The sequence below is a fragment of the Citrobacter sp. MGH105 genome, assembly GCF_001037485.2.
Taxonomy (GTDB): domain Bacteria; phylum Pseudomonadota; class Gammaproteobacteria; order Enterobacterales; family Enterobacteriaceae; genus Citrobacter; species Citrobacter portucalensis.
Genome location: NZ_CP073048.1, coordinates 113,820 through 171,490 on the forward strand (window position 1 = coordinate 113,820; position 57,671 = coordinate 171,490).

The following is a 57,671-nucleotide window of genomic DNA, read 5'->3' on the forward strand; positions in this document are numbered from 1 at the left end:
ATTAAACCCTGGCTGATGGATAACAAGCTGGTGGTGGGTGTGGGTAATATCTACGCCAGCGAGTCGCTATTTGCGGCTGGGATTCATCCTGACCGTCTTGCGTCATCCCTGTCGAAAGATGAGTGTGAATTGCTGGTACGCGTTATCAAGGCGGTGTTGCTGCGTTCTATCGAGCAGGGCGGGACGACGCTGAAGGACTTTCTGCAAAGTGACGGTAAGCCTGGCTATTTTGCCCAGGAGCTGCAGGTCTATGGGAGAGAAGGTGAACCTTGCCGCGCATGTGGCGCACCGATTGTTGCGACAAAACACGCCCAGCGTACAACGTTCTATTGTCGTCGCTGTCAGAAATAGTTTCATTGCTGGCCGGATGCTGCATCCGGCCAGGTGCATTACTTCAGTTTACTCATTAACGCCTGATGGACGTTTTCCGGCAAAAAGTGCGTCACGTCACCCTGGTGGCGGGCAACTTCTTTCACCAGTGACGATGAGATAAATGACCACTCTTTAGATGGCATCAGAAAAACGCTTTCCAGCTGTGGCATGAGGTGGCGGTTCATATGAGCCAGCTGCATTTCATACTCAAAATCGGCTACCGCGCGCAGGCCACGGATCAGAATGTTCGCCTGATTATCACGGGCAAAGTTTGCCATCAGATCGCTGAATCCCAGCACTTCCACATTGCCAAGATGCGCCGTTGCCTGTTGTGCCAGCTCAACGCGCTCTTCCAGAGTAAACATCGGCTTTTTACTGGGGCTTGCGGCAATCGCCAGAATCACGTGATCAAACATGCTTGTCGCACGCGTCACGATATCGAGGTGGCCGTTAGTAATAGGATCAAAGGTTCCTGGATAAATCGCCCGTTTTTGCATGACTTGCCTCAATGCGTTTTGGGTGGCAGGTAAGGTTCCAGCAGTTGCAGCAGACGCTGTAGAGCGCCCTGATTTTGATACAGAACTTCAACTGCGTGACGGCCATAAAAATTACGATAATCTGCATCGGTCAGTAAGGAAGAGACCTCTTTCACCAGCGTAGCTGCGTCGGTGACGGTGATCAATCCGCTTGCCTGTTCGAGACGGGCGCAAATATCTTTAAAATTAAACGTATGTGGTCCCATCAACACCGGAATAGCATGCGCTGCCGCTTCCAGCGGGTTGTGTCCACCACGTTCAACCAGTGAACCGCCGACAAAAGCAAGGTCGGCAATGCCATACAGCAACATCAGCTCACCCATGGTATCGCCGATCACAACCTGAGTACCTGATGATGGAACTTCACCCGAAGAACGAGTGGTATAGCTTAGTCCAGCCTGGCGTACGAGGTTAATGGCATCCGGGAACCGTTCAGGATGTCTGGGAACCAGAATCAATAAAAGATTCGGGAACTGATTTAATAACGCCTGATGGGCGGCAATGATGATGCTTTCTTCGCCGTCGTGGGTGCTGGTTGCAATCCATACCGGGCGGTGAGGCGCCCATTGACGACGTAATGTCACCGCTTTTGCGGCCAGTTGCGGTGTGACGGATATATCAAACTTCAGGCTGCCAGTAACGGTGACTTGATTGCTTCTGGCGCCAAGCGTAATAAAACGTGCGCCATCTTCTTCGTTTTGTGCGGCAATCAACGTAATTCGACGCAGTAGTCTGCCAACAAATTTACCTAATTTCGCATAACCAGCGGCTGAACGAGCAGAAAGACGTGCGTTGGCAATGACCAGAGGAATGTGGCGCTTATGGAGTGCCGCGATCAGATTTGGCCACAGCTCGGTTTCCATAATTAACACCAGTTTGGGGTCAACTTTATTCAGAAAACGGTTCAGGGCATCCGGTAAATCGTATGGTAAATAAATGTGCTGAACGTCAGTACCAAAAGCAGATTGTACGCGCTCGGAACCGGTTGGCGTCATGGTGGTTACCGTGATCGGCAAGTCGGGATAACGATGTCGCAGAGCGCGAACTAATGGGATTGCAGCCAGCGTTTCGCCCACAGAAACCGAATGAAGCATGATGCCGCCAGGTTTTAGCGGGCGGCGATAAAAGCCGTAGCGTTCGCCCCAGCGTTTACGGTAGGCCGGAGCCTTACGTCCGCGCACCCAAAGCCGTATCCAGATCAAAGGCTGAATAAGGTAGAAAAGGGCGGTGTAAAGCAATTCGAGCATAATGGTAGCTGACTTATGAATGTGCTGGGGATTCTATGTATTTAACTATGGCTTTACCATCATTTTTATCCAGGTTGTATCAAAACGATGGAATTGATGAGGGACCGATTTCGCTGATGGCTATTTCAAAAATGCACATGGCCGCATTTATATGTCTTAACCTCTTGTGCGGTGTACGTTTTCTGATGAACTGGTGTCTTTTTTATCTGTATGTTTTTCATGGTTTATTTTGTATTTTGTTCAAAAAATATTCATTTCGGAATGCGTGATAATAAATGATATACTACTGCGCAATTTCAGGTAGCTAGCGGGCAGAAACGTTTCGAAAGCACAGAAAGTCATCTTTGGATGCTTTAGGCAAGGATTACACGATTCTGATGCTTCAAACCTGACATGCCTGGCGACGCGATGCGGATATTAATGCATGAATATTGCTTTTTGTTTGTACAAGTATTTTCCCTATGGTGGGTTACAACGTGATTTCTTGCGGGTAGCGCTGACGGTTGCTTCTCGTGGCCATCATGTTCAGGTATTTACCCAGTCATGGCAGGGCGAGCGTCCGAAAGGGCTGGAGATTATACTCGTCCCCGTCACATCCAGAACGAATCATGGGAAAAACGAGCAATATTATCAGTGGGTTCAGAATTATTTAACTCAACATCCCGTCGATCGTGTCGTTGGTTTTAATAAAATGCCTGGGTTGGATGTGTATTACGCTGCGGACGTTTGCTATGCAGAAAAGGTCGCCCGCGAGAAAGGCTTTTTCTACAAATTGACTAGCAGGTACCGACACTATTCTGCATTTGAACAAGCTGTATTTCAGCGGGGTGCCGGCACTACGCTTTTGATGTTAACCGATAAGCAAATTGGTGACTTCAAACATCATTACCAAACTGAGAGCCAGCGTTTTTGTATCCTGCCACCAGGAATCTATCCTGACCGAAAGTACAGCCAACAACCTGAAAACAGCCGGCAGGTTGTCAGAGAAAAAAACGGTATTGGTCTCGATCAGTACTTACTCTTACAGGTAGGTTCCGATTTCAAACGCAAAGGCGTTCCAAGAACATTACAGGCGTTGGCTTCTTTGCCTGATGTCATCCGCCACCGCACGCGATTGATGGTTGTTGGTCAGGATAAGGCCGATCGTTATCGCGCTCAGGCTCGTCAATTGGGGGTTGAAGAACAAGTGCAGTTCTTCTCGGGGCGAGACGATGTCGCAGAATTGATGTCTGCTGCTGATTTATTACTTCACCCCGCTGTACAGGAAGCTGCCGGTATTGTCTTGCTAGAAGCTGTAGTTGCCGGGCTACCGGTATTAACTACCGAAGTTTGCGGCTATGCGGGTTATATCAACGCCGCACAATGTGGGGTGGTGATTCCTGAACCTTTTGAGCAGGAAAATCTGAATACAGTACTTTTCGATGCGCTGCAAAATAATGAGCAGAGAAGTTGTTGGGCCGGGAACGCGCGGCATTTTGCTGATACAGAAGATCTCTACAGCCTGGCAGATAAAGCTGCAGATATCATTTTAGGTCCTAAGAATGATTGAATTAAAAGAACCATTTGCCACGCAGTGGCAAGGAAAAGACCCGTTTACTGAAGTCACTAAGCTGGATGGTGAGGTTTTTCGCGCTCTGGAAACACGGCGTACCCTACGTTTTGAGATGATGGGAAAGGGTTATTTTCTTAAATATCATCATGGAACCACGCTTAAAGAAGTGGTGAAGAACCTTATATCTCTGCGTATGCCTGTACTGGGTGCCGACCGTGAGTGGCTGGCGATTCACCGCTTAAAAGAACTGAATGTTGATACTATGACAGGGGTTGCATTTGGTCAAAAAGGTCTGAATCCGTTAGAGCGAACCTCGTTTATCATCACTGAGGACCTTTCTCCCGCCATCAGCCTTGAAGATTTTTGTGCCGGGTGGGGAGTTGAGCGTCCTGATTTTGTATTAAAACGGACCATTATTACCCGTGTGGCAGAAATGGTGGGTAAAATGCATCGGGGTGGAGTAAATCATCGGGATTGCTATATTTGCCATTTTTTACTCCAACAACCGATGCCAGAAAATATTGCGGATATCAAACTTTCCGTAATCGATCTGCATCGTGCACAAATTCGTCAACATGTACCGCGCCGCTGGCGAGACAAGGACTTGATCGGACTCTATTTCTCTTCACTTGAGATCGGTCTGACGTCCAGAGATATCTACCGTTTTTTACGTGTCTATTTTTCGATGCCACTACGTGAAATCTTTCGTCAGGAAGTCAGGTTGTTTGAACAGGCTGTCACAAAAGCGCAAAAAATAAGACGAAGAACAATAAGAAAAGCGCTATAAATCACACATAAAGTTTGAGGCCATTTTATTATGAACATTGATTTCCAGAAGCTAGTTATTCAAAAACACGTCATAGACAGCTCTACGCATGAGAAGAGTAAAAAACTAAGTGTTGCGTATGGTGTCGACCGTAATTTTTTATTTGGCTCTGGCATTTCAATGACCTCAGTGTTAGTGAATAACCCTGATATTGATATTCACTTTTATATAGCAACAGACTATATAGATGACGATTATCTGGAGAGTGTAAAACGCCTGACCCAAATGTATAGTACGACTGTGACGGTTCTTGTGTTCGATAACGCGGCGTTTCGTGACTTACCGAGTACAAAAGCATGGACTTATGCAATGTACTATCGTTATTTCGCATTTGAATATTTAAGCACAGACTTAAGCTCCGTACTGTATCTTGATGCAGATGTTATTTGCAAAGGATCTCTCCGCGAGCTTACCGAGATTAATTTCTGTGGAGAATATGCCGCTGTTATTAATGATATTGATGAAGTGCGTATTAAATCCGGTAACAGACTCGGTATTCCTGAACTGAGTAACGGTTACTTTAACTCTGGCGTGGTATTTGCTAATCTCGAAGTGTGGCGTGAACAGAACCTGTTGACCAAAGCATTTTCTATTTTAGAAAAACGTCAAAAGGAACTTCTATATTTTGACCAGGATGTGTTAAATATATTATTTGTAGGGAATGTGATTTTCCTGAGAAGAGATTTTAACTGTATTTATGGTGTGGATCAGGAACTAAAAAACAAAAACGATAAGATTTATCAGGATTATATTACAGATGATACTGTTTTAATCCATTATGTCGGTGTTACTAAGCCATGGCATACATGGGCTAAATATCCGGTGGCTAAATTCTTCATCGAAGCATATAAAAAATCCGCATGGGCGGAACAATCCTTGTTAAATGCAAATACGGCAAAGTTGTATAAACGTAAGTCACGGCATGAAAGAGTGCAGCGTAAATATATTCGCTCGGTACTTAGTCATGTAATGTATATAAAAAATAAGTTACACAATTCAAAAGCATATTGAATATAGAAACAATAACTTATTGATAATAGATTAAATAGGTGTAGCGAATGAACTTTGATTGTCATCAGTCTATAAAAAAGATACTTGAGTTTAATCAAGCGCCGACAGAACAAAAAATACAACTTAACATCGCCTGGGGTGTTGACAGGAATTTTATGTTTGGTGCTGCAATTTCGATGACATCGGTACTATTGAATAATAAAGATTTAAATATCCATTTTCATCTTTTTACTGACTACATTGATGCTGATTACCAGCAGCGGATTTCTAAATTAGCAGAGCAATTTTCCACAAACATCTCAATTTATGTTATGGATGCTAATGGGTTAAAGGTTTTACCAAGTAGCCACGCTTGGTCACATGCAATGTACTTCAGATTTATTGCCTTTGAATATCTTGGTGAGAAAATTGATTCACTTTTATACATTGATGCGGATGTGATGTGCAAAGGTTCACTTTTTGAACTCACGCAGATTGATCTTGGAAAATATGTCGCAGCGGTAATTACTGATGTGGATGATAGCCCTGCCAGAGATATTGAGATAAATAAAGATTATTTCAATTCAGGTGTCATATTTGCAAACCTGAAAAAGTGGAAAGAGCAGAATTTTATCAATGCAGCTTTTGATATCTTATTAGACAAAAATAACAAACTTTCATTTCCGGATCAGGATGTCTTGAATATTCTTTTCTTTAAAAAAGTGATTTTTCTGGAAAGAAGATTTAATGCTATCTATGGTATTAAGCAAGAATTAAAAAGCAAGAACCTTTCGAAATATAAAGAGTATATAACGCCTGAAACGATTCTTATCCATTATATAGGTGTAACTAAACCATGGAATTCATGGGCTAGCTATCCCTCTGCACAGTACTTTGTTGAAGCCTGGAAGGCTTCGCCGTGGGCGGATGTTCCACTGCTACCAGCCAGAACGCCAAAACAGTATAAAAAGAAATCACGCCATGAAAGATTACAAGGGAAGTATTTCGCCTCGGTAATAAGCTATATTGGTTATTTGCGTGAAAAATTAAAAAGTAAGTAAAAAAACTCCCGTAAGGGAGTTTTTTATTAACGTAATTTAGTCTTAAGATATTTCAAATACCATTTGAATGAGGCGAAATAATTCCCTTTTTTAGCTTCCTGGCGTGAATAGACTCGGTAATCAGTAGGTCTCATGCGTGGAGCATAAGAACGCATTTCGGTGTTTCGCCATGGTGTGAAATGATGGTAGAAAAGATAAAGTTGCTGTGAAAGCCCAGTATGTTCTTTATACCAGGGTTTTCTCCCACCAGTAAAATGAATAATGCGAGGCAGGATATCTTTTTGGTAAAAAAAGGTATCTTTTTGCTGGTCTGTGAACCAGTTAAATAAGAAATTCCATCGCTTATCAATAAATTTAACGTTACCGTTCATTGCGATGTTCAGTGCATCCTGATCAAAGTAAGGTAAGGATTTACCTTGTTCAAATAACACTGTATTTGCTTTATTTTCAATGTCAAACTTGATCCAGTTTTCAATGTTAATATATAAAAATCCAGCATTGAAATAATGACCAGTACTGAGGCTCAGACGTTTGGCATTTTTTGTATCATGAATATCGAGAGAATCATGGCTGACAGCGCAAATGACATTGCTAATATCAATGCTGTTAATATCATTGAGCTTATCAAAACATAGTGTATCAGCATCTAAATAGATAAAATGTTCAACCTTATCTTTAAGTAAGCGCGGTACGGCCAGACGCATATAGGTAGAACGGTTCAGGTGTTTGATTGCAAAGTCATTGTTATACTTTTCAATCTCTTCCTTATCGATATTGATAACCTGAATTTTATCACTGGTAGAACGCAGTTTATTGATTTCTTCATCTGTAACGTCATAGACAAAGACGAAGAATGACAGATCTTGCCCCGGATTGTTCATTATGACAGACATAATGGACACTGCTACATATTCCAGATAATTGGCATCTGTACAGTAAGCAATGTTAATAACGTTTTTTTTGCTGTCCATTTATGCTTTCTCATTACCTTTTATATTGTCACTATCATGAAGTACCTTATCGATAGCGTCAATCACAGCTTGCTCCGGTATCCATGTTAGATATTTTTTAGATCTGTCGAGTTTATCTCGAGAAGGCATCGGATGATAATCGCCAGCCCAAATCAATAAAGCTTTATTTGACCATGGCTTCCACTGTTGATAATTGGTGGCACCAAACAGGCAGACCTGCGGTGTCTTTAGCGCCGCTGCCATATGCATAGGAGCAGAATCGACGCCAATGTACAGAACTGCATGATCGATCAATGCAGCCAACTGCAAAAAGGTGGTTTTACCTGCCAGCGTCAGATCAGGGGAGGATTGACACAGTTCAGCAATGCGCTGAACCTGCTGCTGCTCACTTAGCGCTGGCCCACAGGTAAGATAAACATGCAGACCACGCCGATGAAGGTGGTCTATAACATGCGCAAATTTTTCATCGTCCCAGCATTTAAACTCTTGTCTGGCAGTGGGTTGAATAACGACATATTTTTGTGAAGGCAATTCCGGGAGTAGGGTAACTAAATGTTGATAGTCGTCAGGGCGATAACAAAGAGACATCTCTTTCTTCAGTTCTGTTTCGCTGAACCCAATACCTTTTAGAATAGATAAATTTTGTTCAACAATATGCGTTCCAATGGATGGCGTTACTCGCGTAAAAAGTCGGTTCCACTGATCTTTTTCGCGCTCAAAAGCAATTGAAGGGCAACGCAAAGAGGCTATAAGAGCGCCGATCGGCCATTGTTCGGTGAGGTTAACGATCAGGTCGTAGTGATTTTTCTTCAGTTTTTGACGCACTGAAAGGTAATTTTTCACTGTTGACAGCAGGCCTTGCTTTTTCTCAATCAGATAAAAATTATTGATATCTTTATGGGCGGCTAAGATTGCTTTGGTATCTTTATAGAGCAGCAAATCGATCTTAGCTTGCGGATAACGAGCCCGAATGCTGGCAATAACAGGTGTAGTTAGCAGAACATCCCCATAAAACTTGAGCTTGCAAATAAGAATTCGGTCAACTTTTTCAAACATGTTAAAATCCCTTTCGCAAGAATAAGCTTTTGCAAGCAGATATTATCTTATATCTTGTTTCAGAAATAGAACGATCGATATGGGGGTATTTCATCTTCAGAATTATTTTCTTCTTAACGATTTTCGTATCGCAGCATGCAAGTGCATTCTGAATGTCATTTAGCATACTCTCGCTATAGCGATAATAGCCTTTTTTCTTGCGTAAAAGTTTACGTCCTTCGAGAAAGCAATTGATAATCATAAATGTCGCAACAGTACGCTTGGAACTATTTTCATTAATATATTTATACATTTTTCGCATAGCAAAGAAAATGCTGTCAGCGTCACTATCAATAATGTTCTCGGTAATACTTTTATCGTTTACTCGGTAGTAATATAACTTATTCTCGATTTTTAGAATCTTATGACATTTAAAATACTGGAATGGACAAAAAATCATGTCTTCGTAGCGATGATGTTCCTCGAACTTATCGCTACCAATGATATTACGGTGAAAGATTTTTGTCATCAGATGCCATTGCCCTGCCTTGAATATTGGTAATAGAGGGGCGTAATTGTCATCTGATAAGATTATTTCGCGCTGGGTAATGTTGTTTTCCATTTTAGGCGCGTTCTTATACAAATTGTTTATATCTCGAGTTAAGTTAAATTCGATGATGTCATATTTTTCGTCTCTTAACTTAGGCAGGAGAATTGTAAAATAATTCTGGCAGACAATATCATCACTGTCTACAAAGCCAATATATTTCCCTGTCGCATGAGCAAGCCCAACATTACGGGTGATTGCAACACCCTGATTTTTTTGACTTATATATTTAACATTATGACAATCTTTTTCGCGGTAAAACGCATTTATACGCTCTTCGGTTAAATCCGTAGAGCCATCATTAACAATTATTACCTCCACATCATCAGTGATGCTCTGATGTATAGACGCCAACGTCGCTGTGATGAGTTCAGCGTTGTTGTATGTAGGTATAATAATGCTCAGTAAATAACCGGAAGCGTTAACCATGGCATCGTTCTCTTGTTGGATTCGAGCTCAGTACTGCTGCTACACATAACGCCAGCACGCTGCTCAGGGCTTCACCTTTGGCATACAATAATAAATCACTCAAGCCATAGACTGCGATAGCGCCTGAGACGACGAACAACAGAGGACTACGTTGCCAGTAAGCTATTAAAAACATGGCAGTATAGAGCAAGAGTAGCACAACAACACCAGGGATGCCTTTTAGTGAGAAGGTATCAACTATTTCGTTATGCAAGTGGACGTTAATGAACTCAAGTGCCCCTTGCAGCGAGGTGTCCTGCACCGCAAGTCGCTGAATTTCTGCTCCGCGTTGTTCGAGTGACTGTCCCCAGTGGTGCACTTTCCCGGCTTCAATACCTGCCCGTTGCATCGCCAGTCTCGCGCCGATAGAAGTATAACTATTGTTTTGATTATAAGAGTGCAGATCAACCAGGAAGTTCTGATAGCGGCTTTCAATGATTGGCTTTAAGGGGATTGCAGCAACCCCCACCAGTATTACAAAACCCAGCAGTGCCCTTAATAGCATGGTGCGGTTGTGACGATAGTACATCAGGAATAGGCCGACACTCAGTATCGGGTATACCAAAATAGCGGCTCGAGTTTGCGTTGTGATGATGACTGCCAGCGATATCAAAAAATGTAACAGATAGAGTGCAACGGTGTGTTTTAGACGCAGATTAATAATGGCCTGAGAGGCTAATAATGCAATTAGCGTCAGAGCGTAGGCTGTGCCGGTTTGGTGTTCAAAGCCCAGCGCAACACGGTAGGTCATAATATCTGGTGCCCCGGCGACCTCGTAGCCTGCGAATAGATACAGACCTATTGCTGTAAGAATCGTCCAGATACTGGTGATGCGAGTTTTGTTGGCACATGGCTCTCGCGATGCCAAAGCGGTCATAACCAGTGCGGAAAAAATCATCACTTTGCCACCGTTCTGGTATGACCTATAGGCTCCGGTAAAAGCAGATCCTGGCTGTTTGAATATTTCTACCCAAATAATCTGGAGTAAACCGAAGAGCAACAACATAACAGGTAAAACCAGGTTTTGTTTGTTACTGCACACATGTTTTATATTTTTTCCTATAAGCGGTAGAGATAGCGCCGTGGAGAAAATAAATACCTTCAGCGCTTCATCTGGATTGACCAGCACCATCGCAAGCGTTGCCAGGATCCCAGCGTAAAATAAGAAGTATATAAAATCGAATGGATTATTTTTTATACTACAAATAAAACGAGAAAACATGTGTTGGCGAAGCATGGTTCATCTCTTAAAGTTAAAGCAAATTATTATCAACTAGCGATATGTTGACTAAGTTAGCATCCAGATCCTGCAATTTTCCGGAATGGCTTTGCTGTGTGTATTGATTCTTCCCATATCCCCCAATCAGTCCGGGATCCGTTGGGCCATACAACGTAATATTAGGGCGATCCAACGCGGCGGTTAAATGGCTCAATCCTGTATCAACCGACACCACAAACTTTGCCCCCGCCAGAATGCGAGCCACATCTTCCAGACTCATTCGCGGCAGGACATCAACGTAGGGAAACCCTTCTGCCAGCCTTTTGGCGCGCGCTTCTTCATGAGGAGCACCCCAGGGGAGTTTAATACGGATGCCCGTATTATTTAACAGGCCAATAAGCTCCCGCCAGTTGGCTTCTGGCCAGTGCTTATCATCACGTGTCGTGGCGTGCAGAAATACAGCATACTGGCCTGCATCAGCCTTATGTTCATTCATAAAATGCTGCGCAATCGCGTAATCACCCTGCAACTGCGGTTTAGCATACCCCAGACTTTTGGCGAACAATTCACGCGTACGTTCTACCGCGTGCTGCTGTTTGGCTATGTGATGTTTGCGATTATAAAACAGACTCGCCAGCGGTTCGCGGGCTGTGCTCCAGTCCATACCATGCTTGATGCCACGTGCCAGACGTGTCACCAACGCCGCGCTTTTAACCAAACCCTGCGCATCGATTATCGCGTCATACTTCTGTAAGCGCACCGCATCACGAAACGCTTTACGCTCGGCTTTAATCGGCGCTGAAAACCAGGCTTTACGCCAGCGACGGATCGCCACTGGAATAACCCGGTCAACGGCTGAATGCCAGGAGGGGATTTGAGCGAACCCTTCTTCCACCACCCAATCAAATTGAATACCCGGAATAGCCTGCTGCGCATCGGTTAATGCGGGCAACGTATGCAGTACATCGCCCATAGACGACGTTTTAACGATCAGAACCCGCATCCGTCAGGCTTCCTCTTGTAACAACAGGTCGTTGAGTTCTTCCAGCACGCGCTGCGGCGTGATGTCAATCAGGCTCTGGTGATAGCCTTCTGCCGCATCGCCCTTACGCACTTTGTGATACCCCGTAATCAGGCGAATGACACGTGCCTTGTGGGAAAGCGGAGGCGTAAAATCCGGGCTGCTTGGACCATACAATGCGACCAGTGGACGGTTCAGTGCTGCGGCCACGTGCATTAATCCAGAATCGTTGGTGACGACCGCTTTGCAGGCGGCGAGCAGAATGACGGCCTGTTCCAGCTGTGTTTCGCCCGCCAGATTACGGCACCAGGCTTGCTGTTCAGTGCTCAGCGTTGCCAGGATCTCATTGCCAGCTTCATGGTCTTTTGCTGAGCCAAACAGCACAATCTGATGGCCTTCATCGATCAACTGCTTCGCCAACTCTGCGTAGTGGTAATGTGGCCAGCGTTTCGCTGGACCAAATTCCGCACCTGGGCAAAAACCGATGATGGGGCGTTCGGCTGAAAGGGAGAACTGGCTACAGGTTAGCGATTTTTCACCCTCGCTGACCTGCAACTGTGGCCATAGCAGAGGCTGCGGCAAATCTTTGGCCGTCAGCATCACGCCTTTATCATAAGCCAGAGCCACATAGCGCTCGACCATCAGTGGCCATGCGTCTTTATCCAGTACGCGCGCATCGTTCAGCAGACCGTAGCGCATCTCGCCACGCCAACCGGTACGATGGGGAATACCCGCAAAGAATGGCACCAGAGCTGATTTAAACGAGTTAGGCAGCACATAAGCGCGGTCATAGCGCTTCTCACGCAGGCTGTGGCCGAGTTTACGGCGCTCGCCGATCTCCAGCGCGCCGTGCCCCAGCGGCATGGCGATAGCTTCATTAACTTCAGGCATGCGCGACAATAACGGACGGCACCAGGCAGGTGCCATCACATCGATTATCGCTTGGGGATAACGCGCCTTGAGCGTGCGATAGAGACTTTGCGACATCATCATGTCGCCCACCCATGACGGGCCGATCACCAGTATTTTCATGCTAACTTCTTACGCGTCGCGGTTCAGCCAGGCCATATATTCCGTGACGCCTTCGGCGACGGTTTTAAACGGCTTGTCATAGCCCGCTGCGCGCAGGTTCGTCAGATCTGCCTGGGTAAATGCCTGGTAGCGGCCTTTCAGTTTTTCCGGGAATGGAATGTACTCAATGCTGCCTTTTTTGTGGTACGCCAGCGTAGCATCGGCAACGGCCTGGAAAGATTCCGCACGACCTGTACCGAGGTTAAAGATGCCGGAAACCCCGTTTTCCAGGAACCACAGGTTTACCGCAGCCACGTCGCCTACGTAAACGAAATCACGTTTGAAGTTTTCACTGCCTTCAAACAGTTTTGGCGTTTCGCCATTGTTAAGCTGGGTGTTGAGGTGGAAAGCAACGCTTGCCATGCTGCCTTTGTGGCCTTCACGCGGTCCGTAGACGTTGAAATAGCGGAAGCCAACAATCTGAGAATTGGCTTCTGGCAGGATCTGACGCACGTACTCGTCGAACAGGAATTTTGAGTAGCCGTAGACGTTCAGCGGTTTCTCATATTCACGGGATTCGATGAAATCAGAAGTGCGACCGCCGTAGGTGGCGGCAGAGGACGCGTACAGGAACGGGATTTCACGCTCCAGGCAGTAGTGCAGTAGCTCTTTGGAGTATTGATAGTTGTTGTCCATCATATACTTGCCGTCCCACTCGGTGGTGGAAGAGCATGCGCCTTCGTGGAAAATCGCTTCGATATCGCCGAAATCTTCCCCGGCCATAATCTGGATCAGGAAGTCTTCCTTGTCCATGTAGTCAGCAATATTCAGATCCACCAGGTTAACAAACTTGGTGCCGTCTTTCAGGTTGTCCACCACCAGGATGTCGGTGATGCCTTTATCATTCAGGGACTTAACGATGTTGCTGCCGATAAAGCCCGCGCCGCCGGTAACGATGATCATAAATGTAACCTTCGAATTATGGAGTCAGAGACAATCTCAGACACGAATACTTCTATCATATCACTACATGGCTTAGGCTTCAGCCATTCACCGATAAGCCGTGCGGGTACACGTGATTTATGCTTCATTTTGAAGAAGTGATGATGCGTCATCTCGTATCAACGTATAGCTTTGGGTAATATGTGCTGAAATTTGCCCAGTCTGGAGAATTGAAATGCGTGGGGATTTTTACAAACAGTTAACGAACGATCTCGAAACCGCACGTGCGGAAGGATTGTTTAAAGAAGAACGCATTATTACATCTGCCCAGCAGGCGGATATCACCGTGGCGGATGGAAGCCACGTTATTAACTTTTGTGCGAACAACTATCTGGGACTGGCTAACCATCCGGAACTGATTGCAGCGGCAAAAGCGGGTATGGATTCTCACGGATTTGGTATGGCTTCGGTTCGCTTTATTTGCGGTACCCAGGACAGCCATAAACAACTGGAGCAAAAACTGGCGGCATTCCTCGGTATGGAAGATGCCATCCTTTACTCTTCTTGCTTCGACGCCAACGGCGGCCTGTTTGAAACGCTGTTGGGTGCAGAAGACGCAATTATTTCCGATGCCCTGAACCACGCTTCTATCATTGATGGCGTGCGTCTGTGTAAAGCAAAACGTTTCCGTTACGCCAACAACGATATGGTGGAACTGGAAGCTCGCCTGAAAGAAGCGCGTGAAGCGGGCGCTCGTCATATCCTGATCGCCACTGATGGCGTGTTCTCTATGGATGGGGTAATCGCTAACCTGAAAGGCGTTTGCGATCTGGCGGATAAATACGACGCGCTGGTCATGGTTGATGATTCCCATGCCGTCGGTTTTGTCGGCGAAAATGGTCGTGGCTCCCATGAATACTGTGACGTGATGGGTCGCGTGGACATCATCACCGGTACGCTGGGTAAAGCACTCGGCGGCGCATCCGGTGGTTACACCGCAGCGCGCAAAGAAGTTGTTGAGTGGCTGCGTCAGCGTTCCCGCCCTTATTTGTTCTCCAACTCACTGGCACCGGCGATTGTTGCGGCTTCCATTAAAGTGCTGGAAATGGTTGAAGCTGGCAGCGACCTGCGCGATCGCCTGTGGGCGAATGCACGTCAGTTCCGCGAGCAAATGTCTGCCGCAGGCTTTACGTTAGCCGGTGCGGATCACGCGATCATCCCGGTTATGCTGGGTGATGCAGTAGTGGCGCAGGCATTCGCCCGCGAGCTGCAAAAAGAGGGGATTTACGTTACCGGATTCTTCTATCCGGTGGTTCCAAAAGGCCAGGCGCGTATCCGTACCCAGATGTCTGCGGCGCATACCCCTGAGCAGATTACGCGTGCTGTTGAGGCGTTCACACGCATTGGTAAACAACTGGGCGTTATTGCCTGAGGATGTGAAATGAAAGCGTTATCCAAACTGAAAGCGGAAGAGGGCATTTGGATGACCGACGTTCCTGAACCGGAAGTCGGTCATAACGATTTGCTGATTAAAATCCGTAAAACAGCCATCTGCGGGACTGACGTTCACATTTATAACTGGGATGAATGGTCGCAAAAAACCATCCCGGTACCGATGGTCGTTGGGCATGAATATGTCGGCGAAGTTGTTGGCATCGGTCAGGAAGTTAAAGGCTTTAAAATCGGCGATCGCGTTTCAGGCGAAGGTCATATCACCTGCGGGCATTGCCGTAACTGCCGCGGTGGACGTACTCACCTGTGCCGCAATACGACCGGTGTCGGTGTAAACCGCCCTGGCTGCTTTGCGGAGTACCTGGTGATCCCGGCATTTAACGCATTTAAAATCCCGGACAATATCTCCGACGACCTGGCGTCTATCTTCGATCCGTTCGGTAATGCAGTGCACACGGCGCTGTCGTTCGATCTGGTTGGGGAAGATGTGCTGGTTTCCGGTGCGGGTCCAATCGGTATTATGGCGGCAGCGGTCGCGAAGCATGTTGGCGCACGCCACGTGGTGATCACCGACGTTAATGAGTATCGCCTTGAGCTGGCGCGCAAAATGGGTATCACCCGCGCGGTCAACGTGTCGAAAGAGAATCTGACCGACGTGATGGCTGAACTGGGTATGACCGAAGGGTTTGATGTGGGCCTGGAGATGTCAGGGGCGCCGCCAGCGTTTCGTGCCATGCTGGACACCATGAACCACGGTGGCCGTATTGCTATGCTGGGTATTCCGCCATCTGATATGTCCATCGACTGGACGAAAGTTATCTTTAAGGGACTGTTTATTAAAGGTATCTACGGTCGTGAGATGTTTGAAACCTGGTACAAAATGGCTGCACTGATCCAGTCTGGTCTGGATTTGTCGCCGATAATCACCCATCGATTCTCTATCGATGAATTCCAGCAGGGCTTTGACGCGATGCGTTCAGGCCAGTCAGGGAAAGTGATCCTGAGCTGGGATTAACCGTATCCACCCTGTGGATTCTGTGTGTTGTCCCCGGATGTTGATTATCATTACCATCCGGGGCTTTTTTGCTTCCTCCTGCCCGGCGCATTTTCCGCTAAAGAATTAATATTTTTTTCTGAAAATCTACCGCTTAATATGCTAAAAAGTGCCGATAACTCTACTGTTTGGCAGGATTTGATATGACCTATACCCCTGGTCTCCTGAGCGTCATTATGCCGCTTTACAACACGGGTGAGCCGTTCATTGCGTGTATGGATTCACTGATTGCGCAAACCTGGAAGAACCTGGAGATCATTATTGTTAATGATGGCTCTACGGATAACTCTGCGGAGCTTGCTCAGTCTTATGCGGATCGTTATCCGCACGTTCATCTGCTGCACCAGCGCAATGGGGGCGTTTCTGCGGCGCGCAATACCGGTATGAAAGTTGCCAGGGGAGAGTATATCGCGTACGTAGACGGCGATGATATTGCCTATCCGGAAATGTATGAAACGCTGATGAATATGGCGCTGAAAGACAACCTGGATGTTGCGCAGTGCAACGCTGACTGGTGTATTGCCGAGACGGGCCACACCTGGGCATCCATTCCTACCGATCGTATTCGTTCTACCGGCGTGATGACCGGGCCAGACTGGTTACGCAAAGCGTTAGCCAGCCGCCGTTGGCGGCACGTTGTCTGGATGGGCGTTTATCGTCATCAGACTATCCGCGACGCGGGGCTGACCTTTCTGTCTGGCCTGCACCACCAGGATATTATCTGGACAACGGAGTTTATGTTTAATGCGAAGCGCGCGCGTTACACGGAAGTCCCGCTGTACAAATACTTCCTGCACGGCGCATCTGTTAGCCGTCTGCCGCGCACCGGGCTGAAAAACCTCGCTTACCAGCGCCACTACATCAAAATTACCCGTCTGCTGGATAAGATGAATCACGACTACGCCGGACGCATTCCAATTTACCCGGAATTCAAACAGCAGGTGATTTACGAAGCGCTACGCGTTTGTCATTGCATACGTAAAGAGCCGGACGAGAAAATCCGTCAGCGCATGATTGCTGAAGTATTTGTATCGGGTATGTTCAAGCGTATGGTGAGTAATATCTGCAGCGTTAAGCTGGGTTATCAGGTGCTGTTGTGGGCTATCCGTTTTAGCCAGTGGCGCGATAAATCATTGACGCCGCGCCGCCTGGCCCATTTAACGCTGGATAGTAAAGACTGATTATTGCCAGCCCTGCCACTGCAGGCGCATATACTGCACCAGCGTGCTTTGGGTGATGCTTTCGCCGAGCACGCTGAAGAAGCGGCTGGCGTACACCGGCTCTAACGGCTGTTTCGGTTTGCATAATGTCACCCCGCGGAAAGGATTACGTGGTGCATCAGGCGTACCGTTCTTCGGTGGTGTGAGGTTTGGTCTGGAGGTATCCACCTGTGGTTCATTGAGCAAGCTGCTTGGGCGAACCAGCGTGATGTCGGCTGGCAGGCTATACAGCATCTGCTGCAGGACGCGAACCGTAGACGGGTGAGGGTGGCCAATGGCGATTGCGGAACCGTTGCGGCGCGCAAGCTCGACGGCACGATTAAACTGACGGCGAATATCGGCTTCGTTTTGCGTGTCATCCAGGAAGACTTTGCGCTTGATGACCTTCACACCGGTGCCTGACGCTGCGCGCATTGCCTGGCTGTTACCGATGGTCATGCTGTCCAGGAAGTAGAGGTCGTAGCGTTCCAGCGCCTGCATCACCTTCTGCATGCCGAAAAGACTGGAGGTCATCGCGCTGCCCATATGGTTGTTCAGACCGACCGCATTCGGTACTTTGCTTACCGCGTCGCGAATGATCCGCTCAATCTCTTCGCTGCTCATTTCAGGGCGTAACGTGTCTTTCTCTAACGGCTGCTTGCTCAGCGGCGCCATTGGCAGATGGATCAAGACTTCATGCCCGCTGTTATGCGCTTTGATTGCCATTTCACGCGCATGTGGGGCGTTAGGCAGAACGGCAACGGAGATGGTAGAAGGCATCGCCAGTACCTGGTTTTCAGTGTGTGGGCGATAGCCGAAATCATCAATGACGATGGCGAGTTTGCCAGCAAATACAGGTGTTGCGAAGGCCAGCAGACTGGCGAGAGAGAGTAGTAGACGACGAAATTGTTGTGGCAAAACTTATCTTCCCAACCACGGCTGTGGATTGACCGCCTGACCCTGGCGACGAATTTCAAAATAGAGTGCCGGCCTGCCCTGACCGCCGCTGCTACCCACAAGTGCTATAGGCTGCCCGGCGCGAACCTGCGTACCGACGCTGACCAGTGCGCTCTGGTTATAACCGTACAGGCTCATATCGCCTTTACCGTGTTCAACGACGACCACCAGGCCATAGCCCTGCAGCCAGTCCGCCAGAATGACGCGACCATCGGCAATGGCTTTAACTTCGGTGCCTTCGGATGCGCCAATAACCATCCCCTTCCAACGTAGCTCACCCTGCAGCTGTTCGCCATAACGATGTAACGTTGGACCACGAACGGGCCAGAATGCCTGACCGCGCGGCGAACCCAGGCCCCCGGTACGCGACATCAGTGATTTTTCACTTTCGGTCGGTTTATAGGTTGAGCCTTTTCGTGACGCATCCTTCTGCTTATCACGTACGGCCTGCGCCTCGCGTGCTTCACGTTCCGCGCGCGCTTTGGCCGCGGCTTCGGCGCGAGCAATGCTGTTGCGCAGACGGGATTCGTTGGCGCGCATTTCGCCCAGTTGCTGTTGACCCTGTTGAATCGATGATTCCAGACTCGAAAGTGTTTTCTGGCGTTCGTTACGTGCCTGTTCCAGCTTAGCCTGCTGAGCGCGCTGTTCGTACAGTAGCGTCTGCTGCTCGCTCTGCTTATCTTCCAGCTCGGCTTTTTGCGAGTCGACCTCTTCGCGGGTTTGTTTCAGCTGCGCGATGGTTTCCTGTCGCGCCTGGTTCAGATAGCCGAAATAGGCCTGCAGGCGTTGCCCACGCTGGCTTTCTTCACCGCTAAGAATGAGCTGAATGCCGGTGTGTTCGCCCTGGCGAAAAGCTGCGTCTAGCTGCGCTGCCAGGCTGCGCTCTTGCGCGGCCCGCTGTTTTTCCAGCTTCGCGAGTGCTGCGTTCATCTCTGCGATTTGTGCATTCAGCTGCGCCAGTGAGTTTTGCGTTTCGCGCAACTGCCTTGCGGCAACGGCGATGGCTTGTTCCTGAGCTTTAAGCTGAGCGAGGAGGGTGGCGCGTTGTTGTTGCTGTTGGCGTACCGCGCGTTCTTTTGCCGCGATATCGGCCTGAATAGATTTGAGCTGGTCGCGTTCGTCCGCGTGGGCGGAAAAGGCGCACAGCAATACGCCAGCGCTAAGCGCGCTGGCGTAGAACAAGGGCCTGACTGAAAACTTACGCGGTTTCACGGCCCGAGTGATGGTATTAATCGCCTTTCCCCTCATGGGGAGGGATTATTCCACGATGAACAGCGGCTTACCAGTCATCTCTTGCGGGATTTCCATACCCATCAGCGTCAGCATCGTCGGGGCGATATCAGAAAGTTTGCCGCCTTCGACTGCTTTAACGTTCTTACCACCGACATAAATCAGCGGAACGGGCAGGTTGGTGTGCGCAGTGTGCGCCTGACCGGTGGACGGATCGCGCATCTGCTCTGCGTTACCGTGGTCTGCGGTGATCAGCAACTGGCCGCCAACGGATTCAACCGCTTTCGCGACCTGTGCAACGCAGTGATCCAGCGCTTCAACCGCTTTAACCGCTGCTTCCATTACGCCGGTATGACCAACCATGTCGCCGTTCGGGTAGTTACAAATGATGGTGTCGTATTTTCCGCTCTCAATCGCCGCAACCAGTTTTTCGGTCAGCTCAGCAGAGCTCATCTCCGGCTGCAGATCGTAGGTCGCCACTTTCGGCGAGTTGATCAGGATGCGGTCTTCACCTTTGAACGGCTCTTCTACGCCACCGTTGAAGAAGAAGGTCACGTGCGCATATTTTTCGGTTTCGGAAATACGCAGCTGTGTTTTGTCGTGCTTCGCCATCCACTCGCCAAGGGTGTTAGCCAGAGACGCTGGTGGGTAAGCAACCGCAGTTTTGATGTCGGCCGCGTATTCGGTCAGCATCACAAAGTTGAGGTTAACGACTTTCTTACGGGCGAAGCCGTCGAAATCAGCATTAACAAACGCACGAGTGATTTCACGCGCACGGTCAGCACGGAAGTTCATGAAAATCAGCGTATCGCCGTCTTCCATGGCGGCTTCAGCCTGGCCTTCAGCACGGATCACGGTCGCTTTCACGAATTCGTCGTTTTCGTCGCGGGCATAAGCAGCCTGCAGGCCTTCAACCGCTGTAGCGAACTGGAACTCACCTTTTGCCAGCGTCATCAGGTCATAAGCCTGTTCAACGCGATCCCAACGGTTGTCGCGGTCCATCGCGTAGTAACGACCAATGATGGACGCTACGCGGCCTTTGCCCAGCGCGGCAAATTTCTCTTCGAATTTCTGCAGTGAATGTTCAGCGCTGCGCGGCGGGGTATCACGGCCATCAAGGAAAGCGTGCAGATAGATTTTCTCAGCCCCGCGTTCAGCAGCCATTTCTACCATCGCCATGATGTGATCTTCGTGGCTGTGAACACCGCCCGCAGAGAGCAGACCCATGATGTGAACCGCTTTGCCGCTATTTTTTGCCTGGTCGACCGCATTGGTCAGCACCGGGTTAGCGAAGAAAGTACGCTCTTTAATTTCGACATCCAGACGGGTCAGGTCCTGATACACGATGCGGCCCGCGCCCAGGTTGACGTGGCCGACTTCGGAGTTGCCCATCTGGCGATCGGGCAGGCCAACTTCCAGGCCAGACGCATCAATCAGGGTATGCGGACGTTTTGCCCACAGGGCATCCATTACCGGGGTTTTAGCACTAAAAATGGCGTTATCCTGGCTGTCTTCGCGATAACCGTAGCCATCCAGAATCACCAGTACCATAGGTTTTTTAGAAACCGACATTGCGACAACCTCACACTTAATAGATAAAAAATAATTGCGTAATTTTACTACAGCTGAATCGATAAAGTAGCCCCGGAAGATCAAATAATCGACCAGAGCGCGCCGCAGAGGGCGTGGTTTTAGGTTTTTTTTTCCGTAGCGCCCCGCAAAAATGCAATCCAATGCACGCTCTGGCTGTATTTGCGCCAACGCGCAGGTATACTCCTTTCCTGGTTTTTTTAATCACTGAGTCGGGAGTTGTTACCCCCCATGCAAGAAATTATGCAATTTGTTAGTCGCCACCCTGTATTGAGTATCGCCTGGATTGCGTTACTGGCGGCTGTATTATTTACCACGTTTAAGAGCCTGACTTCCAAAGTGAAGGTGATTACGCGCGGAGAAGCCACACGTCTCATCAATAAAGAAGACGCCGTTGTCGTGGATTTACGTCAGCGCGACGACTTCCGCAAAGGCCATATCGCAGGCTCCACTAACCTGCTGCCGAGCGAAATCAAAGCCAACAATTTTGGCGAACTGGAAAAACACAAAAACAAACCTGTGATTGTGGTTGATGGTTCAGGCATGCAGTGCCAGGATTCAGCAACTGCGCTGATCAAAGCCGGTTTTGAGCAGGTGTCTGTACTGAAAGATGGCGTAGCGGGCTGGAGTGGTGAGAATCTGCCACTGGTTCGCGGCAAGTAATTTACCCGTCTTCTTTCATGCCGCAGGGTAAAAAGAACACTGGAGATAAGTCATGGCCAATATTGAGATCTATACCAAAGCAACCTGCCCGTTTTGCCATCGCGCAAAGGCGCTCCTGAACAGCAAGGGTGTGAGTTTCCAGGAGCTTCCGATTGACGGCGATGCCGTGAAGCGTGAAGAAATGATCAAGCGCAGTGGCCGTACTACGGTTCCGCAGATTTTTATTGATGCACAGCACATTGGTGGTTGTGACGACTTGTATGCGTTGGATGCGCGTGGTGGACTGGATCCGCTGCTGCGTTAAGGCGTACCGAAGTATTTAAAGGACAACACTAAAGGGTTTTCTCAACATGTCAGAACAAAATAACACTGAAATGGCTTTCCAGATCCAACGTATTTATACCAAGGATGTGTCTTTCGAAGCGCCAAATGCACCGCATGTTTTCCAGAAAGATTGGCAGCCAGAGGTTAAACTGGATCTTGATACCGCATCTACCCAACTGGCAGATGACGTGTATGAAGTAGTGCTGCGTGTCACCGTAACGGCTTCCCTGGGTGAAGAAACTGCGTTCCTGTGCGAAGTTCAGCAGGGCGGTATTTTCTCCATCAGTGGTATCGAAGGGACTCAGATGGCGCATTGCCTGGGCGCATACTGCCCGAACATTCTGTTCCCGTATGCCCGCGAATGCATCACCAGCCTGGTTTCACGCGGTACGTTCCCGCAACTGAACCTTGCGCCGGTCAACTTTGATGCGCTGTTCATGAACTATTTACAGCAGCAGGCTGGCGAAGGTACTGAAGAACATCAGGATGCCTGATGAACCAAAGTAATGCTTCAATGACTGTGATTGGTGCCGGCTCGTACGGCACCGCTCTTGCCATCACCCTGGCAAGAAATGGCCATCAGGTTGTCCTGTGGGGCCATGATCCTAAACATATCGCGACTCTCGAGCACGATCGCTGCAACGTCGCGTTCCTTCCTGATGTGCCTTTTCCCGACACGCTGCGCCTGGAAAGTGATTTAGCCACTGCACTGGCCGCCAGTCGTAATATTCTGGTGGTGGTGCCGAGCCACGTCTTTGGCGAAGTGCTGCGTAACATCAAACCATTGATGCGTCCTGACGCACGACTGGTCTGGGCGACAAAAGGTCTGGAAGCGGAAACAGGGCGTCTGCTGCAGGACGTCGCGCGTGAAGCGCTGGGGGACTCAATTCCACTGGCGGTTATTTCCGGCCCGACGTTCGCCAAAGAGCTGGCTGCGGGCATGCCGACGGCGATTTCTCTGGCCTCGACGGACGACACTTTTGCTGACGATCTCCAGCAGTTGCTGCACTGCGGCAAAAGCTTCCGCGTTTATAGCAACCCGGATTTCATTGGCGTGCAGCTTGGCGGCGCGGTGAAAAACGTCATTGCCATTGGTGCGGGGATGTCTGACGGCATCGGTTTTGGCGCGAATGCACGAACCGCATTGATCACCCGTGGGCTGACCGAAATGTCTCGTCTTGGTGCGGCGCTGGGGGCCGATCCTGCCACCTTTATGGGGATGGCGGGTTTAGGCGATCTGGTGCTGACCTGTACCGACAACCAGTCGCGCAACCGTCGTTTTGGCATGATGCTCGGCCAGGGGATGGACGTGCAGGGTGCGCAGGACAAGATTGGCCAAGTGGTTGAAGGCTATCGCAATACGAAAGAAGTTCGTGAATTGGCGCACCGTTTTGGTGTTGAGATGCCAATAACCGAGGAAATTTATCAAGTATTGTATTGCGGAAAAAACGCGCGCGAGGCAGCATTGACGTTATTAGGCCGTGCACGCAAGGACGAGCTGAGTCGCCACTAGCTGTAAGGAACTGTTGAATATAACGACCCGATCCGCGAAGAACGGATCGGTCGTTTTGCTACCTTCTGGAGTACGCAATGCCGTGTGAAGAACTGGATATCGTCTGGAAAAACATTAAAGCGGAAGCCCGGGCACTGGCGGAATGTGAGCCAATGCTGGCCAGTTTTTACCACGCAACACTGCTCAAGCATGAAAATCTCGGCAGTGCGCTAAGCTATATGCTGGCGAATAAACTCGCTTCTCCAATCATGCCCGCCATTGCGATTCGCGAAGTCGTAGAAGAGGCCTATGCGGCCGATCCTGAAATGATTGCCTCAGCGGCCTGCGATATTCAGGCAGTACGCACGCGTGACCCGGCTGTAGATAAATATTCCACTCCACTGCTGTATCTGAAGGGCTTTCATGCGCTTCAGGCCTACCGTATCGGTCACTGGCTGTGGCATCAGGGGCGTCAGGCGCTGGCGATCTTCCTGCAAAATCAGGTGTCCGTTACCTTCCAGGTAGACATTCACCCGGCGGCAAAAATTGGCCGTGGGATTATGCTCGATCACGCCACCGGCATTGTGGTTGGTGAAACCGCGGTGATTGAAAACGACGTCTCTATTCTGCAATCCGTCACGCTGGGCGGGACCGGTAAAGCCGGCGGTGACCGCCACCCGAAAATTCGTGAAGGCGTGATGATCGGCGCGGGAGCAAAAATTCTCGGCAACATTGAAGTCGGGCGCGGCGCGAAGATTGGCGCAGGTTCGGTCGTGCTACAGCCCGTACCGCCGCATACCACCGCCGCAGGCGTACCGGCGCGCATCGTCGGTAAGCCAGACAGCGATAAACCGTCCATGGATATGGATCAGCATTTCAACGGGATACATCATACGTTCGAATACGGCGATGGCATCTGATTTCGAGCTATCTTACTTGTCATCTTGAACCCGGGCTGTGCTCGCCATCCTCACGTACTACGTGTACGCTCCGGTGGCTGCGTGCAGTCCGTGTCCAACCTGACTGCGCCGATAACGCTCGAAAAATAACGGTAAATTCTTTCGTAGGTCGGATAAGGCGTCAGCCGCCATCCGACAAAAATCAACTACGCAATATCGCGCCGGGATAACCTAACTGGCGCCAGGCCTCATACACCACCACCGACACCGCATTCGACAGGTTCATGCTGCGACTGTCCGGCATCATCGGAATACGAATTTTTTGTTCGGCAGGCAGCGCGTCGAGGATGCTGGCTGGCAGACCGCGAGTTTCCGGGCCAAACATCAGATAATCCCCATCCTGATAGCTTACCGCGCTATGCGCTGGCGTACCTTTGGTGGTCAGGGCAAACAGACGTTGCGGATTTTCTGCGGCGACGAAGGCGGCGTAATCAGGGTGGCGTTGCACGGCGGCAAATTCATGGTAATCCAGCCCCGCGCGACGCAGGCGCTTATCGTCCCAGGTAAAGCCCATTGGCTCAATAATATGCAGACGAAAGCCGGTGTTGGCGCAAAGACGGATAATATTGCCGGTATTTGGCGGGATTTCTGGTTCGAATAAAACGATGTTTAGCATGCTGCCCCCTTAAGTACGGGGCAGCATAGCAAATTAACGTTTACGCCGCATTTCCACGTTTGGGCTGCATCGGGTAGTCAGCCACCTGTTTACCCAGTTCTTGTACCAGCGAATCACGGCTGATTTCGCTAATCGATTTCGCCCCGGTCAGGGTCATTGCCACCTTCATCTCTTTCTCGATCAGATTTAGTAGATTCGCCACCCCGGCCTGACCGTGGGTGGCCAGCGCGTACAGATAAGCACGTCCCAGCAGAACACTATCCGCGCCCAGCGCAATCATACGTACGACATCCAGACCGTTGCGGATCCCACTGTCTGCCAGAATGGTGATATCGCCTTTTACCGCATCGGCAATAGCGGGTAACGCGCGAGCTGAAGACAGCACGCCGTCTAACTGGCGACCACCGTGGTTAGAGACAACAATACCGTCCGCGCCAAAGCGTACGGCGTCTCGGGCATCTTCGGGATCGAGGATCCCTTTGATCACCATCGGGCCATCCCAGAATTCGCGGATCCACTCGAGGTCTTTCCAGGAAATCGACGGATCGAAGTTATTCGCCAGCCAGCCGATGTAATCCTCAAGACCGGTAGGTTTACCAAGATAAGTCGAGATATTACCTAAATCATGTGGGCGACCGTTCAGGCCAACGTCCCATGCCCACTGTGGATGGGTGACTGACTGCCAGTAGCGGCGTAGTGCGGCATTTGGGCCGCTCATCCCGGAATGGGCGTCACGGTAGCGTGCACCCGGTGTTGGCATATCGACGGTAAAGACCAGCGTGGAGCAACCCGCCGCTTTGGCGCGCTCCAGCGCGTTGCGCATAAAGCCGCGATCGCGCAGAACATATAGCTGAAACCACATTGGACGCTTGATGGTTGGGGCGACTTCTTCAATCGGACATACGGATACCGTGGAAAGCGTAAACGGAATGCCTTTGGCATCAGCGGCGGCGGCGGCCTGAACTTCGCCCCGGCGCGCGTACATGCCGCACAGACCGACAGGTGCAAGGGCCACCGGCATGGAGAGCGTTTCGTTGAACAGCTTTGTCTCCAGGCTCAGGTCGGACATATTCTTCAGCACGCGCTGGCGCAGCGCCACCTCTGACAGGTCTGCCACGTTACGGCGCAGAGTGTGCTCTGCATACGCCCCTCCGTCTATATAGTGGAACAAGAAGGGGGGGAGGATGCGCTGGGCTGCGGCGCGATAGTCGCTGGCTGCTGAAATAATCATGTGTTGTTCTCCCTGCTATTCTCACCAGGGTCACCGGGCAGGCGGGTGATACGCGCCTGGCGGGCCTGATCTTCATCAAATCGTTTAATCGTGGTGTGGACAAAACTGAGGTGCGCCATCATTGCTTTACGCGCTCCGTCGGCATCTCCGGCAACAATCGCATCCAGGACGGCCTGATGCTGCGCCGTCAGTTGCGAAAATACGGGTGGCACAAGGTACATACGCTGGCGGCTCTGTTTCACCGAAGACTGCAATACGTCGAAGAAACCGCGCATGGTCTGTAACAGCACCACGTTGTGCGAGGCTTCCGCAATGGCGAGATGAAAGCGAACGTCTGCCTGCGAGGCGAGATCTGGATCTTCGCTTTGTGTGGCCTCGAAACAGAGTCTGATCTTCTCTTTGTCGGCAGCAGTGGCACGCATAGCTGCATGCCAGGCGGTGCTGGCTTCGATGGCGTGGCGGGCTTCCAGAATATCGAAACTGTAATCAGGGTCGTCCGCCAGCAGAGTTTTCAGCGGCTGAACGATGTTTTGTTCAGACCAGGCCTCATGCTGCCAGCGGATAAACGTCCCGCCGCCACGACGGCTAATCAACACGCCTTCGCTCACCAGTTTCGCCAGCGCCTCGCGCAGCGAGTTGCGCGATACGCCGAGCTGTACGGCCAGTTGGCGCTCAGCGGGCAACTTCATGCCCGCCTCCAGCTGTTGTTCTTCAATCAGCGCCCGCACACGAGATGCGACTTCGTCTGACAGGCGTCTGGGCATCACTATCATGGAATCATCCAGGTTAAGACATAGGCCTGCAGCGTGGTAATCACACCCACCATGCAGGTGAAAATCAGGCTGTGCTTCACGGTAAAGCGGAACAGATCAGACTCTTTCCCCACTAATCCCACTGCCGCACAGGCGATAGCGATAGATTGTGGAGAGATCATCTTGCCGGTCACGCCGCCGGTGGTATTTGCGGCCACCATCAATACATCCGAAACGCCGATTTGCTGAGCGGCCGTGGCCTGCAGGGCGGCGAACAATGCGTTTGATGAGGTGTCGGACCCGGTCAGGAATACCCCCAGCCAGCCAAGGAACGGCGAGAAGAAGGTAAATGCGCTGCCGGTATGTGCCAGGGCCAGTGCCAGGGTGGATGAAAGCCCGGAGTAGTTAGAGATAAACGCGAATGCCAGCACCATCCCGATGGAGTAGATAGGCAGCGCCAGATCTTTCAGCGTGCTACCAAAGGTCTGCAGCGCAGCAGATGGCTTCATTTTCAGCCAGACGATAGACAGCAGGGCGGCAAACAGTATTGCGGTACCGGTCGCGGAGAACCAGTCAAATTTGTACACCGCCGCGTAGGCTGTAGCTTCGTGTACGACCGGTGGCATACGGGCAACCAGCTTGTCGAGGAACGGAACCGGAATATTGACCACCCAGTGGTACATCGCGCCGCCTGGCGCAAACAGCGCTTTAAACGGCGGTATGCTCCACAGCGTGACGGTAGCGGTCAGGAACAGGAACGGTGACCAGGCGCGTACCACCTGCCCAGCGGTGTAGCGGGTGCGTGACAGATCCATATCGACCTGCGAAGCGCCCATATCGCCAAAACGGAAGATGCGTACCGGCTGCCAGCGTTTCAGGAACAGCGTCAGACACACCAGTGAGACCAGAGAAGAGATGATGTCCGGCAGTTCCGGCCCGATAAAGTTAGAGCTGAGGTACTGTGCGATAGCAAACGAGCCGCCAGCGACCATCACCGCAGGCCAGGTTTCTTTGACACCACGCCAGCCATCCATAATCGCCATAATCCAGAACAGCACGATAATGGTCAGGAACGGCAGTTGACGACCTACCATCTGGCCAATCTCGAAGCTGTCCAGTCCGGTAACCTGACCGGCAACCAGAATCGGAATGCCCATTGCGCCAAAAGCGACCGGCGCGGTATTTACGATCAGGCACAAACCTGCCGCATACAGCGGATTAAAGCCAAGACCAACCAGCAGTGCGGCGGTAATCGCTACCGGAGCACCGAAGCCTGCCGCTCCTTCGAGGAATGCCCCAAAGGAGAAACCGACAATCAGCATTTGCAGACGCTGGTCTGGGGTAATCGAGAGTATCGATGATCGGATAATGTCGAACTGTCCGGTCTTCACCGAGATTTTATAGACGAATACCGCGGCGATAATGATCCAGGCAATTGGCCACAGACCGTAGAAGAAACCGTACACTACGGATGCCAGCGCGTGATCGACCGGCATTTTGTAAAACAGCAGGGCGACTGCCAGAGCAATCACCACCGTCCAGGACGCCGCAACATAGCCTTTCAGCTTGAGCTTAATCAGGGCGAAGAAAAAGAACAGGATAGGGAGCGATGCGATCAGACTGGAAAGCCAGATGTTACCGGCCGGGTCGTAGTTCTGTTGCCAGAGATTCATTGCAGGTCTCCTGGGGGCCGCTGACATAATGGAATGAGTCTTTGCTCAAATCTTCGTCACATTATGTGTAAAAGTGGCCCTGCCAATATTGTTGTGTAGGGGTAATGACAATGAATGGTTAATCAAATGTTATTTATTGGCAACGGTATTGTACGAACATTTTAATGAAGTGTGAGGTGCTGGTAGGATCTGGTTATAATTGGTAGGGCCAATTGGGGGCAGCAAAGAGAAGTGAAAAGGCAATGGCATGATGCCATTGCCTTTGATGTCGGGAGTATTGTTACTTCATTACCACTGGAAGCCAGCACCAATGGCTGCAGAGTAATCGCCCTGGCTGTTGCTGGTTCCTTGCAATTTATACACCCAGCCCCCGCTTTCACTTACCATGGAGACACCAATGGCGACGGCACTTTCACCATTAAACGTACCCCCAGCAATCGAGGTCATGTTGGCTCCCGGTGCGTAAGCTTGTGGAAGACCAGCCATGGCCATTGCTGAGGCAATGCCGCCGCTCATCTTGTTTTCTACTCCTTTGATTTTACTGTTCATTTCACCCATTTTTTGATCGGTATAGGTGTTTGCTTCTTCTACGCTGCGTTTCAATTGCGCATAGTTCACCGCATCCGTATCGTTCACCGCCGCTGAAACATTGCCGATCCGAGTGGTACCGCCACTCCCGTCTCCCAGGTTGAGCACACTGTAGTTAACCGAGCCATCGGTATTGGTTTCATAACGAACGGAACCTGCTTCTGAGGCTTTCAGTTGCGCCACATTAACCGCGTCAGTGTTGTTCACCCCTGCGGCAACATTGGTAATACGACGTTGTTGAGTCGAGGAACCGACAGACACCGTATTCGCTTCATCTGCGACTGAATTTGTACCTAACGCCACGCTGTTTTCAGCAGCCGCAATAGATCCGGAACCTATCGCGACGCTGTCCGTACCTTGGGCATTTGCATCTACGCCATCGGTGTTGGTCTTGAAGTACTTGGTGCTCCCGGTAGTGACAATATCGCCGACAGAGTTTTCGATATTGGTGACGCGGGTATCAAGACTACTCACCTGCGTGTTCAGGTTATTGATGCTTTCGGTATTTGCGGCAACGTGGCTGTCGGTGACTTTCAATTGACCAACGTTTACGGCATCGGTGTCTGCCGAACCCGCCGCGACGTTAGTGATCTGACGTTGACCGTCTTCACTGCCGACAGAGAACTCACCGACAGAGTTCTGCGGTGCGTCCATGTTGTAGGCGGTGTAGTCAGTCTGTGCGCCGCGAGTGGTCTGAGAACCATTACCCATTGCAATACTGTTTGCATGGTTGGCGCGTGCGTTAGAACCGATAGCAATACCGTTGATGGCATCAGCCATCACCAGTGTATTCAGACCAATACCAATACCTGCATCAGCATTGACGATGGTTTTCGCACCCATTGCCAGTGAGTCAGTCCCGACAGCCAGTGAATCTTCTTCCGTTGAGTTTGCGTGGTAGTACTTGGTCGGTGTAGTGGCGACCGCACCAATGGCATTTTGTAACTGACGAACTGTTACTGCATCTTGCGCTTCAGAGCCGTCCGCAACGTTGGTAATTTGACGATAGCTTTCTCCATCCGTCCCCAATGACAACGCGCCCAGCAACTCTCTGTCTGTTGTATCGTAACCAATGACGACGCCATCGCTTGTTACGCTCGTTGCTTGTATACCGGTTGTAATAGCGCGGTTAGAGCTGGAGCCACTGCCCAAGGCGATGCTGCCCTCAATGCTGCTGCTGCTGTTCTCTCCAAGAGCCAGGCTCGAAGCACCGGATGCGACGGCGTTGTAACCCACTGCTGTTGCGCCGTCACCCGTTGCGTATGCATCCTGGCCTTCAAGCCCGCTATCATTCGTGCGGATGTATTTCACGCCGGTACCATTTTCCGTGATATAGGTTTCGCTGGTATCGCCGGTTATTTGGCTAATAGATTCGTTGTACTGAGAAATCAGCATGTTAGTTTCATAGAGCTGAGAGCCATTAACGGCGTCAGTACTGTCACTGGCGATTTCACCTGCTGCTACATTGGTAATCTTATTGGTACCGCTGGTACCGTGGCTGGCGCTGAACGCACCCTCTTCGTCATCCCAGCTCAGTGCATCGGTACCAAGGTTGGTGATGGACGTATTGATATCCGCGATAGCAGAGGTGTTTTGATCTACCTTCTGGTTGGTTTCATACAACTGTGAGCCGTTTACCGCGTCGGTACTGTCCTCAGAAAGCTCCCCGGCGGCGACATTGGTGATTTTACTGGTACTTCCACCGTGGTTTGCGCTGAAAGCTCCGATGTCTTCGTCCCATAACAGAGCATTATCAGTGAGGCCGGTAATGGAGGTATTAATGTCAGTGACAGAAGTATTCAGGTTATCAATTGCGGTGCTGTTCTGAGATATGTTGGTGGTATTGGCGGCGATATCGGTCGTATTCTGATCCACTTTTTCATTGGTTTCGAACAGCTGCGAACCGTTAACCGCGTCGGTGCTGCTCTCAGAAAGCTCCCCGGCGGCGACATTGGTGATTTTGTTTGCCGTACTACTTCCGTGGCTGGCGGAGAACGAATTCGCTGCCTCATCCCAGCTCAGTGAATCGGTACCAAGATTGGTGATCGTCGTATTGATATCTGCAATATCTGATGTGTTTTGATCTACCTTCTGGTTGGTTTCATACAGCTGTGAGCCGTTCACCGCGTCTGTACTGTCTTCAGAAAGGTCCCCGGCGGCGACATTAATGATTTTGCTGGCGCTTCCCGCGTGCTTAGCGCTGAATGCACCAGAGTCAGCATCCCACAGCAGGGCATCATCGGTGAGCGTGGTAACTGAGTCGCTCAGGTTGTTGATATTGGTGGTGTTGGTGGCGATATCAGTGGTGTTCTGAGACACATTTTCGTTGGTGGCAAACAACTGGGAGCCGTTAACGGCATCGGTACTGTCCGCGGCCAGGGTGCCTGCCGCCAGATTGGTGATCTTACTGGCGCTTCCCGAGTGGTTAGCGCTGAATGCACCAGAGTTAGCATCCCACAGCAGGGCATCATCGGCGAGCGTGGTAACAGAATCGCTCAGGTTATTGATATTGGTGGTGTTAGTGGCGATATCGGTTGTGTTCTGGTTAATGCTGTCGGTATTGGTAGTGATATCAGCAGTGTTCTGATCCACTTTCTCATTTGTATCAAACAACTGGGAGCCGTTAACGGCATCGGTGCTGTCCGCGGCCAGGGTGCCTGCCGCCAGATTGGTGATCTTGCTGGCGCTTCCCGAGTGGTTAGCGCTGAATGCACCAGAGTCAGCATCCCACAGCAGGGCATCATCGGTGAGCGTGGTAACAGAGTCGCTCAGGTTATTGATATTGGTGGTATTGGTGGCGATATCAGTGGTGTTCTGGTTAATGCTGGTCGTATTAGCGGCGATATCGGTTGTGTTCTGGTTAATGCTGTCGGTATTGGCGGTAATATCGGCAGTGTTTTGGTTGATGCTGTCGGTGTTGGCGATGATATCAGCAGTGTTCTGATCCACTTTCTCATTTGTATCAAACAACTGGGAGCCGTTAACGGCATCGGTGCTGTCCGCGGCCAAGGTGCCCGCCGCCAGATTGGTGATCTTGCTGGCGCTTCCGTTGTGCTTAGCGCTAAAAGCGCTAGTGCTGTCATCCCATAACAGCGCGTCTTCGGCTAATCCTGCGACAGAGGCATCTGTGTTAGTGATAGAAGTGTTAAGTGCGCTTAATGCACTGCCTACGTTATTGTAGATGCCAGTGCCCACCTCGTAGAGAGGGGCATTCACCGTACCATCAGAATTAACAGAAGCCCCTCCGCCGAGTCGATCGGCGACAGATTGACTTAAAGAATAAATTTGCGCACCTGTGACGGCATCGGTACTGCTGGAATTGATGTCGCCTTTAGCAACATAGGTGATCTGCCGTTGAGTGGTGCTGTTACCCACGGCGACGGAATTGTCTTCCAGGGCGGTAGAGCCAGTGCCAAGGGCAACTGAGTTGGTGCCTATCGCTTTTGCGCCATTACCAAATGCAGCGCTGTCATCGCCGCTCGCAGTGGATTGATTACCTAGTGCAACGGAAGTTATTCCGCTCGCAGTGGCTTTATTACCTAATGCAACCGATTTTGCACCGCTCGAATCGGCATAAACACCCATTGCCATCGAATAACTTCCACTGGCCGAGGAAGAGGCTCCCATTGCAATGGCCCGGTCACCGGCAGAAACCGATTTTACGCCAAGCGCTAGCGAAGAGTCGCCGGAGGATTGGCTGTATGAACCAATGGCGGTACTCCATTTCCCCATCGCAGAGGCGTTATAACCCATTGCGGCGCTTGCGCCATCTTCGTTGGTGTAAGTATTGGCTGTGGCAGCGGTACCAATTGCAATCCACCCTGTTCCCGTTGTACCGGATACAGTAACACCGCTGCCAGTATCGTTCCCTGCGTTGGCCAGCGCATCCGCTGAGATCATAATACCGCTAAGGCTGATGAGTGCGGAAACCGCCAGCTTTCTGCGGCCGCTTTTTTTGCCGCGGCTTTTTGCGGTTTCGCTGGTGACAATAAATGTTCCCGTAGCGGCATTCCAGAGGACTTTAAATATTTTGTTCATGGATAAGTGCTTTCCTTTTCTAAAATAGTTGTATCAATGGCTATTATTTTTTTTGCTTCTTTTTTGTATCTTTAATAGGTTGTATGCTTTCGAAAATAACATTCTTCATGTTGATGCCTATTTTTAGATACTTAAGATTATTGGGCGATACGCCTTTTAATGTCAGCGTGACATTTGTCCATGCTCCCGGTAAGAGTTCGATTGTCGAATCCATTTTCGTGTTGAGCAGAAGTTGTCGCCAGCGAGGCAGATCTTTTGCCTCGGAAGGTTTTTTCGTACCCCACGTCATATTAAACGCCAGGTTTGATACGGGAACGCTGAGTAAGTTAACCAAATCAAGATGAATAACACTTCCATCATCTATTGGCTCAATAGATAGAATGCGCCCGGCTAATCCAATATTGCCGTTGTTAATAATAAAATAGTGCGTTTGTGATGGGTCCAGTTCTGTGTAGTCGAATAGTCGTTGTTTGCGTTCAATGCGGCCAACGACTTCAGCGACCTTTTGGGTCGCCTGGATAAGTGTAGTTTGTTGTTTTTCTAATAGGTCTATCTTTGCTTCTTGTTCTTTTTGCTGTTTTTTTAGTTCTTCGACAAGGTGTTTATCTGCAAAGTAATCACAACCTGATAACAAGAATGTGAATCCTAAAACAAGCAGGGGAACAAATTTTCCATTATTGTTCATATAAAATATCCTTATTTATAATTTATATGGTGTAAATAGCTAACCTGTTATTTATACAGCTAACTCACCATTCTGCGGGCATTGCCAATAACCCATTAATGTATGGTTATAATGAAAATATTCATTGTTTCTATGGAATTGTGCAAGTACCCGACGCTCTTTATTAATTACCCATAGCAATGCCTTATAAAAATATAATCATAATATTTATGTATAGAGGCATTGTTTTATGGATGATAATGTTATTTAATTTTGTGGGTCAATTATATTCTGCGGGTCATGAGAAAAGAGGATGAAAAAATTCATTGTATAAATATAAACGGACATGATGGTGGAGTTTTTTTCCTGAAAAGCAGGAATTGCCGTTAAAAATGAACTTGTATATAAGCGGTGTAAATATTTCCAAGAAAAAATTCAGAATATAGCCCGATGCTCTCAAGACACCCGTCGTACGGCGGGTGTCTTGAGAGCCTGTGATGCGGGAGTGTTTAGAACTCGCTCTTCGCGAAGCCCGTCATCTCTTTCAGACCCATTTCACGGCCAAGCTCGGTCATCGGGTGGACGACGATCAGGCCGCGCACGCTCTTCTTCAGTTTGCCCATGTCAGCCTGCTCTTTTTTGGTGATGGCCCGACGGAACGGAAGTTTTGTCAGCTTTTGCGCTTCTTTGCTCAGCTTCTGGCTATGAACTTCACGCAGGCGTGCGATCTCGGCTTCCAGAGTTTCTTTCTCTTTTTCCAGCTCGGCGTATTTGTCGGCGGCTTCAACCAGGGACAGGTCTGCCTGCTGGTGACGAATAGCGTCCAGACGATCGCTCAGGCGTTTAATTTCGTTTTTTTCGACTTCTTTCATAGGATAGCTTCTGATAAAAATAGGATGAATGCCCTATAGTATGCGCGCAGAGCGGGATTATTCACAACTGCTCGAAGATAAATAATCAAATACCGTAAGTATTAATTAGCTAATGATAATGTTACTACATTGATTAACAAGGAATTTTAAGCGATAAGATCGGCCGTGGTGCTTTTTTTTGGCGTGTTCGTGGTGAAGCACGTTTTCCTCAATATAAACACTCAACTGATCCTAAACTTAAATGATCAACCGCACAGGCTGAGCGCGGTTAATACATGGAGGAGGGAAGATTATGGCGAAAATAGGTGAGAACGTTTCAATCCTGATTGATAAAACTGTCGATTTTATGGCTTCAAGCCAGGCTTTTCGCGAATATTTGAATAAAACACCGCCGCGCAACGTTGTCCCTTCAGAAATACCGCAGGAAAACGCGCAGCTGTATCTGCAACGTCTGGCGTACTATCGGCAGCTGTATCGACCGCAGCAGGAAGAGAAATAAGCAAACATCGTCTTATTTTTGAAAGGCTTTTTTTAAGCTGATTTTAGAAATCAGCTCGGTCAGGGAAAGGACCATGGTGGATCGAACCATCTGCTGGTAACGCTGGATCTGCATGGCATGCAAACCAGAGTCTGAGGTATCAAACTGGGGTGGCGGCGGGAGTGCCGTCACGCAGTGAAGTTCACCAAACGGTCCAAGAATTTCGTCGTCGGTGAATGCGTATTCGTTGCCGTCGTGATTCAGCTCCTCCCGCAGCGCCATCAGCAGCTCAGCATCTTCATACTCCGGGCGACTGAGTACGCCCAGGCCGTAGATTAACTTCAGACGAACAGAAAGATCGCCCAACGGACCATCGCCGTCGAGCAGCGGTTCTACGGCGTATTTCACCGCATAGTCGTCTTTGCGAAATACCTGAAGCACAAGGATATTCACCGCCTCGGTGAGCAGTTCTACGGCGGTGATGAGGAAGCTGCGTACGGTTTTGCCAGCATTCAGACGCTCAAGCACACGATTTTCAAAGGCCTGCGTTTGTTCCATTATTGCCTGCATATCTGACAATCTATTATTCAGGCGCAGGATATCCTGCGCCAGGTCCTGCATCATTTCTTTGCGTTATACGCGTTAACAGCCTCAAGCACGACATCACTATTGGCATCCAGCCCGGAAACTTGCGCCAGCGCGGCCTGTGGACCTTTTTCGCCAATCAGCGCGGCCAGTTCCTGTGCCTGCGGATCTTCTTCGCTGCGATAGTGCATCGCTGCCGCAATACCGGTAACCAGATTCGCATGCGGCAAACCATACTCCAGTGTACCCAGCAGCGGTTTAATCAGGCGGTCGCCAGCGCTAAGTTTACGCAGCGGCTGACGACCCACGCGCTCAACGTCATCTTTCAGATACGGGTTTTCAAAACGACCGAGGATTTTCTGAATGTATGCCGCATGTTTTGCTGCATCAAAGCCATAGCGTTTGATCAGTACCGCGCCGCTCTCTTCCATCGCACCTTTTACCACTGCGCGGATTTTCTCGTCGAGAATCGCGTCACGGATGGTTTGATGACCGGTCAATTTTCCGAGGTACGCGGTTATAGCATGCCCGGTGTTCAGCGTGAAGAGTTTACGTTCGACAAATGCCATCAGGTTATCAGTTAATTCCATTCCTGGGATGTTTGGCAGTTCACCTTTGAACTGTGTTTTGTCGACAATCCACTCACTGAAGGTTTCGACGGTAACTTCCAGCGGATCGTTGGTTGCTGAAGCCGAAGGCGGAACAATGCGGTCCACGGCAGAATCGACAAAGCCAACATGTTCTTCAACCCAGGCTTTATCTTCATCTGCTAACGCGTTCATTACATGGCCTTTCAACTGGGTCGTTCCGCGCACCATGTTTTCACAAGCGATGATATTTAGCGGAGTAGCGATGCCCTGCGCCTTGCGTTTAACCAGTCCTTTGGCGATGGCTGGAGCGATACGCTCAAGCACAACCGGACCGACGGCGGTAGTGACTAAATCTACGTGGGCAATCAGTTCAACAACATCATCGCCGATGCTGCTCACGGCGTTGACGCCAGAGACGGTATCAATCTGCTCGTTTTCACCCACGACATGAACCTGATAGCTATGACGGGCATTCAGGGCATCGAGCACGACCTGATTTACATCCGCGAACGTCAGCTGTATCCCCGCGTCCGCCAGCAGTTTGCCGATAAAGCCACGACCGATATTACCTGCGCCAAAATGTAATGCTTTCATAGTATTAACCTTCATTAATGTTTTTACCCAAGAGGGCTGGGGTGAGGCTTTTCCCTCAACCTAACCCTCTCCACAAGGGAGAGGATATCGCCTTCATATTTCGAACTGCAGATGCGTTGGCTCTCCTCGCTCACCCCAGTCACGTACTTATGTACGCTCCTGGGGATTCACTGCGTTGCCGCCTTCCTGCAGCTCGAACTATTTTGGGGATACTTAACTGTTAAGCTTTTTTACCTGCCAGCAGTTCCAGAACTTCATCCACGCTGGTGGTATGGGCCAGACGTTCGATCACGGATTCATCATCCAGAGCGTTGGTCAGGCTGGTAATCACCTGGATGTGCTCGTTGTTACGCGCTGCGATACCAATAACCAGACGGGCAATATCGTCTTCTTCTTCACCGAAGCGAACGCCTTCCGGGTACTGGCAGAACACCACACCGGTTTTCAGCACGCGGTCTTTGGCTTCAACCGTACCGTGCGGTACTGCGATGGACTCACCCAGGTAAGTCGGGGTCAGTTTTTCGCGGTCCAGCATCGCCTCAACGTATTCTGGCTCAACGTAGCCACCTTTCACCAGTTGCTCACCAGCAAAGCGAATCGCTTCTTCTTTGTTAGCCGCTTTACGGCCAAGGAAGATGTTCTCCGCACCCAGTTTGAACAGGTGGGTATCACCCTCTTCAAAACTGTCTTTCAGGTGGTCGCGAACTTTCTCCTCGTTCACGTTGTGGCGCTGCGCAGCGACCAGACGTTCGGTCAGGTTGGAGTACAGACCGCTGTCGAGGAAGTTGGTCAGCGAAATGTGCTGTGCCTGAGGCACCTGGCGCATCGCGCGTTCGGTCAGGTCACGGTGGGTAATGACCAGATCCACATCCGGCGGCAGATTGTTAATCGCGCTGTTAGTGACGGAAATCTGAGACAGCCCTGCATCCTGCACTTTCTTACGTAGTACGCCCGCACCCATGGCGCTGGAACCCATACCGGCATCGCAGGCAACGATGATTTTACGAACATGGCTCAGGTCGTTGGTTACATCGCCAGCCGCCAGCGGAGATGCGCCTTTGGATTCCGCTTTCATGTCGTGCATACGACGGGTTGCGGCATCAATGTCATCATCTTCTTTCACTTTACTGGTTTTCAGCAGAATGGCTGAGACCACAAAGGAGACTGCCATAGCCGCACAGATAGCAGCGATGTTAGCGAAGTAAGCTCCCTTAGGTGTCATTGCCAGCACGGCCAGGATAGAACCCGGAGACGCCGGAGAAACCAGACCGCCGTTCAGGATAGTCAGGGTAAATACGCCAGTCATACCGCCGAGAATAACGGCCAGGATCAGGCGCGGGTTCATCAGCACGTACGGGAAGTAAATTTCGTGGATACCACCCAGGAAGTGGATGATAGCCGCGCCGCCTGCAGACTGCTTAGCGCTGCCGCGACCGAAGAACATGTACGCCAGCAGCACGCCCATACCCGGACCTGGGTTAGCTTCAATCAGGAAGAAGATGGATTTACCCATCTCATGGGACTGCTGAATACCCAGCGGTGAGAAAATACCGTGGTTAATGGCGTTGTTGAGGAACAGGATTTTCGCCGGTTCAACGAAAATCGATGCCAGTGGCAGCATGTCATGGACAACCATGAAGTTAACGCCTGCCGCCAGAATTTTGGACAGTGCTTCAACCAATGGACCAATGCCGAGGAATGCCAGAATGGCGAGGATCATACCGATGATGCCAGCGGAGAAGTTATTCACCAGCATCTCAAAACCGGATTTGATCTTACCGTCTACCCAGTTGTCGAAGTGTTTGATCGCCCAGCCGCCCAGTGGACCTGCAATCATCGCGCCGAGGAACATTGGCATGTCCGCACCGACGATAACGCCCATGGTGGTGATTGCACCGACTACGCCGCCACGCTCGCCGCCAACCAGTTTACCACCGGTATAACCGATCAGTAGCGGCAGCAGATAGGTGATCATCGGGCCGACCAGCTTCGCCAGCGTTTCGTTCGGCAACCACCCTGTCGGAATGAATAATGCGGTGATAATACCCCACGCGATAAACGCGCCGATATTTGGCATCACCATGTTGCTGAGGAATCGACCAAAGCTTTGCACCTTGATCTTAATATCGGATGACATAAAAACACCCCTTCTTATGTTTGCTATCACGCAGGCTGAAAGCCCGAGGTTTGTTAATGTAGCGGCAGGAGGTAGCCGGACCCTGTAGATACTGCGAAATCTGGCACTGAATCGTTCAACTGTCCAGTCGACGGCCTTTTATGTGACATTCGTCACGTAAATATAGGGTGTATGGCGTTGGTTAATGTGATTTTCATCACAAAATACCGGTACAAAAAAACATCGCAGCGCAATATTTCGCTGAAAATTAGGATTAAATGTGAAGTGATTCACATTTTTGCTTTCCTTGTTTGTTGGATTTTTGTGATGTGAATCGCAAAGTATTTTCATCTGAAATTTATCAGATGTGATCTGCGGCAGGTTCTACCCCCGACATTTTTTATTGCAAAACAAAGCAATTTCTCACCAGAAAAAATATTTATTTTGTGGTATGGCAAAAACCCTTAACTCCAGTTATGTTCAAAACATCAGCCAGGGTGCATACGGCTGCCGGCATAAAAAAACTCTAATTAGCGTGAATTCGAGGCAGGTATGTTTCTAAATTATTTCGCGTTGGGCGTGCTGATTTTCGTATTTCTGGTTCTGTTTTATGGAATCATCGCCATCCACGATATCCCCTATAACATGGCTAAGAAGCGCAACCATCCCCATGCCGATGCCATCCATACTGCAGGATGGGTGAGCTTGTTCACTCTTCATGTTATTTGGCCGTTCCTGTGGATCTGGGCCACGCTCTACCAGCCTGAAAAGGGATGGGGAATGCAGTCACACATCACACCGACCGGAAAGGAGTCAGACCCTGAGATTGCCGCGCTGGCAGCGCGAATCACCCAGTTGGAAAAAAGACTGGATGGGGAGAAAAAAACCGATAACTCCACCTTTCCGGAGATTTAATCATGGATTTGTTGATAGTCCTGACCTATGTTGCCTTTGCCTGGGCCATCTTTAAAATATTCCGTATTCCGGTAAACCAATGGACGCTTGCTACCGCTGCATTAGGTGGGGTGTTCATTGTTGCGGGATTGATTTTATTAATGAACTATAACCATCCGTATACCTTTACGGCGCAAAAAGCGGTTATTTCAATTCCGGTCACTCCGCAAGTCACAGGAATTGTTAGTGAGGTAACGGATAAAAATAATCAGCTAATTAAAAAAGGCGATGTGCTGTTTAAGCTCGATCCGGTACGGTATCAGGCGCGTGTCGACAGGCTGCAGGCTGATCTGGTTACCGCTACGCACAACATCGACAACCTGAAAGCACAGTTGTCGGAAGCGGTCGCCAATACCACCCGCGTGTCTGCGGAACGTGACCGCCTGTATAAAGATTATCAGCGCTATTTGAAGGGTAGCCAGGCGAAGGTTAACCCGTTCTCTGAAAGCGATATCGATAACGCCCGGCAAAACTATCTGGCACAGGATGCGCTGGTCAAAGGCTCAGTAGCGGAACAGACGCAGATTCAGAGCCAGTTAGACAGTATGGTCAACGGTGAGCAATCCCAGGTCGCCTCCCTGCGCGCCCAGCTTGCCGAAGCCAAATATAATCTTGAGCAGACCGTTGTGCGTGCGCCCAGCAACGGTTACGTGACGCAGGTGCTCATTCGCCCGGGGACTTACGCCGCCGCGTTGCCTCTGCGACCAGTTATGGTATTTATTCCTGAACAAAAACGGCTAATCGTGGCGCAATTTCGCCAGAACTCACTGCTGCGTCTTGAGCCGGGCGATGAAGCCGAAGTGGTATTCAACGCGCTGCCAGGCCAGGTGTTCAGCGGCAAACTAACCAGTATCCTTCCCGTTGTGCCGGGAGGTTCTTATCAGGCGCAGGGGGCATTACAGTCCTTAACGGTGGTGCCGGGGACCGATGGCGTATTGGCAACCATTGAACTGGATCCGAATGCCGATGTGGAGGCGCTGCCGGACGGTATCTATGCCCAGGTGGCGGTCTATTCCGACCATTTCGCCCACGTGTCGGTGATGCGTAAAGTGCTGCTGCGCATGACCAGCTGGATGCATTACCTTTATTTGGATCATTGAGACTGCCATCACCTGCCATTTTCAGTGACCTGAGCCATACTAAGCGGTGTCCCACTATCGTTGGGCACCGCTTTTTTGTTGGCAAAAAGGACCCTGCATGAAACTCATTGGCAGCTATACCAGCCCTTTTGTGCGTAAAATTTCTATTCTGTTACTGGAAAAGGGCATCACCTTCGAATTTGTGAATGAACTCCCCTATAACGCGGATAGCGGCGTGGCGCGCTATAACCCGTTAGGTAAAGTACCCGCGTTGGTCACCGATGCGGGCGAGTATTGGTTTGATTCTCCTATCATCGCGGAATATATAGAGCTACTGGATATTGCACCAGCCATGCTGCCGCGTGATCCGCTGGCCGCGCTGAAGGTACGCCAGTTGGAAGCGTTGGCAGACGGCATTATGGATGCCGGTTTAGTTTCGGTGCGCGAACAGGCTCGCCCTGCCGCGCAGCAGTCAGAAACTGAATTGTTACGTCAGCGTGAGAAGATCACCCGTAGTCTGGATGTGCTGGAAGGCTATCTGGCGGATGGTACGCTGAAAACGGATACGGTTAACCTGGCAACCATTGCGATTGCCTGCGCCGTCGGTTATCTCAATTTCCGTCGGGTTGCGCCCGGCTGGTGTGTTGATCGCCCCCGTCTGGTCAAACTGGTGGAAACGCTCTTTCAACGCGAGAGTTTTGCCCGTACAGAACCGCCAAAGGCTTGATGCGTATTATGTCCGCCTGAGCAAAGTCACGGTACAATCCTTCCTATATCGATATCCCTCTCCACGGTGGAGAGGGCCACCAACAGCCAGGCCCTTTCATGACAACCGACATGCGTTCACTCTACAGCCAGCTTCCTGCTATCGATCGTTTATTGCGCGATAGCGCCTTCCCAGCCTTACGTGAATCTCACGGCCATACCCGGGTGGTTGACCTGCTGCGTCACATGCTCGATGAAGCCAGAGAAGCTATTCGCGACACGCACGCGCTCCCGGCATGGTGTGAGGACTGGGCGCAAGAAGCCAGCGCCCGGCTGGAACGAGAATCGCAAAGCGCGCTACGCCCGGTGATTAACCTGACCGGAACGGTGCTGCATACCAACCTTGGACGCGCGTCGCAGGCCGAAGAAGCAATTGAAGCGGTGGTACAGGCGATGCGCACGCCGGTGACGCTGGAATACAGTCTGGATGATGCCGGGCGGGGACATCGGGATCGGGCGTTGGCGGATTTACTCTGCCGTCTGACGGGGGCGGAAGACGCCTGTATCGTCAATAACAATGCGGCAGCTGTTCTGCTGATGCTGGCCGCCACGGCGAACGGCAAAGAGGTGGTTGTGTCTCGCGGCGAGCTGGTGGAAATAGGCGGCGCGTTTCGTATTCCGGACGTCATGTGTCAGGCCGGATGCATTCTACGCGAGGTGGGGACCACCAACCGGACCCATGCGAAAGATTACCGCCAGGCGGTGAATGAAAACACCGGTCTGCTGATGAAAGTGCATACCAGTAATTACAGCATTGAAGGCTTCACAAAGTCGGTGGATGAGGCGGAGCTGGCCGTAATTGGCCAGGAGCTGGATGTTCCGGTGGTGGCGGATCTGGGCAGTGGTTCGCTGGTTGATCTCAGTCTGTATGGTTTGCCGCAGGAGCCGATGCCGCAGCAACTGATTGACGCTGGCGTCAGTCTGGTGAGTTTCTCCGGCGATAAACTGCTGGGCGGGCCGCAGGCTGGGATAATTGTCGGTAAAAAAGAGATGATCGCTCGTTTGCAGAGCCATCCGCTGAAACGCGCATTACGGGCAGATAAAATGACACTGGCTGCGCTGGAAGCGACGCTACGGCTCTATCTGCACCCGGAAGCGCTGGCGGAGAAGTTGCCGACGTTGCGCCAGCTCACCCGCTCACAAGAAGCGATCCACGCGCAGGCACAGCTATTACAGGCACAGCTTGCAGAGCATTACGGTGATGAGTTCGCCCTGAATGTGATGCCTTGCTTGTCGCAGATTGGCAGCGGCTCACTACCTGTTGATAGGCTGCCCAGCGCGGCGCTAACCTTTACCCCACATGACGGGCGCGGGAGCAGCCTCGAAGCGTTGGCCGCCCGCTGGCGTGCTCTGCCCGTACCGATCATTGGGCGAATTTATGATGGTCGCATGTGGCTGGATCTGCGCTGCCTTGAAGACGAGACCCGGTTTATGGAGATGATGCTGAAATGATTATTGCAACCGCCGGACACGTTGACCACGGAAAAACAACGTTATTACAGGCGATTACCGGTGTGAATGCCGACCGTCTGCCGGAAGAAAAAAAGCGCGGCATGACCATCGATCTCGGCTATGCCTACTGGCCGCAGCCGGATGGGCGGGTGCTGGGGTTTATCGACGTTCCTGGACACGAAAAGTTTCTGTCCAACATGCTGGCGGGGGTCGGCGGCATCGATCACGCGTTGCTGGTGGTGGCGTGTGATGATGGCGTAATGGCGCAAACCCGTGAGCATTTGCAAATTCTGCAGCTGACGGGCAATCCGCAGATCACCGTGGCACTCACGAAAGCCGACCGCGTAGACGAAGCAAGAATTGAAGAGGTACGTGCGGAGATTCAGGCCACGCTGGGGAATTATGGTTTCGCGGAGTCGGTGCTTTTCGTCACTGCGGCCAATGAAGGCCGTGGCATAGAGGAACTGCGTGACCATTTGTTGCAATTAACGTCGCGCGAGCATGCCCGCGATCACAGCTTCCGCCTGGCGATTGACCGCGCCTTTACGGTCAAAGGCGCAGGGCTGGTGGTGACCGGGACGGCGCTCAGCGGTGAAGTGAATGTCGGTGACACGCTGTGGCTCACGGGCGTCAACAAACCGATGCGCGTACGTAGCCTGCATGCACAAAATCAGGCCACCGACCGCGCGCAAGCGGGACAACGTATTGCGCTGAATATTGCCGGTGATGCGCAAAAAGAAGAACTAAACCGCGGCGATTGGCTGCTTTCCGATGCGCCGCCAGAGGCTTTTACCCGCGTGATTGTTTCTTTAGAACATGCCGCGCCGCTGATGCAGTGGCAACCGTTGCATATTCACCACGCGGCTAGCCATGTTACCGGGCGTATCTCTCTGCTTGAAGGGACACTAGCTGAACTGGTGTTTGATACACCACTCTGGCTTGCCGATAACGACCGTCTGGTGCTGCGTGATATTTCTGCCCGTACAACGCTGGCAGGTGCACGTGTTGTGACGCTTAATCCGCCGCGACGCGGAAAGCGTAAGCCGGAATATTTGCAGTGGTTGTCGGCGCTGGAAAATGTGCAGAACGACGGCGACGCCCTGGCGCTGCATTTGACGCGTGGGGCGGTGAATATTCCTGATTTCGCATGGGCGCGTCAGCTCAACGGCAACGGGATGCGCCCGTTGATTGAGCAACATGGTTTTATTCAGGCGGGATACAGCCTGTTGAATGCCCCCGTTGCCGCGCGTTGGCAGCGAAAAGTTCTCGATACGCTGGCGACCTACCATGAGCAGCACCGTGATGAACCAGGACCCGGGCGCGAGCGCCTGCGCCGTATGGCTTTGCCGATGGAAGACGAAGCGCTGGTATTGCTGCTAATTGAAAAGATGCGCGAGAGTGGCGCGATCCATAGCCATCATGGCTGGTTGCATTTGCCGGAACATAAGGCGGGTTTCAGCGATGAGCAGTTGGCAATCTGGCAAAAAGTAGAACCACTTTTTGGCGATGAGCCGTGGTGGGTGCGCGATTTGGCAAAACAGACGGGAACGGATGAACAGATGATGCGTGTGGCGTTACGACAAGCGGCACAGCAAGGCATCATTACCGCGATCGTGAAAGATCGTTATTACCGTAACGATCGGATTGTGGCCTTTGCCAATATGATCCGCGAACTGGATCAGGAAAGGGGATCGACATGCGCCGCCGATTTTCGCGACAGGCTTAATGTGGGGCGTAAATTAGCTATCCAGATTCTGGAATATTTTGACCGGATTGGTTTTACGCGTCGTCGCGGAAATGATCATTTATTACGCGATGCATTACTGTTTCCTGAAAAATAATGAAACAATTAATTCAGAAATAAAATGAATTAATACAATATATATATTGATTGAAATCAGCACATTAGATTATGAACCTAATGTGCTTTTTTATTCTGAATGTTATTAAAATAACAACCTCGATCATATTTTGTTGGGATTTTCACTCGTATGCTGCCTGTCTCTTTAGAGTAATTAAGGATCGTACAATGGCTGCTTCAACATTTTTTATTCCTTCCGTGAATGTAATCGGCGCTGACGCATTAAAAGACGCAATGAATACAATGGCGGAATATGGTTTTCGCCGTACGCTGATTGTTACGGATGCCATGCTGACGAAATTAGGTATGGCTGGCGATATTCAAAAAGCGCTACAGGAACATGATATTTCCAGCGTAATTTACGATGGTACGCATCCTAACCCCACGACCAGTAACGTTGCTGCTGGCCTGAAAATGCTGAAAGAAAATGACTGTGATAGCGTTATTTCTCTCGGCGGCGGCTCTCCTCACGATTGTGCGAAGGGCATTGCGCTGGTGGCGGCTAACGGCGGCGATATTAGTGATTACGAAGGCGTTGACCGCTCTGCAAAACCGCAGCTGCCGATGATCGCCATCAACACCACGGCGGGTACGGCATCTGAAATGACCCGCTTCTGCATCATCACTGATGAAGTACGCCACATTAAAATGGCGATTGTGGATAAGCATGTTACACCGCTGCTGTCCGTCAATGACTCCTCGCTGATGGTCGGTATGCCGAAGTCTCTGACGGCGGCTACAGGTATGGATGCGCTGACTCACGCTATCGAAGCCTATGTTTCTATTGCTGCGACCCCCATTACCGATGCGTGCGCGCTTAAAGCGGTCACCATGATTGCGGAAAACCTGCCGGTCGCCGTGGAAGAGGGCGGCAATGCTCAGGCGCGCGAAGCCATGGCCTATGCGCAGTTCCTTGCAGGTATGGCATTTAACAACGCCTCTTTGGGTTACGTGCACGCCATGGCGCACCAGTTGGGTGGCTTCTACGATCTGCCACACGGTGTATGTAACGCCGTGCTGCTGCCGCATGTGCAGGTTTTCAACAGCAAAGTTGCTGCCGCTCGTCTGCGTGATTGTGCGGCTGCGATGGGCGTTAACGTGGCTGGACTGAGCGAAGAGCAAGGGGCGGAAGCCTGCATCGCGGCGATCCGCGAACTGGCGCAGAAAGTGAATATTCCGGCTGGGCTGCGTGAGCTGAACGTGAAAGAAGAAGATTTTGCCGTTCTGGCGACTAATGCTCTGAAAGATGCTTGTGGTTTCACTAACCCGATTCAGGCGACACATGAAGAAATCATGGCGATTTATCGTGCTGCCATGTAATTCGTGATACCTGTCGTAAAGCAGTAAAAGGCTGGCGAATAATTCGCCAGTCCCGTCTACCCTTGTAGTACCCCTACAGCAAGGAGACGGTCATGACCAATAACCCCCCTTCAACACGTATTTATCCCGGCGAGTATGGTTACCCTCTGAAGTTAAAAGCCCGATACGATAACTTTATCGGCGGTGACTGGGTCGCACCGGTGGACGGTGAGTATTATCAAAACCTGACGCCGGTCACCGGGCAATTACTGTGCGAAGTGGCCTCTTCCGGCAAAAAGGACATCGATTTGGCACTGGATGCCGCGCACAAAGCAAAAGATAAATGGGCGCAGACTTCCGTGCAGGACAGGGCGGCGATTTTGTTCAAAATTGCCGATCGTATGGAGCAAAATCTGGAGCTGCTGGCGACGGCTGAAACCTGGGATAACGGTAAACCCATCCGTGAAACCAGCGCGGCAGATGTGCCGCTGGCGATTGACCATTTCCGCTATTTCGCGTCCTGTATTCGTGCACAGGAAGGGGGAATAAGCGAAGTTGATAGCGATACCGTGGCGTATCACTTCCATGAACCTCTTGGCGTGGTGGGGCAAATTATCCCGTGGAACTTCCCGCTGTTGATGGCCAGCTGGAAAATGGCGCCCGCCCTGGCTGCCGGTAACTGTGTCGTGCTTAAACCTGCGCGCCTGACGCCGCTGTCCGTGTTGTTGCTGATGGAAGTTGTCGGCGATCTGCTCCCGCCTGGCGTGGTGAACGTGGTAAACGGCGCGGGTGGGGAAATCGGTGAGTATCTGGCGACGTCAAAACGCATTGCAAAAGTGGCGTTTACCGGCTCAACGGAAGTTGGGCAGCAGATCATGCAGTACGCCACGCAGAACATTATTCCTGTTACGCTGGAGCTGGGCGGGAAATCCCCCAATATCTTCTTCGCGGACGTGATGGATGAAGAAGATGCGTTCTTTGACAAAGCGCTGGAAGGTTTTGCATTGTTTGCCTTCAACCAGGGCGAAGTATGTACCTGCCCGAGTCGTGCGCTGGTACAAGAATCCATTTACGAACGTTTTATGGAAAGAGCTATTCGTCGGGTGGAAAGTATCCGTAGCGGCAACCCGTTAGACAGCGTGACGCAAATGGGCGCGCAGGTGTCGCATGGTCAACTGGAAACCATTCTGAATTACATCGACATTGGTAAAAAAGAAGGGGCAGATGTTCTCACCGGCGGGCGGCGCAAACAGCTGGATGGCGAGTTAAAAGAGGGGTACTACCTCGAACCGACCATTCTGTTTGGTAAGAACAACATGCGGGTTTTCCAGGAGGAGATCTTCGGGCCGGTGCTGGCTGTCACGACGTTTAAAACCATGGAAGAGGCGCTGGAAATCGCTAATGACACTCAATATGGGCTTGGCGCTGGCGTCTGGAGTCGTAACGGAAATCTGGCGTACAAAATGGGACGTGGGATTCAGGCGGGGCGAGTTTGGACCAACTGTTACCATGCTTACCCGGCACATGCGGCGTTCGGCGGCTACAAGCAGTCGGGTATCGGGCGCGAGACGCATAAGATGATGCTTGAGCATTATCAGCAAACCAAATGCCTGTTAGTGAGCTACTCTGATAAACCACTGGGGCTGTTTTAATTTCACGTCACCTACTGCCCGGTCGCGTTTAGCGTACCGGGCATCAAGTTATGTCCTCAGGTAAGTGGCTGGGGTGAACGAACGCAGCCAACAAAGAAGCAGCTCAAAAGACGACGGGTATATATAAACCCATATATCGTTATATAAATAAGATAATTGCATCCAATCTGGTCATTCCAATACTATTATCAACTCTATTGTTTAAATCAAATTGCATCCTAATTTCTTAATTTAAATCCCTGAGGCAAATATGTTCCTTAATTATTTTGCATTAGGAGTGCTTATTTTTGTATTCCTGGTCATTTTTTACGGGATTATTATTCTGCATGATATTCCCTATCTAATTGCAAAGAAACGTAACCATCCTCATGCCGACGCAATACATGTTGCGGGTTGGGTTAGTTTGTTTACCTTACATGTTATTTGGCCCTTTTTATGGATCTGGGCAACGCTTTATCGCCCGGAACGCGGGTGGGGCATGCAGAGCGCGGATTCTTCCCTGATCCAGCTTCAGGCAAGGGTTGCGGATCTGGAAAAGAAACTGGGTGAGGCCAAGACCTCTCCGGCGGAGTAATATCGATGGATTTACTGATTGTTCTGACCTATGTGGCGTGTGCATGGTCAATATTTAAAATTTTTAAAATTCCTGTAAATAAATGGACAGTTCCTACCGCGGCATTAGGCGGTATATTCATTGTTTGCGGACTTATATTACTGATGAATTATAACCATCCGTATACATTTAAGGCACAAAAAGCGGTAATTTCTATTCCCGTGGTGCCGCAGGTAACGGGTGTAGTGACAGAAGTGACGGATAAGAAGAATACGCTAATCAAAAAAGGCGAGGTTCTGTTTAAGCTTAATCCAGGGCGTTATCAGGCGCGGGTCGATCGCCTGAAGGCTGATATTGTCACCGCACAGCATAAAGAGCAGGCTCTGGTTGCGCAGTTAGACGAAATGAAAGCCAACACGCAGCGGGCAAAGGCCACGCGTGACAAACTGGCAAAAGATTACCAGCGCTATGCGCAGGGGAGTCAGGCGAAGGTGAATCCTTTTTCTGAACGCGATATCGATGCGGCGCGCCAAAACTACCTGGCGCAGGAAGCCTCGGTGAAATCCTCCGTTGCAGAACAACAGCAAATTCAGAGCCAGTTGGACAGCCTGGTACTGGGTGAGAATTCGCAAATTGCCAGCCTGAAAGCACAGCTAGCGGAAGCAGAGTTCAACCTGGACCAGACCGTGGTTCGCGCGCCCAGCGATGGTTACGTCACTCAGGTGCTGATGCGCCCAGGAACCTATGCCGCCGCGCTGCCGATGCGTCCGGTCATGGTATTCATCCCGGATCAGAAACGACAAATTATCGCCCAGTTCCGTCAAAACTCGCTGTTGCGACTGGAACCAGGCGATGAAGCGGAAGTGGTGTTTAATGCCCTGCCGGGTAAGGTGTTTAGCGGTAAACTGGCCGCCATTAGTCCGGCAGTACCGGGTGGTACATACCAGTCGAACGGGGCACTGCAATCTTTAAACTCTACGCCCGGTTCGGAAGGGGTAATCGCCACGATTGAGCTGAATGACAATGCGGATGTGAACGCATTACCTGATGGGATTTACGCCCAGGTTGCCGTTTACTCTGACCACTTCGAACATGTGTCAATCATGCGCAAAGTCTTGTTGCGGATGACCAGTTGGGTGCATTACCTGTATCTCGACCACTAAGCGCAGGCTATTTCGCTTACTCAGGCTGTCGTATCGCCTGAGCAAGCTGCTGACGTATCTCCGCGAGCATTGCATCGAGAATATACTGCACACGCCAGGGCTGGTATTCACGCTTGCGGAAAATCGCCACTAAATCCAACCACCATTCATGTTGCTCCGAGAAACACGGGACCAGCATCTCGGAACGACAATCTCTTTGCACACTTTCATTTGGCGCAAAAACAATCCCCAAATGATTACGTGCCAGCGCCAGTGCGGATTGTGTATTGTCGCAGATGTAATTTCCCGTCACACGATAGTCACGCATCTTTTTGTCTTCAGCAGAATTGAATCGCCAAATGTTGGCATCATCAATCATCATAGAATCAATTAGAATGCAGGAATGGTTGACTAATTCATCAGGACTACTAATAGGATTCTTGGTGAGATATTCCCGACTGGCAAAAGCAATAACCGCATATTTAGTGATGAAACTGGCGACCAGTGATTCATCTTTAGGATGAGCATAGGAAAGTAAAATATCACAATCGTCAGGAAAGTCGACGCCTTCATAAAATGCTTTGCGATCCAGATTATAGGTTTTTAGCACCAGACTGATATCGCCAATATCCATTATTTTTGCAATAACATGTTGCGATAAGTAAGCAATAATTCCGGTTGGTGCATATACCGTTACTTTGCCACGTTTCTCGTGCTTATAATCAGCAATGAAATTATTTAACTGCTCATTTCTGTCTAACATGTCATTGATGTAAGGAAGTAACGCAATACCAAACGGCGTGAGGGTCAGTTGTCGGGTGGTGCGGTCAAATACCTTTAGCCCCACTTTTGATTCAAAATCAGCAAGATACTTACTTACGTTGGCCTGAGCAATGCCGAGAACAGTAGCGGCATGGCTGATATTTTCACTGGCAGCAATTACCGAAATAATCTTCAGTTCCCGGTGTCTAAGTTGTAATTTATTCATCGCCAAGCCCAATATATATAATTTTATATATATTACTATATAAATAAGAACCTTGCACCGATGAAATTGTAAGCATTATTATGCACCCGCTTTGTAGCTTATTTTAAAATGGAATGTTGGCATGTTAATTAAACGCAATATTGTGGCGCTGCTCGCCTTTTCTTTTATGGCGAGTGCAACTGCCGCAGAATTTTCTATTGGCGCTGGCGCTGTATATAATGAATCACCTTATCGCGGGTATAATGATAATGTTCACGCAGTACCGCTTGTCAGTTATGAAAGTGAATCATTTTATTTTAGGCAAACAACGCTAGGTTATATTTTGTCTAAGAGTGAAAGTAATGAATTTAGTATTACTGCCTCTTATATGCCGCTGGAGTTTGATCCCGGCGACAATGACGATCACGCGATGAAAACGCTGGATAAGCGTGACGCAACTGCAATGGCGGGTGCCGCGTGGTATCACCATGAAAGATGGGGTAGCGTGAAAGTCTCCGCCGCTGCGGATGTGCTGGACAACAGTAATGGCTGGGTAGGGGAAGTTTCACTGTTCCGTCCAATGCCGATGGGCAAGCTGACGCTGACGCCATCAATTGGCGTGCTCTACTATGACGAAAAATTCAATGAATACTACTACGGCATTTCGGGTAATGAGTCCCGTCGTAGTGGTTTATCAAGCTATTCCCCAGGCGATAGCTGGACACCGTATGTTGGCCTGTCCGCTAAATACGCATTAACCACTAACCTGACGCTGCTGGCAAGCGCCAACTATAGCGCACTGCCGGATGACATTAAAAATAGTCCGATGGTTGATCGTGATGACAGCTTCACCTTTATGTCCGGTCTGACCTGGCGTTTCTGATTCTCACCCGTTTGTCCTCAGGGAGGAGGGCAATCTTTTCATGAGACATTGACGGATGGGGGCTAACCGCCGCCATCCGCCTTATTATTACTGCTCGTTTATCCAGATACGCATTTCGCCTTCACCACGGTTCGCCCAGCTAAACCACGGAATAAACGTCAATGTATGCGCCTGGCGCGAAGCTGGGGAAACATCGTAGTGCCACAACGATTGTTGTGCTGCATCGGCATTACTTTGCTTCAAGCCTTCAGCCTGAATTAACATTTTATGGCTGAACAATCCCTTACCCTCGAATACTCTGAACTCACTCTCTTTTGGCAACCACAGGTTATGCAATTCCTCACCGTTATCGGCCTGCTCCAGGCAATACACCAGCGGTCCACGCTGAATGGCGACCTTACCGGCAACATGACGCACTAATGGATTTCCGTATACCCGACGCACCGGCATTGGCAGGGTCAGACTGAGCGTATCGCCTTCCTGCCAGGTTCGGCTGATGTGCAAATAGCCTTTACGAATATCCTGCTCAACTGGCTGACCATTCAGTAAAACCTGCGGCGCGGTGCACCAGTCTGGCAGGCGCAGGGCCAGGGTGTGATATATCGACTGCGGTGATTCGATGGCGATTTTCACCTGCTCATGCCATGGATAATCCCCGCTAATGCGCAGCTTGAGCGAGCCATCCGCCACCGGGACTTCCATGCTATTGCCCACGTACATATTGATATATAGCGCGTCCTGACGTGGTGTGTAGATGTAATGACCAATAGAGGTGAGTACGCGGGCGATATTCGGCGGGCAACAGGCGCAGCCAAACCAGCGCTGACGAACGGGTTTCACGTGATCATAAATATGATTGAATTTTAATGAGTTAGGATGTACTTCCAACGGGTTCACATAGAAGAAGTGCTTGCCATCGAGTGCCATCCCGCCCAATACAGTGTTATACAGGGCGCGCTCCATCACGTCGGCATACTGGCTGTCTGCCTCCATCTCCAGCATTCTGCGGGCGAACATCATTAGACCGATTGAGGCGCAGCTTTCCGCATACACGGAGTCGTTAGGCAGATCGTAATCGCTGCTAAACGCCTCGCCGCTGCTTTGTGAACCGATCCCGCCGGTAATGTACAACTGACGCTGGGCCATGTTTTTCCACAGACGCAGGCAATCCTGACGTTTGCCTTCATCCTGACTCAAGCGTGCCAGATGCGCCACGCCGGTCATCAGATAAACAAAACGCACTGCATGACCGATCGCCGTTTGCTGTTCTGAAATGGGCTGATGAGCCTGGCTATAGGGTTTATCCTTCACCATCCATGCCGGGCCGTAAGTATGCCAGTAAGAGGTTTGGCCGCGCTTTTCGTACTCTTCGTCATAGAAATGGGGTTGCGCGCCGCGCTGTTCCACAAAGTAATTTACCAGCGCCATATAGCGTGGTTGCTGGGTCACTTCGTATAAGCGCATTAACGCCAGCTCAATTTCCGGGTGTCCCGGATAGCCGCGCAGTTGATTCTCTCCGAGCCCGAAAATGTTGTCGATGTGGTCTGCCAGACGGCACACGACATCTAAAAGACGACGTTTTCCCGTCGCCTGAAAGAACGCGACACCTGCTTCGATCAAATGACCTGCACAGTACAACTCATGACACTCGGCGAGGTTAGTCCAGCGTTCATCCGGGGCTTTCACTGTAAAGTATGTATTGAGATAGCCGTCTTCACACTGCGCAGCGGCCACCAACTCGATGACCTCATCTGCGGTTTTCTCAAGTTCCGCATCAGGTTTCTGGCACAGGGACCAGGCGACTGCCTCCAGCCATTTCGCTACGTCGCTATCCTGAAAAACCATGCCGTAAAATTCGCCATCCTGCAGTCCTGCGGCGATACGAAAGTTCTCTATCGCATGACTTGGTTCCGCCTCTGCAATGCGGTCATTCAGTGCATCCCACTGGTAGGGGATCACTACGTCACGCACCAACTGCTGATATTGTCCGAGGAACGGATCGCTGACGGTGAGCTTATGCAGGTCGACTTCCAGTACGTTCATTTCGTGCTCCTTAAGGCTGTACATGACGCTGACGCAGATCGGTGGCAATGCGCGACATCATCGGATTATTGAGTTTGCAGATGCGGATAGACAGCGCCAACAGCAGGTGGAACAGTGCGGGAAGTAGCGTCTCCATCGCGGTAATTCCTTGCAGCGAACTGGCGGTTTGGTTACCAGCGCCTGGCTGATAGGCGACAAAAATAAATAACAGGCTGATGATCCCCGCACTTGAGGCCCAGGCCAGCTTGATGAAAAACAGGTTGAAGGCGAAATTCATGCCGGAAGAACGCACGCCGGTTTTCCACTCGCCGTAATCGTCGGCAAAGGCCATCAGCGAGAAGTGCAGAGGCAGCGTAAAGCCCAGAATAATGCCGTTGCCGAGAATAACCGCCAGCCATAATGTTTGATAAGCCGGACCGGTCGGCAGGAACCACATCATCACTGCCAGGGCTGCCAGCACCAGGTTGGTGTAGTAATAGAGTTTGACGGTATCTATACGGCGGGTCAGCGGGCTGACAACCACTGAACCGATGATGGACGCAAAGGTCACCATGGTGAAAAACAGCGACGTGTAAGCTGTACTGCCTTCCAGCACGTAGGTAATGAAATACATGTACCCGCCGCCACGAATATTGAAGACGTTAATCAGCAGGAAAGACATCACCAGCATCAGCAGCAACTGGTCATTTTTGCGTAGCCCACCAATGTGTTCACGCAGGGTAAATTTCCCCATCATCGCCAGCGGCACACGCTCGCGAACCCAGAAGAAGCAGCACAGGAACATCACCACAGCGATGGCGCACAGGATGCCCACGCCGAACTGATAACCCTGCGCGGCATTGCCCTGACCCAGAATATCCACCATCCACGGCAGACCAACGGAGACAAGGAATCCCGCCACGCCGCACAGCACAAAGCGCCAGGACTGACAGGCGATCACCTCGTTATGGCGGGTCGTCATGGTGTTGATCAGCGCACAATACGGTACGTTGATGGCGGTATAGCCGACAGAGAGCAGTAGATAGGTGCCGAATGCCCAGGCGATTTTTACGCTCATGCTGGCGTCAGGGACGGTAAACGTGAGTACGCCAATGATGCCAATGGGAATTGCCACCCACAGCTGCCATGGGCGAAAACGCCCCCAGCGGCTTTGCGTGCGGTCGGCAAGTATGCCCATTATCGGATCGGAAATGGCATCAAATACGCGCAGGGCAATAAACAATGTGCCGACCAGCGCGGGCGTTAACCCGAAGACATCGGTGTAGAAAAATGTCAGGAAGTTCATGATCAGACAGGTAATTACCGTCCCGCCTGCATCGCCTAACCCATAACCTATTTTTTCACGCAGGGATAATTTGTCGTCCTGGGCACGCTGTGCCAAATCAGATGTCGTAATCGGAGCCGAAGTCATAAATAACTCCCGGAGAGGATGTTCAGAAAGTATCCCGCTACGTTGCGGGTTATTTGTTTGTAATTTGCAAAGTACGTTATTTATTCTGCACGAAATGTTTGGGTCAACAAGGGAAGAGAAAAGTATAAAAAGATGACAATTCCGACTTCATTATAAAAATGTGATTTCGATCCAGCGAAAAGCAAGTTTATCGTGAATAATCAATAATAAAGAGCGGTTTGAATAATGCAAAAAGCGGGAATTTGAATATATATGCTCGAATTATCCATGTCTCTTCCGATTAAAGTGCAAAATGGTGGGCTATTTATTTCCCGAGGTGTGGGAAGCCATCCGGCGCGGCAATTGCAATCCTGGGAAATCATCTTTGTCGAAAAAGGGACATTAACGATTCGCGAAGGCCAGACCGTTTTTTGCGTGAATGCTGGAGAAAGTTTGCTGTTATGGCCGCAGCGTTCGCATATTGGTGTGGGATAGTTTCCGGCTGATTTGAAATTTTACTGGCTACACTTTGAGGTGACAGCAGAAAACGATGCTTCACTTACAGAACCGTTGCTTGCGATTCCTCAGCATGCGCGGGTTAGCGAGCCACAATATATTATTTCGCTGTTTCGCCAGTTCTTACGCGAGCAGGAAAATATTCATCGCAGCGTTGCGCTGGAACTGATCCTACTGCTGATTTTGCAGCAAATCTCCGCGGCGGCTAGCGAGCAACCCGCAGATAGCCCCGGTAATGCGCTGGCATGGAAAGCGCAACAAATAATCCACACTCAGTTCCACCTGCCGATTAGTGCTTCAACTCTGGCGAAAGAGCTGCATTGCAATGCGGATTATCTGGGGCGTGTATTCCGTAGCGCTTTCCGGCTGACGCTAACTGAAGCATTGCATCGCCAGCGGGTAAGGGCAGCGGAAAAGTTGTTGATCAGTGACTCGCTGTCACTTACCGAAGTGGCGATTAAATGTGGATTTAATGATGTGGGTTACTTTCGTAAAATCTTTCGTAAGCATACCAGCCTGACGCCTGCGGCGTGGAAAAGGCGCTACTGCAAAGAGCATATTAATTCGGCGTAAATGAGGATCGCCGGGTGGCGCTATGCTTACCCGGCCTACAAAAGTGCAGGCAATCCCCCAAAGTCGTTCAGGCACCTGACAAAATTTAACCGTTTCCCCTGTCCGATCAAAGCGCCAGGGGCGGTCTCTCTGGCACTCTGTGGTTTTCACGCAGAGGGAGGGGGCAATGAACGCGTTTATTATGGCGGATGCGGCAAAATGTATTGGGTGTCGTACCTGCGAAGTTGCCTGCGTCGTCGCGCATCAGCAAAACCAGGACTGTGCTTCGGTCTCTTCTTCTGCGTTTATACCGCGGATTCGGGTCATCAAAGACGACGCCTTTACCACGGCGGTCGCCTGCCATCAATGCGAAGACGCTCCCTGTGCGAATGTTTGTCCAACTCACGCCATTCGTCGTGAACATGGGCATATCTTCGTTGAACAGGCACGTTGTATTGGTTGTAAAAGCTGTATGCTGGCCTGCCCGTTTGGGGCAATGAATGTCGTTGCCCGTTCGTCGCGGGTGCAGGCGATAAAATGCGATTTGTGCTGGCATCGCGAGACGGGGCCCGCGTGTGTCGAGGCCTGCCCGACCAGCGCGTTGCAGTGTATTGATGCCGTCAGCATTCAGCGACAGCGCCTGCGTTCACAGCCGCTGTGAAGTGAGCCCGACCCGCACTTGGGTCGGGTTTGCGTTAGCCTTCCAGCCAGGCGCGTTCGATCTCTTCCGCCAGAATCTTCACGCCAGCTTCGATTTTCTCCGGCTCTGGCACGTAGTTCATCCGCATGCACTGATGGGTATGCGGCCAGGGTTTATCCAGCCCCGGGAAGAAGTAGTCACCAGGAACCATCAGTACGCCGCGCGCTTTCAGGCGCTGATACAACAGTTCTGTGGTGATCGGTAAATCTTTGAACCATAGCCACAGGAAAATCGCACCTTCAGGTTTATGGATAAGGCAGCGATCTTCAGACAAGTAGCGGCGAATAA

Annotated in this window: 51 protein-coding genes and 1 pseudogene (2 of these 52 cut by a window edge); 26 read left to right on the top strand and 26 right to left on the bottom strand. The window is 50.4% G+C overall.

Annotation, left to right across the window (positions count from 1 at the left end):
- A protein-coding gene (gene mutM, locus SK35_RS00565; protein WP_048215294.1) for a bifunctional DNA-formamidopyrimidine glycosylase/DNA-(apurinic or apyrimidinic site) lyase crosses the window boundary here: on the top strand, positions 1-351 show its final stretch. It extends 459 nt beyond the left edge of the window; 351 of the gene's 810 nt are visible here — the last part of the coding sequence; its start codon lies beyond the left edge, outside the window; the stop codon is at positions 349-351.
- Positions 352-389: 38 nt separating this feature from the next.
- On the opposite strand, the gene coaD is transcribed toward mutM, so the two are convergent.
- Both coaD and waaA read right to left on the bottom strand, forming a co-directional pair.
- A complete protein-coding gene (coaD, locus tag SK35_RS00570; protein ID WP_003024099.1) occupies positions 390-869 on the bottom strand; it encodes a pantetheine-phosphate adenylyltransferase in 480 nt (159 codons plus the stop codon).
- Positions 870-877: 8 nt separating this feature from the next.
- Entirely contained in the window at positions 878-2,155 is a 1,278-nt protein-coding gene (waaA, locus tag SK35_RS00575) for a lipid IV(A) 3-deoxy-D-manno-octulosonic acid transferase (RefSeq protein ID WP_048215295.1), read from the bottom strand.
- A 424-nt stretch (positions 2,156-2,579) separates the two neighbouring features.
- Between waaA and SK35_RS00580 the strand changes: the two genes are divergently transcribed.
- The 4 genes from SK35_RS00580 to SK35_RS00595 are packed head-to-tail and all read left to right on the top strand — an operon-like array spanning position 2,580 to position 6,584.
- Positions 2,580-3,704: a glycosyltransferase family 4 protein gene (locus tag SK35_RS00580; RefSeq protein ID WP_048215297.1), complete on the top strand. Its 1,125-nt coding sequence runs from the start codon at positions 2,580-2,582 to the stop codon at positions 3,702-3,704.
- Positions 3,697-4,494, top strand: coding sequence for a lipopolysaccharide core heptose(I) kinase RfaP (gene rfaP, locus SK35_RS00585; RefSeq protein WP_048215298.1), 798 nt, complete (start codon positions 3,697-3,699; stop codon positions 4,492-4,494). The genes SK35_RS00580 and rfaP overlap by 8 nt, the downstream gene beginning before the upstream one ends.
- Before the next feature lie 30 nt (positions 4,495-4,524).
- Positions 4,525-5,544: a glycosyltransferase family 8 protein gene (locus SK35_RS00590; RefSeq protein ID WP_048215299.1), complete on the top strand. Its 1,020-nt coding sequence runs from the start codon at positions 4,525-4,527 to the stop codon at positions 5,542-5,544.
- A gap of 47 nt (positions 5,545-5,591) precedes the next feature.
- Entirely contained in the window at positions 5,592-6,584 is a 993-nt protein-coding gene (locus SK35_RS00595; protein ID WP_048215300.1) for a glycosyltransferase family 8 protein, read from the top strand.
- A gap of 26 nt (positions 6,585-6,610) precedes the next feature.
- On the opposite strand, the gene SK35_RS00600 is transcribed toward SK35_RS00595, so the two are convergent.
- The 7 genes from SK35_RS00600 to rfaD are packed head-to-tail and all read right to left on the bottom strand — an operon-like array spanning position 6,611 to position 13,879.
- A complete protein-coding gene (locus tag SK35_RS00600) occupies positions 6,611-7,555 on the bottom strand; it encodes a glycosyltransferase family 8 protein (protein WP_048215301.1) in 945 nt (314 codons plus the stop codon).
- Positions 7,556-8,611, bottom strand: a complete 1,056-nt coding sequence (gene rfaQ, locus SK35_RS00605) for a lipopolysaccharide core heptosyltransferase RfaQ (protein ID WP_048215302.1) — start codon at positions 8,609-8,611, stop codon at positions 7,556-7,558.
- 1 nt (position 8,612) lies between these two features.
- Positions 8,613-9,626: a glycosyltransferase family 2 protein gene (locus tag SK35_RS00610; protein WP_048215303.1), complete on the bottom strand. Its 1,014-nt coding sequence runs from the start codon at positions 9,624-9,626 to the stop codon at positions 8,613-8,615.
- Positions 9,619-10,902, bottom strand: a complete 1,284-nt coding sequence (locus SK35_RS00615; protein WP_187426965.1) for an O-antigen ligase family protein — start codon at positions 10,900-10,902, stop codon at positions 9,619-9,621. Before SK35_RS00615 ends, SK35_RS00610 begins: the two co-directional genes overlap by 8 nt.
- A gap of 16 nt (positions 10,903-10,918) precedes the next feature.
- Positions 10,919-11,887: a lipopolysaccharide heptosyltransferase RfaC gene (gene rfaC, locus SK35_RS00620; protein WP_048215304.1), complete on the bottom strand. Its 969-nt coding sequence runs from the start codon at positions 11,885-11,887 to the stop codon at positions 10,919-10,921.
- A gap of 3 nt (positions 11,888-11,890) precedes the next feature.
- Positions 11,891-12,937, bottom strand: coding sequence for an ADP-heptose--LPS heptosyltransferase RfaF (rfaF, locus tag SK35_RS00625; RefSeq protein ID WP_048215305.1), 1,047 nt, complete (start codon positions 12,935-12,937; stop codon positions 11,891-11,893).
- Positions 12,938-12,946: 9 nt separating this feature from the next.
- Complete coding sequence (gene rfaD, locus SK35_RS00630) at positions 12,947-13,879, bottom strand: ADP-glyceromanno-heptose 6-epimerase (protein ID WP_003827312.1); 933 nt, start codon at positions 13,877-13,879, stop codon at positions 12,947-12,949.
- A gap of 214 nt (positions 13,880-14,093) precedes the next feature.
- On the opposite strand from rfaD, the gene kbl reads away from it, so the two are divergent.
- From kbl to SK35_RS00645, 3 genes are all read left to right on the top strand, one after another.
- Positions 14,094-15,290, top strand: coding sequence for a glycine C-acetyltransferase (gene kbl / locus SK35_RS00635; RefSeq protein ID WP_003827313.1), 1,197 nt, complete (start codon positions 14,094-14,096; stop codon positions 15,288-15,290).
- Between the two features lie 9 nt (positions 15,291-15,299).
- Positions 15,300-16,325 carry an L-threonine 3-dehydrogenase gene (tdh, locus tag SK35_RS00640; protein WP_003024132.1) on the top strand — a complete coding sequence of 342 codons (1,026 nt, stop codon included), beginning with the start codon at positions 15,300-15,302 and terminating at the stop codon, positions 16,323-16,325.
- A 182-nt stretch (positions 16,326-16,507) separates the two neighbouring features.
- On the top strand, positions 16,508-17,545 hold the full coding sequence (locus SK35_RS00645; RefSeq protein WP_048215306.1) for a glycosyltransferase: 1,038 nt from the start codon (positions 16,508-16,510) through the stop codon (positions 17,543-17,545).
- On the opposite strand, the gene SK35_RS00650 is transcribed toward SK35_RS00645, so the two are convergent.
- From SK35_RS00650 to gpmM, 3 genes are read right to left on the bottom strand one after another with little or no spacing between them, the layout of a single operon-like run.
- Positions 17,546-18,481 (bottom strand): divergent polysaccharide deacetylase family protein, encoded by a 936-nt coding sequence (locus tag SK35_RS00650; protein WP_048215307.1) that lies wholly within the window; start codon positions 18,479-18,481, stop codon positions 17,546-17,548.
- 3 nt (positions 18,482-18,484) lie between these two features.
- Complete coding sequence (gene envC, locus SK35_RS00655; protein WP_231587333.1) at positions 18,485-19,744, bottom strand: murein hydrolase activator EnvC; 1,260 nt, start codon at positions 19,742-19,744, stop codon at positions 18,485-18,487.
- Between the two features lie 33 nt (positions 19,745-19,777).
- Positions 19,778-21,322, bottom strand: a complete 1,545-nt coding sequence (gpmM, locus tag SK35_RS00660; RefSeq protein ID WP_048216378.1) for a 2,3-bisphosphoglycerate-independent phosphoglycerate mutase — start codon at positions 21,320-21,322, stop codon at positions 19,778-19,780.
- A 249-nt stretch (positions 21,323-21,571) separates the two neighbouring features.
- On the opposite strand from gpmM, the gene SK35_RS00665 reads away from it, so the two are divergent.
- The 5 genes from SK35_RS00665 to cysE all read left to right on the top strand — a co-directional run bounded on the left by SK35_RS00665 (position 21,572) and on the right by cysE (position 24,739).
- The gene (locus tag SK35_RS00665; RefSeq protein WP_003024148.1) at positions 21,572-22,003 is read left to right on the top strand and encodes a rhodanese-like domain-containing protein; all 432 of its coding nucleotides are present in this window, start codon (positions 21,572-21,574) and stop codon (positions 22,001-22,003) included.
- A gap of 52 nt (positions 22,004-22,055) precedes the next feature.
- Positions 22,056-22,307, top strand: coding sequence for a glutaredoxin 3 (gene grxC / locus SK35_RS00670; RefSeq protein WP_003024152.1), 252 nt, complete (start codon positions 22,056-22,058; stop codon positions 22,305-22,307).
- 46 nt (positions 22,308-22,353) lie between these two features.
- The gene (gene secB, locus SK35_RS00675) at positions 22,354-22,821 is read left to right on the top strand and encodes a protein-export chaperone SecB (protein WP_003024155.1); all 468 of its coding nucleotides are present in this window, start codon (positions 22,354-22,356) and stop codon (positions 22,819-22,821) included.
- Entirely contained in the window at positions 22,821-23,840 is a 1,020-nt protein-coding gene (gene gpsA / locus SK35_RS00680) for an NAD(P)H-dependent glycerol-3-phosphate dehydrogenase (protein WP_008786462.1), read from the top strand. Before secB ends, gpsA begins: the two co-directional genes overlap by 1 nt.
- Before the next feature lie 77 nt (positions 23,841-23,917).
- Positions 23,918-24,739: a serine O-acetyltransferase gene (gene cysE, locus SK35_RS00685; RefSeq protein ID WP_003024160.1), complete on the top strand. Its 822-nt coding sequence runs from the start codon at positions 23,918-23,920 to the stop codon at positions 24,737-24,739.
- A gap of 181 nt (positions 24,740-24,920) precedes the next feature.
- On the opposite strand, the gene trmL is transcribed toward cysE, so the two are convergent.
- The 7 genes from trmL to SK35_RS00720 form a co-directional block, all read right to left on the bottom strand.
- Positions 24,921-25,394 (bottom strand): tRNA (uridine(34)/cytosine(34)/5-carboxymethylaminomethyluridine(34)-2'-O)-methyltransferase TrmL, encoded by a 474-nt coding sequence (gene trmL / locus SK35_RS00690; protein WP_048215308.1) that lies wholly within the window; start codon positions 25,392-25,394, stop codon positions 24,921-24,923.
- Positions 25,395-25,434: 40 nt separating this feature from the next.
- On the bottom strand, positions 25,435-26,625 hold the full coding sequence (lldD, locus tag SK35_RS00695; protein ID WP_048215309.1) for an FMN-dependent L-lactate dehydrogenase LldD: 1,191 nt from the start codon (positions 26,623-26,625) through the stop codon (positions 25,435-25,437).
- Complete coding sequence (gene lldR, locus SK35_RS00700) at positions 26,622-27,398, bottom strand: transcriptional regulator LldR (protein WP_003024170.1); 777 nt, start codon at positions 27,396-27,398, stop codon at positions 26,622-26,624. The genes lldD and lldR overlap by 4 nt, the downstream gene beginning before the upstream one ends.
- Positions 27,395-29,050 carry an L-lactate permease gene (lldP, locus tag SK35_RS00705; RefSeq protein ID WP_048215310.1) on the bottom strand — a complete coding sequence of 552 codons (1,656 nt, stop codon included), beginning with the start codon at positions 29,048-29,050 and terminating at the stop codon, positions 27,395-27,397. Before lldP ends, lldR begins: the two co-directional genes overlap by 4 nt.
- A 288-nt stretch (positions 29,051-29,338) precedes the next feature.
- The gene (gene sadA / locus SK35_RS00710; RefSeq protein ID WP_048215311.1) at positions 29,339-33,676 is read right to left on the bottom strand and encodes a trimeric autotransporter adhesin SadA; all 4,338 of its coding nucleotides are present in this window, start codon (positions 33,674-33,676) and stop codon (positions 29,339-29,341) included.
- A gap of 43 nt (positions 33,677-33,719) precedes the next feature.
- Positions 33,720-34,361, bottom strand: coding sequence for a DUF3251 domain-containing protein (locus SK35_RS00715; RefSeq protein WP_048215312.1), 642 nt, complete (start codon positions 34,359-34,361; stop codon positions 33,720-33,722).
- A gap of 488 nt (positions 34,362-34,849) precedes the next feature.
- On the bottom strand, positions 34,850-35,212 hold the full coding sequence (locus tag SK35_RS00720; protein ID WP_003827333.1) for a YibL family ribosome-associated protein: 363 nt from the start codon (positions 35,210-35,212) through the stop codon (positions 34,850-34,852).
- 292 nt (positions 35,213-35,504) lie between these two features.
- Between SK35_RS00720 and SK35_RS00725 the strand changes: the two genes are divergently transcribed.
- Positions 35,505-35,711, top strand: coding sequence for a hypothetical protein (locus SK35_RS00725; protein ID WP_032945348.1), 207 nt, complete (start codon positions 35,505-35,507; stop codon positions 35,709-35,711).
- Positions 35,712-35,723: 12 nt separating this feature from the next.
- On the opposite strand, the gene mtlR is transcribed toward SK35_RS00725, so the two are convergent.
- The 3 genes from mtlR to mtlA all read right to left on the bottom strand — a co-directional run bounded on the left by mtlR (position 35,724) and on the right by mtlA (position 39,596).
- Positions 35,724-36,311, bottom strand: coding sequence for a mannitol operon repressor MtlR (gene mtlR, locus SK35_RS00730; protein WP_003024179.1), 588 nt, complete (start codon positions 36,309-36,311; stop codon positions 35,724-35,726).
- Positions 36,311-37,459 carry a mannitol-1-phosphate 5-dehydrogenase gene (gene mtlD, locus SK35_RS00735; RefSeq protein ID WP_048215313.1) on the bottom strand — a complete coding sequence of 383 codons (1,149 nt, stop codon included), beginning with the start codon at positions 37,457-37,459 and terminating at the stop codon, positions 36,311-36,313. The genes mtlR and mtlD overlap by 1 nt, the downstream gene beginning before the upstream one ends.
- A 220-nt stretch (positions 37,460-37,679) precedes the next feature.
- A complete protein-coding gene (gene mtlA / locus SK35_RS00740; protein ID WP_003827337.1) occupies positions 37,680-39,596 on the bottom strand; it encodes a PTS mannitol transporter subunit IICBA in 1,917 nt (638 codons plus the stop codon).
- A gap of 531 nt (positions 39,597-40,127) precedes the next feature.
- On the opposite strand from mtlA, the gene SK35_RS00745 reads away from it, so the two are divergent.
- The 9 genes from SK35_RS00745 (at position 40,128) to SK35_RS00785 (ending at position 50,353) form a co-directional block, all read left to right on the top strand.
- On the top strand, positions 40,128-40,490 hold the full coding sequence (locus tag SK35_RS00745; RefSeq protein WP_003827338.1) for a DUF3302 domain-containing protein: 363 nt from the start codon (positions 40,128-40,130) through the stop codon (positions 40,488-40,490).
- 2 nt (positions 40,491-40,492) lie between these two features.
- Positions 40,493-41,629 carry an HlyD family secretion protein gene (locus SK35_RS00750; protein ID WP_048215314.1) on the top strand — a complete coding sequence of 379 codons (1,137 nt, stop codon included), beginning with the start codon at positions 40,493-40,495 and terminating at the stop codon, positions 41,627-41,629.
- Between the two features lie 97 nt (positions 41,630-41,726).
- Complete coding sequence (locus tag SK35_RS00755; protein ID WP_008786453.1) at positions 41,727-42,335, top strand: glutathione S-transferase; 609 nt, start codon at positions 41,727-41,729, stop codon at positions 42,333-42,335.
- Positions 42,336-42,433: 98 nt separating this feature from the next.
- Complete coding sequence (gene selA / locus SK35_RS00760; RefSeq protein WP_048215315.1) at positions 42,434-43,825, top strand: L-seryl-tRNA(Sec) selenium transferase; 1,392 nt, start codon at positions 42,434-42,436, stop codon at positions 43,823-43,825.
- Entirely contained in the window at positions 43,822-45,666 is a 1,845-nt protein-coding gene (selB, locus tag SK35_RS00765) for a selenocysteine-specific translation elongation factor (RefSeq protein ID WP_048215316.1), read from the top strand. Before selA ends, selB begins: the two co-directional genes overlap by 4 nt.
- Positions 45,667-45,854: 188 nt before the next feature.
- On the top strand, positions 45,855-47,006 hold the full coding sequence (gene yiaY / locus SK35_RS00770; protein WP_048215317.1) for an L-threonine dehydrogenase: 1,152 nt from the start codon (positions 45,855-45,857) through the stop codon (positions 47,004-47,006).
- Positions 47,007-47,098: 92 nt separating this feature from the next.
- A complete protein-coding gene (aldB, locus tag SK35_RS00775) occupies positions 47,099-48,637 on the top strand; it encodes an aldehyde dehydrogenase AldB (protein ID WP_048215318.1) in 1,539 nt (512 codons plus the stop codon).
- A gap of 250 nt (positions 48,638-48,887) precedes the next feature.
- The gene (locus tag SK35_RS00780) at positions 48,888-49,211 is read left to right on the top strand and encodes a DUF3302 domain-containing protein (RefSeq protein ID WP_003024200.1); all 324 of its coding nucleotides are present in this window, start codon (positions 48,888-48,890) and stop codon (positions 49,209-49,211) included.
- Positions 49,212-49,216: 5 nt separating this feature from the next.
- Positions 49,217-50,353 (top strand): HlyD family secretion protein, encoded by a 1,137-nt coding sequence (locus SK35_RS00785; protein ID WP_048215319.1) that lies wholly within the window; start codon positions 49,217-49,219, stop codon positions 50,351-50,353.
- Positions 50,354-50,369: 16 nt separating this feature from the next.
- On the opposite strand, the gene SK35_RS00790 is transcribed toward SK35_RS00785, so the two are convergent.
- Entirely contained in the window at positions 50,370-51,320 is a 951-nt protein-coding gene (locus SK35_RS00790) for a LysR family transcriptional regulator (RefSeq protein ID WP_048215320.1), read from the bottom strand.
- 121 nt (positions 51,321-51,441) lie between these two features.
- Between SK35_RS00790 and SK35_RS00795 the strand changes: the two genes are divergently transcribed.
- Positions 51,442-52,182: a MipA/OmpV family protein gene (locus SK35_RS00795; protein ID WP_048215321.1), complete on the top strand. Its 741-nt coding sequence runs from the start codon at positions 51,442-51,444 to the stop codon at positions 52,180-52,182.
- 87 nt (positions 52,183-52,269) lie between these two features.
- Here SK35_RS00795 and SK35_RS00800 read toward each other — a convergent pair whose 3' ends face one another.
- Positions 52,270-54,225, bottom strand: a complete 1,956-nt coding sequence (locus SK35_RS00800) for a glycoside hydrolase family 127 protein (RefSeq protein WP_048215322.1) — start codon at positions 54,223-54,225, stop codon at positions 52,270-52,272.
- A gap of 10 nt (positions 54,226-54,235) precedes the next feature.
- A complete protein-coding gene (locus SK35_RS00805; protein WP_008786444.1) occupies positions 54,236-55,636 on the bottom strand; it encodes an MFS transporter in 1,401 nt (466 codons plus the stop codon).
- A 252-nt stretch (positions 55,637-55,888) separates the two neighbouring features.
- On the opposite strand from SK35_RS00805, the pseudogene SK35_RS00810 reads away from it, so the two are divergent.
- Positions 55,889-56,704: pseudogene (locus SK35_RS00810) on the top strand (helix-turn-helix domain-containing protein).
- Between the two features lie 166 nt (positions 56,705-56,870).
- Positions 56,871-57,344 carry a 4Fe-4S dicluster domain-containing protein gene (locus SK35_RS00815; protein WP_048215323.1) on the top strand — a complete coding sequence of 158 codons (474 nt, stop codon included), beginning with the start codon at positions 56,871-56,873 and terminating at the stop codon, positions 57,342-57,344.
- Positions 57,345-57,378: 34 nt separating this feature from the next.
- Here the strand turns inward: SK35_RS00815 and avtA are convergent, their stop codons facing one another.
- Positions 57,379-57,671 carry the end of a valine--pyruvate transaminase gene (gene avtA / locus SK35_RS00820; protein ID WP_003837697.1) on the bottom strand. 958 nt of this gene lie beyond the right edge of the window, so only the last 293 of its 1,251 coding nucleotides appear in the window; its start codon lies off the right edge, out of view; its stop codon occupies positions 57,379-57,381.

Bases quoted from the DNA above. Each gene is read 5' to 3' on its own strand.
- SK35_RS00590 (WP_048215299.1), top strand. From the start codon at position 4,525: ATGAACATTGATTTCCAGAAGCTAGTTATTCAAAAACACGTCATAGAC.
- SK35_RS00665 (WP_003024148.1), top strand. From the start codon at position 21,572: ATGCAAGAAATTATGCAATTTGTTAGTCGCCACCCTGTATTGAGTATC.
- cysE (WP_003024160.1), top strand. From the start codon at position 23,918: ATGCCGTGTGAAGAACTGGATATCGTCTGGAAAAACATTAAAGCGGAA.
- lldD (WP_048215309.1), bottom strand. From the start codon at position 26,625: ATGATTATTTCAGCAGCCAGCGACTATCGCGCCGCAGCCCAGCGCATC.
- SK35_RS00800 (WP_048215322.1), bottom strand. From the start codon at position 54,225: ATGAACGTACTGGAAGTCGACCTGCATAAGCTCACCGTCAGCGATCCG.
- yiaY (WP_048215317.1), top strand. From the start codon at position 45,855: ATGGCTGCTTCAACATTTTTTATTCCTTCCGTGAATGTAATCGGCGCT.
- SK35_RS00795 (WP_048215321.1), top strand. From the start codon at position 51,442: ATGTTAATTAAACGCAATATTGTGGCGCTGCTCGCCTTTTCTTTTATG.
- SK35_RS00610 (WP_048215303.1), bottom strand. From the start codon at position 9,626: ATGGTTAACGCTTCCGGTTATTTACTGAGCATTATTATACCTACATAC.
- SK35_RS00615 (WP_187426965.1), bottom strand. From the start codon at position 10,902: ATGCTTCGCCAACACATGTTTTCTCGTTTTATTTGTAGTATAAAAAAT.
- rfaQ (WP_048215302.1), bottom strand. From the start codon at position 8,611: ATGTTTGAAAAAGTTGACCGAATTCTTATTTGCAAGCTCAAGTTTTAT.
- grxC (WP_003024152.1), top strand. From the start codon at position 22,056: ATGGCCAATATTGAGATCTATACCAAAGCAACCTGCCCGTTTTGCCAT.
- mtlA (WP_003827337.1), bottom strand. From the start codon at position 39,596: ATGTCATCCGATATTAAGATCAAGGTGCAAAGCTTTGGTCGATTCCTC.
- SK35_RS00715 (WP_048215312.1), bottom strand. From the start codon at position 34,361: ATGAACAATAATGGAAAATTTGTTCCCCTGCTTGTTTTAGGATTCACA.
- rfaD (WP_003827312.1), bottom strand. From the start codon at position 13,879: ATGATCATCGTTACCGGCGGCGCGGGCTTTATCGGCAGCAACATCGTT.
- trmL (WP_048215308.1), bottom strand. From the start codon at position 25,394: ATGCTAAACATCGTTTTATTCGAACCAGAAATCCCGCCAAATACCGGC.
- lldP (WP_048215310.1), bottom strand. From the start codon at position 29,050: ATGAATCTCTGGCAACAGAACTACGACCCGGCCGGTAACATCTGGCTT.
- lldR (WP_003024170.1), bottom strand. From the start codon at position 27,398: ATGATAGTGATGCCCAGACGCCTGTCAGACGAAGTCGCATCTCGTGTG.
- SK35_RS00745 (WP_003827338.1), top strand. From the start codon at position 40,128: ATGTTTCTAAATTATTTCGCGTTGGGCGTGCTGATTTTCGTATTTCTG.
- SK35_RS00580 (WP_048215297.1), top strand. From the start codon at position 2,580: ATGAATATTGCTTTTTGTTTGTACAAGTATTTTCCCTATGGTGGGTTA.
- SK35_RS00755 (WP_008786453.1), top strand. From the start codon at position 41,727: ATGAAACTCATTGGCAGCTATACCAGCCCTTTTGTGCGTAAAATTTCT.
- waaA (WP_048215295.1), bottom strand. From the start codon at position 2,155: ATGCTCGAATTGCTTTACACCGCCCTTTTCTACCTTATTCAGCCTTTG.
- SK35_RS00750 (WP_048215314.1), top strand. From the start codon at position 40,493: ATGGATTTGTTGATAGTCCTGACCTATGTTGCCTTTGCCTGGGCCATC.
- rfaP (WP_048215298.1), top strand. From the start codon at position 3,697: ATGATTGAATTAAAAGAACCATTTGCCACGCAGTGGCAAGGAAAAGAC.
- kbl (WP_003827313.1), top strand. From the start codon at position 14,094: ATGCGTGGGGATTTTTACAAACAGTTAACGAACGATCTCGAAACCGCA.
- tdh (WP_003024132.1), top strand. From the start codon at position 15,300: ATGAAAGCGTTATCCAAACTGAAAGCGGAAGAGGGCATTTGGATGACC.
- mtlR (WP_003024179.1), bottom strand. From the start codon at position 36,311: ATGCAGGACCTGGCGCAGGATATCCTGCGCCTGAATAATAGATTGTCA.
- rfaC (WP_048215304.1), bottom strand. From the start codon at position 11,887: ATGCGGGTTCTGATCGTTAAAACGTCGTCTATGGGCGATGTACTGCAT.
- SK35_RS00805 (WP_008786444.1), bottom strand. From the start codon at position 55,636: ATGACTTCGGCTCCGATTACGACATCTGATTTGGCACAGCGTGCCCAG.
- SK35_RS00595 (WP_048215300.1), top strand. From the start codon at position 5,592: ATGAACTTTGATTGTCATCAGTCTATAAAAAAGATACTTGAGTTTAAT.
- gpmM (WP_048216378.1), bottom strand. From the start codon at position 21,322: ATGTCGGTTTCTAAAAAACCTATGGTACTGGTGATTCTGGATGGCTAC.
- SK35_RS00720 (WP_003827333.1), bottom strand. From the start codon at position 35,212: ATGAAAGAAGTCGAAAAAAACGAAATTAAACGCCTGAGCGATCGTCTG.
- SK35_RS00725 (WP_032945348.1), top strand. From the start codon at position 35,505: ATGGCGAAAATAGGTGAGAACGTTTCAATCCTGATTGATAAAACTGTC.
- selB (WP_048215316.1), top strand. From the start codon at position 43,822: ATGATTATTGCAACCGCCGGACACGTTGACCACGGAAAAACAACGTTA.
- aldB (WP_048215318.1), top strand. From the start codon at position 47,099: ATGACCAATAACCCCCCTTCAACACGTATTTATCCCGGCGAGTATGGT.
- SK35_RS00600 (WP_048215301.1), bottom strand. From the start codon at position 7,555: ATGGACAGCAAAAAAAACGTTATTAACATTGCTTACTGTACAGATGCC.
- SK35_RS00785 (WP_048215319.1), top strand. From the start codon at position 49,217: ATGGATTTACTGATTGTTCTGACCTATGTGGCGTGTGCATGGTCAATA.
- selA (WP_048215315.1), top strand. From the start codon at position 42,434: ATGACAACCGACATGCGTTCACTCTACAGCCAGCTTCCTGCTATCGAT.
- rfaF (WP_048215305.1), bottom strand. From the start codon at position 12,937: ATGAAAATACTGGTGATCGGCCCGTCATGGGTGGGCGACATGATGATG.
- secB (WP_003024155.1), top strand. From the start codon at position 22,354: ATGTCAGAACAAAATAACACTGAAATGGCTTTCCAGATCCAACGTATT.
- SK35_RS00790 (WP_048215320.1), bottom strand. From the start codon at position 51,320: ATGAATAAATTACAACTTAGACACCGGGAACTGAAGATTATTTCGGTA.
- sadA (WP_048215311.1), bottom strand. From the start codon at position 33,676: ATGAACAAAATATTTAAAGTCCTCTGGAATGCCGCTACGGGAACATTT.
- SK35_RS00645 (WP_048215306.1), top strand. From the start codon at position 16,508: ATGACCTATACCCCTGGTCTCCTGAGCGTCATTATGCCGCTTTACAAC.
- SK35_RS00815 (WP_048215323.1), top strand. From the start codon at position 56,871: ATGAACGCGTTTATTATGGCGGATGCGGCAAAATGTATTGGGTGTCGT.
- gpsA (WP_008786462.1), top strand. From the start codon at position 22,821: ATGAACCAAAGTAATGCTTCAATGACTGTGATTGGTGCCGGCTCGTAC.
- SK35_RS00780 (WP_003024200.1), top strand. From the start codon at position 48,888: ATGTTCCTTAATTATTTTGCATTAGGAGTGCTTATTTTTGTATTCCTG.
- mtlD (WP_048215313.1), bottom strand. From the start codon at position 37,459: ATGAAAGCATTACATTTTGGCGCAGGTAATATCGGTCGTGGCTTTATC.
- coaD (WP_003024099.1), bottom strand. From the start codon at position 869: ATGCAAAAACGGGCGATTTATCCAGGAACCTTTGATCCTATTACTAAC.